The organism is Virgibacillus natechei (assembly GCF_026013645.1).
GTDB classification, from domain to species: domain Bacteria; phylum Bacillota; class Bacilli; order Bacillales; family Amphibacillaceae; genus Virgibacillus_L; species Virgibacillus_L natechei.
Genome location: NZ_CP110224.1, coordinates 3,748,647 through 3,806,317 on the forward strand (window position 1 = coordinate 3,748,647; position 57,671 = coordinate 3,806,317).

The 57,671-nt window shown below is 37.4% G+C and carries 53 protein-coding genes and 1 pseudogene (2 of these 54 cut by a window edge); 20 read left to right on the forward strand and 34 right to left on the reverse strand.

Annotated features, from left to right (window positions below; genetic code table 11):
• Positions 1-15: the 3' portion of a hypothetical protein gene (locus tag OLD84_RS18720; RefSeq protein ID WP_209464782.1), read on the forward strand. Its footprint begins 216 nt before the window's first position; the window shows 15 of its 231 coding nt (coding positions 217-231); its start codon lies beyond the left edge, outside the window; it ends in the stop codon at positions 13-15.
• A 129-nt stretch (positions 16-144) separates the two neighbouring features.
• Here OLD84_RS18720 and OLD84_RS18725 read toward each other — a convergent pair whose 3' ends face one another.
• The 5 genes from OLD84_RS18725 to OLD84_RS18745 all read right to left on the reverse strand — a co-directional run bounded on the left by OLD84_RS18725 (position 145) and on the right by OLD84_RS18745 (position 5,284).
• Positions 145-1,503: a cyclic 2,3-diphosphoglycerate synthase gene (locus OLD84_RS18725; RefSeq protein ID WP_209464781.1), complete on the reverse strand. Its 1,359-nt coding sequence runs from the start codon at positions 1,501-1,503 to the stop codon at positions 145-147.
• Positions 1,504-1,671: 168 nt separating this feature from the next.
• Positions 1,672-2,424, reverse strand: coding sequence for a DNA/RNA nuclease SfsA (gene sfsA, locus OLD84_RS18730; RefSeq protein ID WP_245301712.1), 753 nt, complete (start codon positions 2,422-2,424; stop codon positions 1,672-1,674).
• A 19-nt stretch (positions 2,425-2,443) separates the two neighbouring features.
• Complete coding sequence (locus OLD84_RS18735; RefSeq protein WP_209464780.1) at positions 2,444-3,100, reverse strand: LiaF transmembrane domain-containing protein; 657 nt, start codon at positions 3,098-3,100, stop codon at positions 2,444-2,446.
• A 270-nt stretch (positions 3,101-3,370) separates the two neighbouring features.
• Positions 3,371-3,574, reverse strand: coding sequence for a hypothetical protein (locus OLD84_RS18740; protein WP_209464779.1), 204 nt, complete (start codon positions 3,572-3,574; stop codon positions 3,371-3,373).
• Between the two features lie 207 nt (positions 3,575-3,781).
• Positions 3,782-5,284, reverse strand: a complete 1,503-nt coding sequence (locus tag OLD84_RS18745; protein ID WP_209464778.1) for a malate:quinone oxidoreductase — start codon at positions 5,282-5,284, stop codon at positions 3,782-3,784.
• A 630-nt stretch (positions 5,285-5,914) separates the two neighbouring features.
• Between OLD84_RS18745 and OLD84_RS18750 the strand changes: the two genes are divergently transcribed.
• Positions 5,915-6,637, forward strand: coding sequence for a DUF421 domain-containing protein (locus tag OLD84_RS18750; RefSeq protein ID WP_209464777.1), 723 nt, complete (start codon positions 5,915-5,917; stop codon positions 6,635-6,637).
• A gap of 29 nt (positions 6,638-6,666) precedes the next feature.
• On the opposite strand, the gene OLD84_RS18755 is transcribed toward OLD84_RS18750, so the two are convergent.
• From OLD84_RS18755 to OLD84_RS18780, 6 genes and pseudogenes are all read right to left on the reverse strand, one after another.
• On the reverse strand, positions 6,667-7,629 hold the full coding sequence (locus OLD84_RS18755; RefSeq protein WP_264917246.1) for a TRM11 family SAM-dependent methyltransferase: 963 nt from the start codon (positions 7,627-7,629) through the stop codon (positions 6,667-6,669).
• Between the two features lie 198 nt (positions 7,630-7,827).
• Positions 7,828-7,962, reverse strand: a pseudogene (locus OLD84_RS18760) (nucleotide excision repair endonuclease); the annotation flags it as partial.
• Positions 7,963-8,017: 55 nt separating this feature from the next.
• Positions 8,018-8,863 (reverse strand): IS3 family transposase, encoded by an 846-nt coding sequence (locus OLD84_RS18765; protein ID WP_319962314.1) that lies wholly within the window; start codon positions 8,861-8,863, stop codon positions 8,018-8,020.
• A gap of 20 nt (positions 8,864-8,883) precedes the next feature.
• Positions 8,884-9,231 carry a transposase gene (locus tag OLD84_RS18770; RefSeq protein WP_264917226.1) on the reverse strand — a complete coding sequence of 116 codons (348 nt, stop codon included), beginning with the start codon at positions 9,229-9,231 and terminating at the stop codon, positions 8,884-8,886.
• A gap of 1,029 nt (positions 9,232-10,260) precedes the next feature.
• Positions 10,261-11,187, reverse strand: coding sequence for a DnaD domain-containing protein (locus tag OLD84_RS18775; protein WP_209464763.1), 927 nt, complete (start codon positions 11,185-11,187; stop codon positions 10,261-10,263).
• A gap of 98 nt (positions 11,188-11,285) precedes the next feature.
• Entirely contained in the window at positions 11,286-11,501 is a 216-nt protein-coding gene (locus OLD84_RS18780; RefSeq protein WP_209464762.1) for a hypothetical protein, read from the reverse strand.
• A 749-nt stretch (positions 11,502-12,250) separates the two neighbouring features.
• Between OLD84_RS18780 and OLD84_RS18785 the strand changes: the two genes are divergently transcribed.
• The 6 genes from OLD84_RS18785 to OLD84_RS18810 all read left to right on the forward strand — a co-directional run bounded on the left by OLD84_RS18785 (position 12,251) and on the right by OLD84_RS18810 (position 18,031).
• The gene (locus tag OLD84_RS18785) at positions 12,251-13,132 is read left to right on the forward strand and encodes an ABC transporter ATP-binding protein (protein WP_209464761.1); all 882 of its coding nucleotides are present in this window, start codon (positions 12,251-12,253) and stop codon (positions 13,130-13,132) included.
• A gap of 2 nt (positions 13,133-13,134) precedes the next feature.
• Entirely contained in the window at positions 13,135-14,061 is a 927-nt protein-coding gene (locus tag OLD84_RS18790; protein WP_209464760.1) for an ABC transporter permease family protein, read from the forward strand.
• A gap of 260 nt (positions 14,062-14,321) precedes the next feature.
• Positions 14,322-15,446: a sensor histidine kinase gene (locus OLD84_RS18795; RefSeq protein WP_209464759.1), complete on the forward strand. Its 1,125-nt coding sequence runs from the start codon at positions 14,322-14,324 to the stop codon at positions 15,444-15,446.
• Entirely contained in the window at positions 15,446-16,048 is a 603-nt protein-coding gene (locus OLD84_RS18800; protein WP_209464758.1) for a response regulator transcription factor, read from the forward strand. Before OLD84_RS18795 ends, OLD84_RS18800 begins: the two co-directional genes overlap by 1 nt.
• Positions 16,049-17,521: 1,473 nt before the next feature.
• Positions 17,522-17,788 carry a ribbon-helix-helix domain-containing protein gene (locus OLD84_RS18805; protein WP_209464757.1) on the forward strand — a complete coding sequence of 89 codons (267 nt, stop codon included), beginning with the start codon at positions 17,522-17,524 and terminating at the stop codon, positions 17,786-17,788.
• A gap of 33 nt (positions 17,789-17,821) precedes the next feature.
• The gene (locus OLD84_RS18810; RefSeq protein WP_209464756.1) at positions 17,822-18,031 is read left to right on the forward strand and encodes a hypothetical protein; all 210 of its coding nucleotides are present in this window, start codon (positions 17,822-17,824) and stop codon (positions 18,029-18,031) included.
• Positions 18,032-18,136: 105 nt separating this feature from the next.
• Here the strand turns inward: OLD84_RS18810 and OLD84_RS18815 are convergent, their stop codons facing one another.
• Both OLD84_RS18815 and rpoD read right to left on the reverse strand, forming a co-directional pair.
• Entirely contained in the window at positions 18,137-18,280 is a 144-nt protein-coding gene (locus OLD84_RS18815; protein WP_209464755.1) for an SEC-C metal-binding domain-containing protein, read from the reverse strand.
• A gap of 207 nt (positions 18,281-18,487) precedes the next feature.
• The gene (gene rpoD, locus OLD84_RS18820) at positions 18,488-19,609 is read right to left on the reverse strand and encodes an RNA polymerase sigma factor RpoD (protein ID WP_209464754.1); all 1,122 of its coding nucleotides are present in this window, start codon (positions 19,607-19,609) and stop codon (positions 18,488-18,490) included.
• 781 nt (positions 19,610-20,390) lie between these two features.
• Between rpoD and OLD84_RS18825 the strand changes: the two genes are divergently transcribed.
• Positions 20,391-20,738 carry a transposase gene (locus OLD84_RS18825; protein WP_264917226.1) on the forward strand — a complete coding sequence of 116 codons (348 nt, stop codon included), beginning with the start codon at positions 20,391-20,393 and terminating at the stop codon, positions 20,736-20,738.
• Positions 20,739-20,761: 23 nt separating this feature from the next.
• Entirely contained in the window at positions 20,762-21,604 is an 843-nt protein-coding gene (locus OLD84_RS18830) for an IS3 family transposase (protein WP_264917508.1), read from the forward strand.
• A 78-nt stretch (positions 21,605-21,682) separates the two neighbouring features.
• Here OLD84_RS18830 and OLD84_RS18835 read toward each other — a convergent pair whose 3' ends face one another.
• From OLD84_RS18835 to OLD84_RS18865, 7 genes are all read right to left on the reverse strand, one after another.
• The gene (locus OLD84_RS18835; RefSeq protein ID WP_209464417.1) at positions 21,683-23,938 is read right to left on the reverse strand and encodes a glycoside hydrolase family 65 protein; all 2,256 of its coding nucleotides are present in this window, start codon (positions 23,936-23,938) and stop codon (positions 21,683-21,685) included.
• Between the two features lie 99 nt (positions 23,939-24,037).
• Positions 24,038-25,066, reverse strand: coding sequence for a LacI family DNA-binding transcriptional regulator (locus OLD84_RS18840; protein WP_209464416.1), 1,029 nt, complete (start codon positions 25,064-25,066; stop codon positions 24,038-24,040).
• A gap of 26 nt (positions 25,067-25,092) precedes the next feature.
• Positions 25,093-25,767 (reverse strand): beta-phosphoglucomutase, encoded by a 675-nt coding sequence (gene pgmB / locus OLD84_RS18845; RefSeq protein ID WP_209464415.1) that lies wholly within the window; start codon positions 25,765-25,767, stop codon positions 25,093-25,095.
• Positions 25,768-25,785: 18 nt separating this feature from the next.
• Complete coding sequence (locus OLD84_RS18850) at positions 25,786-26,625, reverse strand: carbohydrate ABC transporter permease (RefSeq protein ID WP_245301672.1); 840 nt, start codon at positions 26,623-26,625, stop codon at positions 25,786-25,788.
• Positions 26,618-27,499, reverse strand: coding sequence for a carbohydrate ABC transporter permease (locus OLD84_RS18855; protein ID WP_209464414.1), 882 nt, complete (start codon positions 27,497-27,499; stop codon positions 26,618-26,620). The genes OLD84_RS18850 and OLD84_RS18855 overlap by 8 nt, the downstream gene beginning before the upstream one ends.
• Before the next feature lie 146 nt (positions 27,500-27,645).
• Positions 27,646-28,899: a sugar ABC transporter substrate-binding protein gene (locus tag OLD84_RS18860; protein WP_209464413.1), complete on the reverse strand. Its 1,254-nt coding sequence runs from the start codon at positions 28,897-28,899 to the stop codon at positions 27,646-27,648.
• 12 nt (positions 28,900-28,911) lie between these two features.
• Positions 28,912-31,284, reverse strand: coding sequence for a glycoside hydrolase family 65 protein (locus OLD84_RS18865; RefSeq protein ID WP_209464412.1), 2,373 nt, complete (start codon positions 31,282-31,284; stop codon positions 28,912-28,914).
• Positions 31,285-32,155: 871 nt separating this feature from the next.
• Between OLD84_RS18865 and OLD84_RS18870 the strand changes: the two genes are divergently transcribed.
• The 3 genes from OLD84_RS18870 to OLD84_RS18880 all read left to right on the forward strand — a co-directional run bounded on the left by OLD84_RS18870 (position 32,156) and on the right by OLD84_RS18880 (position 33,771).
• Positions 32,156-32,716, forward strand: a complete 561-nt coding sequence (locus OLD84_RS18870) for a sigma-70 family RNA polymerase sigma factor (protein WP_209464411.1) — start codon at positions 32,156-32,158, stop codon at positions 32,714-32,716.
• A gap of 454 nt (positions 32,717-33,170) precedes the next feature.
• Positions 33,171-33,416: a sigma factor gene (locus tag OLD84_RS18875; protein WP_209464410.1), complete on the forward strand. Its 246-nt coding sequence runs from the start codon at positions 33,171-33,173 to the stop codon at positions 33,414-33,416.
• A gap of 127 nt (positions 33,417-33,543) precedes the next feature.
• On the forward strand, positions 33,544-33,771 hold the full coding sequence (locus OLD84_RS18880; protein WP_209464409.1) for a hypothetical protein: 228 nt from the start codon (positions 33,544-33,546) through the stop codon (positions 33,769-33,771).
• Between the two features lie 687 nt (positions 33,772-34,458).
• Here OLD84_RS18880 and OLD84_RS18885 read toward each other — a convergent pair.
• The 4 genes from OLD84_RS18885 to OLD84_RS18900 form a co-directional block, all read right to left on the reverse strand.
• Positions 34,459-35,706 carry a hypothetical protein gene (locus OLD84_RS18885; RefSeq protein ID WP_209464408.1) on the reverse strand — a complete coding sequence of 416 codons (1,248 nt, stop codon included), beginning with the start codon at positions 35,704-35,706 and terminating at the stop codon, positions 34,459-34,461.
• 17 nt (positions 35,707-35,723) lie between these two features.
• Complete coding sequence (locus OLD84_RS18890; protein ID WP_209464407.1) at positions 35,724-36,719, reverse strand: AAA family ATPase; 996 nt, start codon at positions 36,717-36,719, stop codon at positions 35,724-35,726.
• Positions 36,720-36,722: 3 nt separating this feature from the next.
• Complete coding sequence (locus tag OLD84_RS18895) at positions 36,723-37,691, reverse strand: hypothetical protein (RefSeq protein WP_209464406.1); 969 nt, start codon at positions 37,689-37,691, stop codon at positions 36,723-36,725.
• Positions 37,692-37,778: 87 nt separating this feature from the next.
• Entirely contained in the window at positions 37,779-39,644 is a 1,866-nt protein-coding gene (locus OLD84_RS18900) for a DNA adenine methylase (RefSeq protein WP_209464405.1), read from the reverse strand.
• A gap of 663 nt (positions 39,645-40,307) precedes the next feature.
• Here OLD84_RS18900 and OLD84_RS18905 point away from each other — a divergent pair.
• Positions 40,308-40,886, forward strand: coding sequence for a helix-turn-helix domain-containing protein (locus OLD84_RS18905; protein WP_209464404.1), 579 nt, complete (start codon positions 40,308-40,310; stop codon positions 40,884-40,886).
• Positions 40,887-40,993: 107 nt separating this feature from the next.
• Here OLD84_RS18905 and lspA read toward each other — a convergent pair whose 3' ends face one another.
• Complete coding sequence (lspA, locus tag OLD84_RS18910) at positions 40,994-41,461, reverse strand: signal peptidase II (protein WP_209464403.1); 468 nt, start codon at positions 41,459-41,461, stop codon at positions 40,994-40,996.
• 248 nt (positions 41,462-41,709) lie between these two features.
• On the opposite strand from lspA, the gene OLD84_RS18915 reads away from it, so the two are divergent.
• Entirely contained in the window at positions 41,710-42,201 is a 492-nt protein-coding gene (locus tag OLD84_RS18915; RefSeq protein ID WP_209464402.1) for a YusW family protein, read from the forward strand.
• Positions 42,202-42,926: 725 nt separating this feature from the next.
• Here OLD84_RS18915 and OLD84_RS18920 read toward each other — a convergent pair.
• On the reverse strand, positions 42,927-43,187 hold the full coding sequence (locus tag OLD84_RS18920) for a hypothetical protein (protein ID WP_209464401.1): 261 nt from the start codon (positions 43,185-43,187) through the stop codon (positions 42,927-42,929).
• 637 nt (positions 43,188-43,824) lie between these two features.
• On the opposite strand from OLD84_RS18920, the gene OLD84_RS18925 reads away from it, so the two are divergent.
• The gene (locus tag OLD84_RS18925; RefSeq protein WP_209464400.1) at positions 43,825-44,151 is read left to right on the forward strand and encodes a PadR family transcriptional regulator; all 327 of its coding nucleotides are present in this window, start codon (positions 43,825-43,827) and stop codon (positions 44,149-44,151) included.
• Positions 44,152-44,165: 14 nt separating this feature from the next.
• On the forward strand, positions 44,166-44,504 hold the full coding sequence (locus tag OLD84_RS18930) for a DUF1048 domain-containing protein (RefSeq protein WP_209464399.1): 339 nt from the start codon (positions 44,166-44,168) through the stop codon (positions 44,502-44,504).
• A gap of 312 nt (positions 44,505-44,816) precedes the next feature.
• On the opposite strand, the gene OLD84_RS18935 is transcribed toward OLD84_RS18930, so the two are convergent.
• The 8 genes from OLD84_RS18935 to rlmH form a co-directional block, all read right to left on the reverse strand.
• Complete coding sequence (locus OLD84_RS18935; protein WP_209464398.1) at positions 44,817-46,439, reverse strand: ABC transporter permease; 1,623 nt, start codon at positions 46,437-46,439, stop codon at positions 44,817-44,819.
• 4 nt (positions 46,440-46,443) lie between these two features.
• Complete coding sequence (locus OLD84_RS18940; protein ID WP_209464397.1) at positions 46,444-47,343, reverse strand: ABC transporter ATP-binding protein; 900 nt, start codon at positions 47,341-47,343, stop codon at positions 46,444-46,446.
• A 14-nt stretch (positions 47,344-47,357) separates the two neighbouring features.
• Positions 47,358-47,990 (reverse strand): TetR/AcrR family transcriptional regulator, encoded by a 633-nt coding sequence (locus OLD84_RS18945; RefSeq protein ID WP_209464396.1) that lies wholly within the window; start codon positions 47,988-47,990, stop codon positions 47,358-47,360.
• Between the two features lie 211 nt (positions 47,991-48,201).
• Positions 48,202-49,098, reverse strand: a complete 897-nt coding sequence (locus tag OLD84_RS18950; protein WP_209464395.1) for a macrolide 2'-phosphotransferase — start codon at positions 49,096-49,098, stop codon at positions 48,202-48,204.
• Positions 49,095-49,253: a hypothetical protein gene (locus OLD84_RS18955; protein WP_209464394.1), complete on the reverse strand. Its 159-nt coding sequence runs from the start codon at positions 49,251-49,253 to the stop codon at positions 49,095-49,097. The genes OLD84_RS18950 and OLD84_RS18955 overlap by 4 nt, the downstream gene beginning before the upstream one ends.
• 526 nt (positions 49,254-49,779) lie before the next feature.
• Positions 49,780-52,062 carry an RNA polymerase recycling motor HelD gene (helD, locus tag OLD84_RS18960; protein ID WP_209464393.1) on the reverse strand — a complete coding sequence of 761 codons (2,283 nt, stop codon included), beginning with the start codon at positions 52,060-52,062 and terminating at the stop codon, positions 49,780-49,782.
• A gap of 979 nt (positions 52,063-53,041) precedes the next feature.
• The gene (locus OLD84_RS18965) at positions 53,042-53,413 is read right to left on the reverse strand and encodes an iron chaperone (protein ID WP_209464392.1); all 372 of its coding nucleotides are present in this window, start codon (positions 53,411-53,413) and stop codon (positions 53,042-53,044) included.
• Positions 53,414-53,489: 76 nt separating this feature from the next.
• Positions 53,490-53,969, reverse strand: coding sequence for a 23S rRNA (pseudouridine(1915)-N(3))-methyltransferase RlmH (gene rlmH, locus OLD84_RS18970; protein ID WP_209464391.1), 480 nt, complete (start codon positions 53,967-53,969; stop codon positions 53,490-53,492).
• Positions 53,970-54,214: 245 nt separating this feature from the next.
• On the opposite strand from rlmH, the gene OLD84_RS18975 reads away from it, so the two are divergent.
• The 3 genes from OLD84_RS18975 to OLD84_RS18985 form a co-directional block, all read left to right on the forward strand.
• Complete coding sequence (locus OLD84_RS18975) at positions 54,215-55,213, forward strand: TAXI family TRAP transporter solute-binding subunit (protein ID WP_209464390.1); 999 nt, start codon at positions 54,215-54,217, stop codon at positions 55,211-55,213.
• Between the two features lie 66 nt (positions 55,214-55,279).
• Complete coding sequence (locus OLD84_RS18980) at positions 55,280-55,765, forward strand: DUF1850 domain-containing protein (RefSeq protein ID WP_209464389.1); 486 nt, start codon at positions 55,280-55,282, stop codon at positions 55,763-55,765.
• A 5-nt stretch (positions 55,766-55,770) separates the two neighbouring features.
• Positions 55,771-57,671, forward strand: the 5' portion of a protein-coding gene (locus OLD84_RS18985; protein WP_209464388.1) for a TRAP transporter permease. Its footprint extends 67 nt past the window's final position; only the first 1,901 of its 1,968 coding nucleotides appear in the window; the start codon lies at positions 55,771-55,773; the stop codon falls past the right edge of the window.

Genomic DNA, 57,671 nt, shown 5'->3' on the forward strand with positions numbered 1-57,671 from the left:
AGAAAACAGGAATAATCACAGACAAAATAATGACATTTTTACCGCTAGTGAACCGTGTAATGGTTTGCTGGTGGTTTGCCTTTTTTAATGAAAGAAGGAGAAAAAGACTAGCAACCTAGCCGCTAGTCTTTTTCTATTTGTTTATTACACTGTATGTTTACCTGTCGCCAGCTTATGCTCTTCGATGAAACCTTTTAATGTATCGCCTAAATTCGGGCCGTCCATTTCATCTAAATCATAGTATACACGCGTACTCGGTTTATTAATGGAAATGACGCGCGTTAGGTCGATTGGTGTTCCAATAATGACAGCATCGCAGTCCGCGTTATTAATCGTTTCTTCCAGATCCTTTAATTGCTGTTCGCCATATCCCATTGCTGGAAGGACATTACCAATATGGTTGTATTTATTAAATGTCTCTTTCAGTGTTCCAACTGCAAATGGTCGTGGATCAATGATTTCCCCAGCATTCAAACGTTCTGCTGCAACGGTACCTGCACCAAGCTTCATTTCGCCATGTGTCAGCGTCGGTCCATCTTCAACGACTAACACGCGCTTTCCAGCAATAAGCTCGGAATCATCAACGGTAATCTCTGATTCAGCTTTAATAATCGTGCTTGTTGGATTTGCAGATTTTATATTATCTTCTACAATTTGAACAGCTTCCTCTTTTGCACTATCTATCTTGTTAATGATAGACACATCGGTTGTTCGTAAGCACACTTCCCCGGGATAGTATTTCAGCTCATGACCTGGGCGATGCGGGTCCAAGACAGTAACAGCTAAATCCGGCTCGACGAATGAGAAATCATTATTTCCCCCGTCCCATAAAATCACGTCACAGCCATCGGGATCATTTTCAGCCGCCGCTAGGATTTCTGCATAATCAACTCCTGCATACACAATGTTTCCTCTTGATACATGCGGTTCATATTCTTCCATTTCTTCAATCGTACACTGATGTTTCTTTAAATCTTCCACTGTCGCAAAGCGCTGCACACGTTGCGCATTTAAGTCTCCGTAAGGCATCGGATGTCTCAATACAATGACTTTTAAGTTATGCTCTAATAGTGTTTCGATAATTTTTCGTGATGTTTGGCTTTTTCCCGTTCCCGTTCGTACAGCAGTAACAGAAATGACGGGCTTCTTACTTTTTAACATCGTGCTCTTCGGTCCAAGCAATGTGAAGTTAGCACCCGCTGCATTCACAATCGCCCCGATGCCCATCACATCTTCGTAACTAAGATCACTAAATGCAAAAACACACTCATCCACGTCTAATTCTTTAATCAACTCCGGTAATTGGTCCTGTGAATAAATCGGAATCCCATTTGGATAGAGTTCACCAGCTAATTCACTTGGATATTTACGTCCATCAATATCCGGAATTTGCGCTGCTGTAAATGCAACAACATTATATGCTTCATTGTCACGATAATACGTATTAAAGTTATGAAAATCTCTTCCGGCCGCACCCATAATGATAATGTTTTTTCTCTTCATAGCACTCTCTCCCATAATTGTAACAAGTTATTTATAATTATAACTATCAATGTATATTTATGCAAGTATATTTAAAAAAAATTCTAAGAAATAATGAATGGAAACTTCGAATACAGTGTAGAACAAACGTCATGTAAAGCGGGAGAGGTGCTTTCCCTCCATTTTTACTTAAGATAAGTACACTGGAAGGGCTTTATCCAGCACCAATTCATCTTCTGTAACAATCGAATCATAGGCCAAAATCTGCACCCCTTGTCGTGATGCCTCTAATAAAGCATCCGCAAAAGGTGCATCCATTTCTCTATGAGGAACAAAGGCGTGACAGCCTTTCATTTGTACGACAAACAAGATTACACCTGTGCATCCTTCCAGAACAGCGTTTGCCATCTCTACTACATGCTTCGTTCCCCTAGAAGTCGGCGCATCCGGGAATAAGGCAATTCCATCCTTCTCAAGGGTTACACCTTTTACCTCTATAAAGCCTTTTATACCATCCTGTTCAAAATAAAGATCAAATCGAGAAGCACCGAAAGTAACTTCCCTTTTTACCAAATTTACCGTTCCCAACTCCGTTATTTTTCCTTCCTTAAGTGCTTCAAAAACAACTCTATTCGGAGCTTGCGAATCAATATTTACCCAACTGCCATTTTTAGCTGCAGCAATTAACGAAAACCTGGTCTTCCTGTTGGGATTTCCACTCCGTTCCAAAAGAACATCAGTACCTGACCTGAGAAGTTCTGTCAGGCGGCCGGTATTTTTTACATGGACCTGTTCTTTTATCCCGTCTATGAAAACCTCGGCTATGAATCTGTTTATTCGTTTGTTCAGCCGTCCATGTACAATTTCCTCGTATTTCATGTAGTCACTTCCACGTATAATTTTACTTGCACCTAAATGATCCTCATCACGCTTAGCCTGCATGTGAGGGAATCATCTATTCTTAATTCCTAATCTCTGCCCCACCAAGAATCGTAAGGCAATTCAGTTTCAATACGACAACTTCATCATCTTCCCTAGGTTTCCTTGTGGTGTTTTCCCATCCACCTAATATCGGGATACCAGACACTTCAACGTGAACATTTTCTGGGAGCATGATGCTCGCTCCTCCCATGACCGTGGTTAAGTCAATTGTAGCTCCATCTGCAATCACCGCATCACGGAGATCAATTTCCGCACCACCGAATACCGTCGTAACACTCCCACCACGGAAGTTTTTCGATTGACTCTTAATCTCTGCACCTGAAAACAGTGCAAATGTGTTCAAATCGCTATTTGTATGAGGTGTTTTTTCACGATTGACTCGGGTGAAAATAATGATGAAACCGATAAAAATGAAAATAAGTGGAAATAAATAAGAAGCTAAATTCAAGTCAAAGCTTTGATTGACGAAAAAAAAGAGCCCCACAAATAAAAACAAGAAACCTGAGACTTTAGAAGATTGCATGCGGCTGATTAGCTGCACAATACCGATGATAATTAGAATAAGTGGCCACCACGTTGACAGCACTTGCCCGAAGTCAATGATAGCCGCTTGATGCAAGAGAAAACCGATACCAAACACAAGAAAAAACAGACCTAGCCAGACTCTTCCAGACATTGACATACCTCCCTAAAACACGTTGTATCGTAGTGTTTTAATACTAATTTTAAAAATATGACACTGATCTAATTATTCACAAAATTATGGGATATGTCAATACGGAACAAAAATTTTGTGCAAATTCTGGCTCTGCTTCCAACTTTTTTTGAATTCTAACTAAAAAAGGATATGATTCCCATCCTCAATTCGGAAATCATATCTTTTTGAACTTTTTCAGTGGTCCCATTTGGAAGGGGCTTCTCGTTCGTGAAGTGACTAGCACCGTCCTTATTCGTCCAAATTCTGCCATGTCTTGCCGTCTATATTATCTCGGGCTACCTCCTGTATTGGGTGAAGGGAGTGGTTCCTTTCACGTTTTTCATCTTTGTACTGCTCCAAATCAGTACTCATGACATCCTTTAAAATAGCAGGATTGTCGGTTTCATTTTGCACATTTTTAAAATGCTTTTTATTCCGTTCGTTATTGCCCATTGTAGTCACCTCTAACCTTCATGCATTTTACCAATAGCATTTCCGGTTTTTTAGTAACTATGCAACAAGAACAAAGTACCTCTCCCTCTATTTCGCCCTATACATGATGATTGTTGGTACGCTGATATCCTCCAGAAAAACGACTAATTCATAGGCTTTTCGGTCTTTACCTTATCCATACCCACAAACCGCGATCCATTCAAAAGATCAACTATATTCCAATTCTTTCTCGCTTAAACCTAGCGTCTGTTCCATGGAAGCTTGAATTTCTTGATAAAGCGCTGGGTTTTCGGATAGGGACACGCCATAAGAAGGAATCATTTCCTTGATTTTTGGCTCCCACGCTTCCAATTGCTCAGGGAAGCACCTTTCCATGATCTCAAGCATGACATGAACGGCAGTAGAAGCACCTGGAGACGCACCCAATAATGCAGCAATGGATCCATCTTGCGCATTCACAATTTCCGTGCCAAATTGAAGTGTTCCTTTGCCGCCGTCTTTAGTATCTTTGATTACTTGTACACGTTGGCCAGCCACGACAATATCCCAGTCTTCACTTTTCGCGTTCGGAATAAATTCTCGTAATTCTTCCATCCGCTTTTCATTCGATAAAACAACTTGCTGAATGAGGTATTTTGTTAGCGGCAACTCTTTGACACCTGCTGATAACATTGTTAAAAGATTATCTGATTTTACGGAAGTTACTAAATCAAGCAGTGAACCCGTTTTTAAGAACTTCGGTGAAAAGCCTGCAAACGGGCCAAATAGCAAGGATTTCTTACCATCGATAAAACGTGTATCCAAATGGGGCACCGACATTGGTGGTGCACCAACTTTCGCTTTCCCGTAAATTTTTGCATCATGCTGCTCAATTACCTCTGGATTATTACATACCATAAATTGTCCGCTTACAGGGAATCCTCCAATGTGTTTTGCTTCCGGAATGCCGGTTTTTTGGAGTAAATGCAGACTTCCGCCTCCCCCACCGATAAAGACGAATTTTGCCGTATGGTATTCAATTTTCCCATCCTGCATGTCATGCACTTTCACTTCCCATAATCCTTCACTAGTACGCTTAATATCCTCCACACTGTGCTTGTAGTTCACATCAACGTCTGTGCTCTGCAAGTGGTCAAACAAGATACGCGATAAAGCTCCAAAGTTTACATCGGTACCAGCATCCATTTTCGTTGCAGCAATCGGTTCATCTGACGCGCGCCCTTTCATAATGAGTGGCATCCATTCGTTCAGTTTTTCCTCTTCATCGGAAAATTCCATTCCCTCAAATAGTGGATTATTTGATAGCGCTTTAAAGCGATTTTTTAAAAACGTTACATTGGTTTCTCCTTGTACTAAACTCATATGTGGTAAGGCTCTGATAAAGTCTTCCGGATTACGAATGACATTACGATCCACCAGATAAGACCAAAACTGTCTGGAAAGCTGAAACTGTTCATTGATTTTTACAGCTTTATCTATATCGATCGATCCGTCCGGTTTTTCGGATGTATAATTCAGCTCACACAATGCAGAATGGCCCGTACCCGCATTATTCCATTCGTTCGAGCTCTCTTCTCCTGCGTTTGCGAGCTTCTCAAAGACCCTGATGTCCCATTCTGGTGCTAACTCTTGTAGCAATGATCCCAACGTGGCACTCATAACCCCAGCACCAATTAAGATAACGTCTGCTTGCGTATGTTTGTTACTCATTTAATCCTTCCTTGTCTATTGGGTTTTATTTGCGTGAAAATATGTAGATGAGTTTGCTTTGAAATTATATAAAGCTAGCATATTTAGATAAATAGATAGATAGTCCCTTATCTCCTTATTATAAACCTATTCTGTGGATTTGTGAATGTGTAGAGGAGAGAATAAGTCATTCTTGTTATTAAAATACGAGGTAAAACTGGATTATGTAATAAAAGGTTCTACCACGTTGAACTTTCTTAATGTCCCAATTATGTCCCTATTCTTGTCTCTATTTGAAGATGAATAAATATATTTGTACCCGCCGTCTGTAATAAAGCAAATTATAATCCGGAAATGGATCGGAACTCAGGGTCAGTCCCCCAGTGTGCTCGATCAAACTAACGAGGAGCAAGGAAATTCTAATTCAGCATTAATCCTTTTCCCATTTGCTGGACATTCCAGTAATGCCTACTTCCCGGGCTACTATAACCAAGTATTCATGTATTATATGGAGGGATTTATCTACCAATTTAAATAACGTTACGCATCCCAGTCCTCCCTTTACTCGCAAGACCTTTGCATGTATTTATGTGGCACAACACGGTAAAAATGGGAATAACTAAAATACATGTAATGGAAAGAAGGGCATGAATGATTGAATTGTTGAAAGAAATACTCGTGGTTTTAGGTCGAATCCTTACTATTTTACCCTTGTTATTGGTGATAACTCTATTTATGGGAAAGCGCGCAATCGGGGAATTTCCAATCTTTGACTTTTTAATAATCGTCACATTGGCCTCCATTGTTGGTGCTGATATTGCAGATCCCTCTGTTGACCATATCCCAACAGCAATTGCTGTCATTGCAATTGGAATCTTTCAAAAGATTATTACGAAGTGGAAAATAGCTAATCGAAAAATAGGGAAATTACTTACCTTTGAGCCAACCGTTGTTATTCAAGAAGGGAAATTCGTAGATAAGAATCTAAAACAAATGCGTTATTCGATTGACAATATACTTCAAATGCTTAGAGAGAAGGATGTATTTGATATGAGTGAGGTTGAGACTGCGATTATTGAAGCAAACGGAGAATTAAGCGTGTTAAAAACACCACAAAAGCATCCCATTACAGTAGAGGATATGCAAATTTCAAAAACAACATCTCCTATCTCCTTCCCTGTTATTGTAGAAGGGGCAACTTACACCACTGTACTAAAGGAATTTAGTGTAGATGAAGCATGGTTGCAACAGCAATTATCGGATCAAGGGGTAACCGATATAGAGCATGTATTTTTTGCCTCAATCAATCGTCAGTTGGCGTTACATATCTCGTTAAAAAATGAACATATAAGCATCCCTACCATAAGACATTAAATTAGGATGGTAGGAATTCTGCCTTTTAGTTACTCACATACGATGACTTCACGAGTTAGCGTGAATAACTTTTTCTTAATGACCGCTCTATCGACAATCTCGAACCCCGCGGTATTGAGGATCTCATCAATCGGTTCAACCGTTACCATGACTACCTTTTTTGCAAACTTACGTGCACGTTGAAGCATTTCCAGCTGTTCTTCATGCGTGATGACCGAACACAGATTGTAGGGCAAATCAATAATCGCCACATCATAATCACTCGTGATATCTCGTATATCTGCAAGGTTCACTTCTCCCGTAAGTCCAAAGTGCGCGATGTTTTCTCGTGCTCCATTGAGGACGAGAGGATTTCGGTCACTTCCAACGATATCAATTCCCATGGATTGGGCTTCAACTAGTACTGTACCGATTCCACAGCATGGATCAATCACCTTCATTCCACTTGAATTTGGAACTGCGATATTGACAACCGCTCGCGCAACACGAGTGCTGAGCGCTGTGGAGTAAACATGAGGCTTCTTCTTATGTTGAAACCAAACAGGCTCACTTTTGGCATAGTCGCCAAATAGCCACCTTCCGTTTACATGCATGACGCCAAATAATCGATTGGGATTATCAAGGTCAGGTTCCCCGTTAACATGTAATCCAACCTCTTTTTCAACGGTTCGACGTTTCTCGAAACCTTCTTTTTCCATATTGGCAAGGCCCATATTCTGAACATACGTAACTTTGAACGTTTCCCTCGTTAATTGTAAATCTTTTACGCGGTTGACGAGATCCTGGAATTTTTCCTCCTCGTAAAGCACATGAAGTCTTTCCTTTATAAACGGGCTTCGAGTAGGATCAACTTCTACAGTGCTTTCCAACACTTTGGTTTTAGACTCCTTCCCGAAAAAAGAACGCATTTCTAGAGCGCACAATGATGTTTCTTCATCAGGATGGGAGTATGTATATACGTATGATGATGTTTTTTGCTTCGTACTATCCACTTTATCTCATCCTTAAATTCTCACAATTTCACCTTCACATTAGGATACCAGTTACCTATATCATGATCCAATGATTTCCCTCTCATTCCTTTTATACTTTCATATAGAGGCATGTAACGCCTTTTAACTTATAGCAAAAGCCCCACCTCAAAAATTGGCGGGGCTTGTTTCAGCACGCAGTATTATGCTTCGATACGTTTACTTATAAAAAGCTTTATCTACATTATATTTTGCTTTGCCTTCATTAATAGCATGCGTTTCATAGATCTCTCTATGAACAGGGCTTTTAACAACACAAACCTCAATTTTACTAATTTCCTCTCGATGCAATTTAGAAACTCAGGGTCAGTAAGCGTACCCCTGTCAAGTAGACACTAATAGGCGAGGGTCAAGCTGCTATTGTATGTTTATAGTTGGTAGGCGCTTGACCGCCTAATTTCTTCTGGCGCCGGCGGTGATTATAGAGATCCATATAATCATCAATTACCCGGCGTATTTCTTGTTTTGTTTTTGGTTTATGTATGCGCATAGATTCTTCCTTCAAACGTCCAAAAAAACTCTCAATTGGGGCGTTATCCCAACAGTTAGCTTTTCGTGACATGCTCTTAACCATATCGTTTTCTTCTAGAAGGTTTGTGTAGGCGTGAGACGTATATTGATGTCCCTGGTCACTATGAATCATCGTTCCATCTACACTACCTTTTTCTAAAGCTTTGTTAAGGGTTTGGACCACAAGGTCATTATCATTATGTTCACTGACATGATAGCTCACGACTTCTTTTGTACAAAGGTCTAAAATGGTTGAAAGATACAATCGTGTGATACCTGTTGATAAATATGTGATATCCGTTACCCATTTCTCAAATGGCTTCTTCGCTCGGAAATCCCGATTTAATACATTCTGGGCTTTATATCCTTCATGCTTATACCGTACCTTTTTCTTAAATATTTGAGCTTGAATGCCTAGTTGTTTTTGTAATCGATAGACACGTTTATGATTCACTTTTTTAAAATGAATATCATTTATTTCTTCCGTTAATCGTGGATAGCCGTATGTGTGATTAAATAAATGATCAAAATGAACGATTAAATCTTTTATATGTTCATCTTCCTTCTGTTTCCTCGTAAGAGATTGGTTTTGCCTGTTCCGCCATTTATAAAAACCACTTCTTGATACAGAAGCGATGATACAAAGGCCTGTAACACTGAAAGTGGATGTTAGTTCTTCAATGATCTCATAACGTTGATTCTTTTTTAATCGGAATCCCCCTTCCTTAAGGCAATTAACTTTTTTAAATAAGCATTCTCCGCTTCTAAGAAAGCAATTCGTTCATTGCTTTCCTGCGGATCTTCCCACCGATCTGTAGAGATTTCGTTCGTTTTTCTTTTTGTGTTCTTCTTTTTGGTATTCGTGTTTTTAGGTATAGGTGTAAAGGCTTCATCACCTCTTGATTGCTTTTCTTTCACCCAACGTCTAACGCTCTCATCAGAAGAAATATCAAAGAATCTCGCCAGGCTAAGATAACCGAGTCCAGGGTTATCATTGTAATATTGAACTACTTTATTTTTAAATTCTTTGGAATACCGTTTTTGTTTAGTCACGATTCATCACTCCTATAGGCAACGTAACACCCTCATTTTCAGTGTGTCTACTATAAGGGGATAATCTCACAGTCCCCCCCAGTGTGCTAAAGCATTAACGCAGCGGCGGACTGACCCTAATTCCTATGATTTTTAAATAATGATGTTAAAAAATATAATCAAAAAACCAATCAATCCTGATACGAAGAAGCTTATTAAACCCAATTTTCTTATCTTTTTGTCAATACCCGCTTTAACTTCTAGTAAATTTATATATCTAGCCACGATTACACTAAGAATAAAAATAGGAATAACAATTAATAAATTATCCCCATCAATCCACAATCCCAATATAAAAATTATCACAAATCCCAATGATAGGTTACCCAAGACTGTATAAATTTTATTATTGATTGATAATCACTCCTTTTACTTTGAAAATAATATTATCACAAAAATTTTCGAAAACAAACATATGACACCCAGAACCAGACGCCTGCCCATCTGAAAGCAACGAGATCATTTCATAAGGACGCTATTGGGTCAGTCCCCCAGTGTGCTAAAGTGTTAACGCAACGGGGGACTGACCCTGACATTCTCTTTATCAGGCTAAGCATTTCTCATAGGCATCCCACACCGCAACTAAACCCTTTATGTAAAACTCTTGACGCGGATCGCTAATGATTTAGTCTGTGAATCTGGTAGTGAATCCTTCTTTCATTCTGCTTGAAAATCTCTTCAAATGTGATGTTGTCCCTACCCATTTATAAATTCTCACCTCGTCCAAAAACGCTGCTACTTTATAGAACATCCCTTTTACTATCGTGTCGAAAATTGATTTGGTAGCATAAAAATAATTTCATGCGACCTTCTGCAAGTCAAGTTCATAATACGCTACCGCATCATCGGACCTCCCACACAAGGAAAACCAAAAGAAAGACACCTCCAAACTATTCGGATACAATCACACGGAAGACAGAAAAAACCTGCATTCTAAACATCATTCCCATTCGACAAAACCCGGTAAGTAACAGCACCTCCCCACCTACCCTATCCAACCCTAGAAACCTTCTTCTTACTTAGTTCAGCAACCATCTTCGCAAGTTCTTCCCGCTCAGCTTTGAGATCAAATTTCGGTTGCACGGGTATTTCCTTCTCCTTTTTCCGTTTCTCTTCCCGCTTCTGCTCCTTAAACCAATCCGGAACAATTTCACGCGACTCTTCCCTAAAAATACCGCCGCCCCGCTTCTTTGCCTGCTGCTCCCAGCGAAATGCTGTTTCTTCTGCAGATGCTTGGTCAACGGTGGTGATGCCTTTTTTAACCCAGGCTTGTAGGATGCCTTTGACGTATCCCCAATTTGCTTTTCCTCGCTCAAGGGTTCGTTTCATGGCATTCAAAATAAGGGGTTCGCCTAAATCGGTTACCCAGTTAATTAGCTCATCAGCAACGTACGGGCTGATCAATCCGAAATTGTCCTGATAAAATGCAATCGCGTCTGTTGTTGTTGCTACTGTATTGTTTTGTTTCTTTTTTGTTTTAGTTCGTTTAAATAATGCGTCAACACTGCAGTCCGGATTGCCGCTCAAACTGTCGCTCACCTTGTGGGTCGAACTGTCGTCAACACTGCCGTCATCCGTTTCCGTGTCGCTCGTATTGTCGTCCATATGACACCCAGAACCAGACGTCTGCCCATCTGAAAGCAACGAGATCAGTTCATAACATGCTGCCTTATTTCCACCTCGCGAGTGAAAATGAATATAACCCTTATCCTGCAGTTCCGCTCGTGCTCTTTTAAATGTACTCTCGGTTAAAGCAGATTTCGCACACAGTAGCGATACGGCTACCGTGAATTCCTTCAACCAACCAGCCCTGTTATTCACATGCATGAGCACATGCCATAGATTTGCTGCTGATGCTGAAAGTGGATTTGTTTCCTGTTGATTGTGAAACGCATTCAATTCTTTTATGTAATTCATTTTCCCCCAACCCTTTCCTTCTCCTAAATTTTCACACGTCAAACGCCCGCTTCTAAAAAGCGCCTTTTCCTCAGAGAAAGACGCCCAACCATAGATCTTCAAAACCATTTTCTATCCCATAACGCTATCAAATGAACACGGATAACCGAATCGACATCGGCATACGTTGAATCCATAGCCGCTTCAGCTTGCTGTATTTTCTTAGAAAACTTGGCATCCGCGAAGCCTTTAATGGCGGATGGCTTAATTGCACTTATGCAGTTAAGAAAGTAGTTATACTTTCTTAACTGACTGCCAGTAATAAAACAGCGCATAAATACCCTCTACATAAAGTGAAACTTCATTCAGTGGGGGGTTTGTTCTTTTCCCACTGAATGTTAGTTGAACCAATCGGGCTTGTACGAGCAGTTATCCCCCACCTAAATTTTTTCGTCCTACTTCTTTTTTGAGGTGGGGGATTTACTGCCCGTCAAACTGCGAAAAAATTCATTTTGCGGATCTTTTATATCCAAATCGTGGATATGATAATGAATACGGTGCTTATGTTACTTGAAAAAAGCTTCAAATGATTCCTCCTCTGTTCGATTCATAACCTATCTCTTTTCTGAAAAACCGGCTTTTCGAATGTAGTCATCCCTACAATCGAAAAGCAATCCTGTCCGGTAGTAAACAAAAATACACTAGATGGCTTCCTGATAGATTATCCGTTATCAGGAATCAGCGTTTTTAAAAAGTCCCCTCATCTAAAAGTGGCGCTCGGAATAATTATATTGTTTCCCTCTACTCCTATAATCGAAAGAAGTACCCGCTTAGGTGTCTTCTTTTGTAAAAAAATTCTAGATCCTTGTAAAATTCACTACAAAAAAAGAGCTGCTCGTACAAATGGCATACAGACCATTCATACGAGCAGCTCATCTAGTACACTTACATACTATCCAACGCAACGGGGGACTGACCCTAAAATTCATGACAAATGTCATTTTCATTTCGTGACATTATCCACTAATCAGTTTTTTTTAAGATATTACAATAGAATTATAACCAAATGGAGGGGTGAAAATAAATGGCTTTTATAGAGGTAAGTGAAATTACAAAGAAATTTGGAGAAAAAATTGCCCTTGATCATTTTTCAATGAAATTAAAAGAAAATGAAGTGTTGGGTGTCATTGGTCATAATGGAGCGGGTAAAACGACATTATTTAAATTGCTTCTAGAAATGTACGCACCAGATCAAGGAGAAATCAAGTTTAATGAAAAGAACTTTCATATAAAAAATGATATCGGTTATTTACCAGAACAAAGAGGGTTATATGGAAAAACAGCCGTCTACGCACAGTTATTTGCTTTTGGCTATCTGAAAGGAAAAAGTAAAGCAGAACTTCAACCGAATATTGATTTTTGGATGAAATTTTTTAAGGTCGAAGAAAACAGAAACGACATCTTAGCTAACCTATCGAAAGGAAATCAACAAAAAGTACAATTTATTACTGCGGTTATACATAACCCTAAGTTTCTAATTTTAGATGAACCATTTAGTGGTTTAGATCCGATTAATGTTGATATGTTTATGAATGCTATTCAAATCATGCAGAGGAATGGCAGTACAATTATATATTCCAGTCATAAATTAGATAGTATTGAACATTTATCGACTAGACTTCTTTTTTTGAAAGATGGCAGGAAAGTCTATCTGGACGATATTGGAAATATTCAAAAGCAGTACGGATACAGATTAAAAATAAAGAATGATTCGCTTACGGAAAAAATATTGTTAGAACATGGATTTCGATTTGAAGTTAAAAATGGAATATTTGAAGTTATATTGCAAGATAAAAAAGATGCAGAATATGTTGCATCTCTTTTAACAAACACCTATTCTGAAATGTTTTTAGTAGAACAACGAAGTATTGAAGAAATTTTTAAACTTATTAATAATGGAGGTTGAGGATGATTATGAAGAGCAAATATATGGCATATGCCTACCTTTCCACCAAGACATTATTACTAAACAAGTCCTTACTATTTGGCTTTTTATTCAATTTAATTATAGCTTTGATTGTGATGGCATATTTGATCATTTTCCAGCCCGAAATACCATTTTTAAATTTTAGTGCTATTTCATATGACTTCAGCAATGCATTAGGAATGTTGAATGTCATCGTAATCGGTGTAGTAATATTTTTATTTAGTAGTGTTGCCGCAATCATGCAGAGTGTTATAGATGATCGAGACAGTAAAGTGTCTGAAATAATTAATACCAGCATTTCGGAAAAACATTACCTGTTCGGTAAATTAGTAACTTCATTTGCCTTAATTGTAGTTACAATTCTAAGCACTTTAACAGCGATAATTATAGCCCTTATTGTATTTTCCATTTTTAACCCCTATGATTTTAGGATATATTCAGATATTGTAAAGCCTTTTTTTACAACAATAAATGTTGACACGATGATGTTTTTTATAGGTTGTCTCGGAATATGTATGTTGATGTTAATTACTTCCATTTTGTTCGCTCTTAGTATTTCTATAAAAGCAAATACTGCAATTGATGCATTTCCGGTCTCACTTCTCGTTTTAACACCATATTTTCTAGTATTTGGGTTGTTGATTTTCTTGCCAACCAATAGTACTGAACTATGGCTGACTATTGCAGCAACAATAAGCTTTGTACCAGTGTTTTCACCACTATTTATACTAATTTATGTTTTATTAAACGGATTCTCTATCTTGGCTTATTTAGCTGTCATCCTATCCATCATTTATTTGATCCTATTGTTTAAAGGTGTGGCTAATATTTATAGCTATGCATTTTATGTAAGTGAAAAACTCTCTCTAAAGCAATTGCTGAAATTATCTGTAAAAAGTACTATATGAACGGGCATCTTCATGGTATTATCTATACTAAAGAGGATGTTCAAAAAGTCCGGTAAAAATGACACTTCGAATTTCTTCGTTGGCTTGTTTCTCCGCTACTCATGTATCTAAATGCATACATTCCGTTCCTTGGAAAAGGAAAACCACTTTTCCTGCGTGCAAGATCGTTTGCTCGAAACTACGCCGCCTCGAACTTCTCGGTCCTTTTTATCCTCCTTTTTGAACGCACTTAAAGGGAATGCGGGGGTGACTACGTGTCTATGAGGAAAAGAAGTTTTCGGATTTTTCCAGAAATATATGGGTATTTTCCTTATGTTTTTCTTATTTACTTGTTCCTGCCTGCATATTTTATTGCAGTTGAAAGCGGCTTGAAAATGTTTATTGGATGGGGATTGTTACTTCTATTCCTTGTCAGCTACAGGCAACTTTATGCCTTTGAGTCGAAAACTTTTACATATTGGCTTATCGTCCAGTTAGGAATTATTTTTATTTTCACCATTAATTATGATTTAAATAATGTATTCCTTGGTTTTTTTACCTCTTATTTTCTTGGCTGGTATAGGTATAATAAGTCATTTTTGCCACCATATATATTGTTTGCGCTATCACTTTCCTTGCCTATAATCTTTAAATACGAAGGTCTTATCAATTCTGGCTCTTATTATTATTTAATCTATCTCATTGTTATGTTAATCGTTCCATTTGGCATTAAGTCCATGAATAGTCGAATAGAGCTGGAGAAGGAGTTAACGGAAGCAAATGAAAAGATTGAAGAACTGGTAAAACGGGACGAGCGAATGCGGATTGCCCGTGATTTACATGACACGCTTGGACATACACTATCTCTGATAACACTGAAATCACAGCTTGTATCAAAGCTAGTAAAAAAAGATGCAGAACGAGCAGGCTTAGAAGCAAAGGAAATTGAAAGAACATCTCGGATAGCATTAACACAAGTGAGAGAGTTAGTATCTGATATGAGATCCGTTTCGATTACAGAAGTATTGGTAGAATCAGAATCTATATTGGAGTCTGCCGGCATCTCCTATCATTTTGATGGTGAGATAAATACGAAAAATATATCAGCTATTCCTCAAAATATACTTAGTATGTGCTTAAAAGAAGCAGTAACAAATGTCGTAAAGCATAGTGAGGCCAAAAATTGCTATGTAATGCTGGAACAAATTGTTGGAAAAATACAGCTTATTATCGAGGACGACGGGATAGGTTTCCCTGAAAATAAAGATAATGGTAATGGATTACATGGAATATCAGAAAGATTACAACTCGTTGATGGTAAGCTGGAGATTAGAGCAGAGAAAGGAACAAAACTGGTATTTACTGTACCGTTGGTAATTAAGGATGGGGAGGTAGGGGTTTCATAATGATTAAAATAGTAATTGCAGAAGATCAGCGATTGTTACGCGGAGCCCTCGGTTCCCTGTTGGATTTGGAAGATGACCTGGAAGTCATTGGGCAAGCAGAAAATGGAGAAGAAGCATTAGATAAAATTTTTAAATTAAATCCAGATATTTGCCTTTTGGACATTGAGATGCCGCTGTTAAATGGTCTCGATACTGCAGAAGAAATCAAACATCGGAATTCTTCTTGTAAGGTGATTATTTTAACTACCTTTGCGAGATCAGGTTACTTTGAACGAGCTATAAAACTAGGAGTTAACGGGTACTTACTAAAAGATGGATCCACTGATGACCTTGCAGACTCTATTCGCAGGATCATGAAAGGGAAAAATGAATTTTCCCCGGAATTAATTTTTGGAAGTTTAAAAGATAAAAACCCTTTGACACAAAGAGAACAAGAAGTGTTGCGTTTAGTAGCAGAAGGAAAATCGATAAAGGAAACCTCTATGCAACTATACCTGTCGTCAGGAACGGTACGTAATTATATGTCAGAAATTATCAATAAACTGGAAGTAAATAATCGAATAGCAGCTATTTCCATTGCAGAAGAAAAAGGATGGATTTGATAGATAAATTGCATTCTGGGAACTCAGGGTCAGTCCCCCAGTGTGCTTGGTAAAATTCCTGATGCGGGTCTTGAATACGCAGTTGACGGAGATGGTACTGAACCCGTCTTTCATTTTGCTTAAAAATCTCCTCAAAACTAAATTGTTTTTTCTTATTCATTTTTCTCCTCTTTCTCGATACACCACTTTTACACTATACACCAGGCTTCCTGGTAGATTATCCGTTATCAGGAATCAGAGTCTTTAAAAATCTCCTCAATCAAAAGTGGCGCTCGGAATAGTTATATTGTTTCCCTCTACTCCTATAATCGAAAGAAGTCCCCGCTTAGATGTCTTCTTTTGTAAAAAAATTCTAGATCCATGTAAAATTCACTACAAAAAAGAGCTGCTCGTACAAATGGCATACAGACCATTCATACGAGCAGCTCATCTAGTAAACTTACATACTATACCAGCACCAAGTTTTTAAGCTCCTTATTCATCAATCTTCTCTTTGTTAGTCTTGCCCTTAACAGGGTCAGTCCCCCAGAGCTAAGAAGTATAAAATCTTTACGTAAATTAATCGTTTAATACAGAACATACTTTCCCTTTGTAATATAATGCAAGTATCCCCCAACAGAAAGGGGGTGTTAAATATGGAGACCGTGGCATTAGTCACAGCTATTGTTGGATTAACCACAGCGTTGGTTAATTTGACTGTCACGTTACTCGACATCAAGAGAAAAAAAGACCATCGCTCTGGCCAGCGATAGTCTGTGATCTAGCTAGCAAGGAGAGTTTCCTTGCTTCTCCATATTATAATGGGCTTATACATAAAAAACAAGAAAGATGGGATGAATGATGACAACATGGATTATTATATTGTCCGTTTCAGCCATTATCATTTCGCTGGTTTCTCTGTTTATTACTCTCAAAAGCAACACAAAAAAACATTAACCATTGCCAAGGCATGTAATAGTCTGTCTCAATTGCATAACTAGTAACTTAAGGTCAGTTCCCCAGTATGCTAAAGCGTTAACGCAATGAGGGACTGGCCCCAATTTCATTACACTTACATACTATCCAGCACCAAATCCTTAAACCCCGTATTCATCAATCTTCTCTTTGCCAGTCTTGCCCTGAAATTCTAAGCACCTTTTAAAAAATTGTTGGTGGTAATTAGGTATGCTTTCATCTCTTTTAACTCGAGGGACTTCTATGTTTTTAAGCAAAGTGAGAAAGGTTCTCCTCGTTTATTATTTCTTAATGTCCCAATTTTGCCTCTATTTTACGCTTGCCTCTGTTCCGGTTTCACTTTCAGCCTATCAAGTAGTTTTTTTGTACATTGAATGAGCATGACTGATTCTCCTTTGGCAGTTCTTAACCATTATACCAATTTGATGGCCGGAGTAATAATTGTCATTGACGCTGTTCCATCATTTATCATTTGTATACATCACCTTTTTGTATATGATGTATATGAGGTGATTATCCATGGACGATAAACGAAAAGTCAGGAAACAAATTTATCTCGAACCTGACCAAAATAAACAAATAAAACAACTATCAGCACGTGAAAGAAAGACGGAAGCCGAGGTCATTAGAGATGCCGTCAATAATTACCTGACAAATAACGAAGTAAATAAAGACCCATTATCTCAACTTATTGGCATGGTAAAAGACGGTGATAGGCAAGGCTCCACAAAACATGATCTTGATATTTATTTAAGTGAGAAGAGTGAAACACATGAAAAGGAATAAGTTATTCATAGATATTGAGCATGGATTGCGTTAATGTTGGAGACTGATCAATATCATGAAAAGGCCCGCTATCTCTTTGAAAGCCTCGATTTATCAGTTACACGCACCACCTCAAGTTTTGTCATTGCGGAGACTTATACCTGGCTGCGATATAGAGAAGGGTATAAATATGCTCACCTTTTTCTTGAAATAGTTAATCATTCCAAAGCAAGCAAAGCTTTGGATGTTGCCTGGATGAAGTAAAAAAATTGGAAAAGGAATATAAGGAACCACAGAGGAGAGCGTAGAAATACGCTTTCTTTTTTGTAAATCATCACAAGCGATGACGCTACTATATATTATCGTCACTCACAGTGTTACAGCCCCGCAGCATTTCTTATATTTCTTCCCGCTCCCGAACGGGCATGGATCATTTCGTTTTGGAGTTGGCGACTGGACAGGTTGCCTTTCTTTCCTGTTCGCTTGTATAGTTTCCTTTCCAGCAAATTTCATGTCTTCATAGCTTTGAAGCCCTCCTCCTCTCCATAAAGTACCATGCGCTCAGAAAGCCGAATAGGGTTTTTTCAATTCCATTTCAAATTCGTACAAATGATAGCCGTCACAACTTCGCGTCTTTTGTATTTTCAAACCAAGAAGGCATTACAAATACAGTTACCGTTCTCTAGTAAAGTAGTTGTTGGTTGTGTTTATTTATAAAATTTATTCTAAAAAGTCCTTCAACCATTTACTCCGACTTGGATGCCGGAGTTTGCGTAATGCTTTGGATTCGATTTGACGAATTCTCTCCCGCGTTATATCAAAAACTCGACCAACTTCTTCAAGGGTACGCGAATGATCATCATCAAGTCCGAAGCGAAGTCGTAATACATTCTCTTCCCGATCCGTTAGTGTATCCAATATCGTTTCCAATTGTTCTTTTAATGATGCATAAGTGGCTTGATCAGATGGAGAGGGTGTTTCTTGATCTTCAATAAAGTCACCTAAATAGGAACCCTCTTCCTCTCCTATTGGCTTCTCAAGTGAAACAGTGTCTTGCGTAAGCCTTAAAACGTGATACACTTTTTCAAGTGGAAGATCCATTTCTTTTGCAATCTCTTCAGGAGTAGGTTCGTGACCAAGCTTTAGCAACAATTCACGCTGCACGCGAGTCAATTTATTAATGGTTTCCACCATATGGACAGGTTTACGTATGGTTTTTGATTGATCCGCAATAGCCCGTGTTATTGATTGACGTATCCACCAAGTAGCATACGTACTGAATTTAAAACCTTTACGGTAGTCATATTTCTCCACTGCCTTCATGAGCCCTGTATTGCCCTCCTGAATTAAATCCAAAAACTGCAAGCCTCTCCCCGTGTAATGCTTCGCCAGGCTGACAACAAGACGAAGATTGGCTTCTGTCAGCCGCTCTTTAGCTACGTGATCTCCTTCCTCAATCCGACGGGCTAAATGGACTTCTTCATCAGCCGACAATAAATCAGTCCTGCCAATTTCTTTCAAATACATACGAACGGTGTCATTGGTTTCCATCCCTGTCAGGTTACTTAAATCAGCCGCATCATGTTCCACTTCTTTTGCAGTCTCTTGAGATTCAGGGTCTTCTTCAACATTTACAACCACCTCAATACCTTGATTATCCAGGTACTCATACCATTCATCTATCTGGTCAGATTCCAATTCAAAATCCGATAACCAGCGGGCCACTTCTTCGTACGTAAGCGCGCCCTGCTTCTTTCCTAAGTCAAGCAATTTATCTTTAACCTGTTCAAGTGCTACTTCCCTTTGATTGTCCTTTTCTTGAACGGCGTTATTTCCAGTCATGAGCATCCTTCCTTTTATCTATTAACTCTATATTCGCAAGTCAAGCAGAAAGGGACTAACCACACGATTGCCAATCATGTAATAAATCCCTTTCTGCCTACGTCTAACCAGATCCACGTCATTTTTAGTAATACCTGTTTTGCATATATGTGACTGATTTAACTTGAAGGTATAGTCCGTCTGTTTGCCTCTTGAAGACTTACCCTACACACATATATAGGAATCGTAATTATAACAGCTCTCTAAAATAGAAAGCAAGAAAATAAAATGAATCGTATTAGTAATGTTATAGTGATTTGCCTTTTTCTTCTTTATTTATCTTTCGTGAACCTTCACAAAAACGAATATAACAGAAAGTCTCCATGTAAGATAACCAGTAAAATAAGCCAACAAATGTTTAAAAGTGCAGCTTTACTTACAATAATCTTCAAAGCCCACCGCTCCATACAGCTAGAATCCAATCCCATTCACTTCCCAACACCCGATGCCACCTCTAAATACATGGATTAAAAATGCCTTCAATAGAATTCCAACACTATCAAATGCAACATCCAGCAAATGGCCATCCCTGGTGAAATAGGGCTGAATCAGCTCTGGGACCAAAGCAAGTCCCAACGTGATCCAAACAGTCGCCTTTAACCATTTGATAGCAAAGTGTCACTCAGGGTCACAGTCCCCCAGTGTGCTAAAGCGTTAACGCAACAGGGGACTGTGAGATTATCCCCTTATAGTAGACACACTGAAAATGAGGGTGTTACGTTGCCTATAGGAGTGATGAATCGTGACTAAACAAAAACGGTATTCCAAAGAATTTAAAAATAAAGTAGTTCAATATTACAATGATAACCCTGGACTCGGTTATCTTAGCCTGGCGAGATTCTTTGATATTTCTTCTGATGAGAGCGTTAGACGTTGGGTGAAAGAAAAGCAATCAAGAGGTGATGAAGCCTTTACACCTATACCTAAAAACACGAATACCAAAAAGAAGAACACAAAAAGAAAAACGAACGAAATCTCTACAGATCGGTGGGAAGATCCGCAGGAAAGCAATGAACGAATTGCTTTCTTAGAAGCGGAGAATGCTTATTTAAAAAAGTTAATTGCCTTAAGGAAGGGGGATTCCGATTAAAAAAGAATCAACGTTATGAGATCATTGAAGAACTAACATCCACTTTCAGTGTTACAGGCCTTTGTATCATCGCTTCTGTATCAAGAAGTGGTTTTTATAAATGGCGGAACAGGCAAAACCAATCTCTTACGAGGAAACAGAAGGAAGATGAACATATAAAAGATTTAATCGTTCATTTTGATCATTTATTTAATCACACATACGGCTATCCACGATTAACGGAAGAAATAAATGATATTCATTTTAAAAAAGTGAATCATAAACGTGTCTATCGATTACAAAAACAACTAGGCATTCAAGCTCAAATATTTAAGAAAAAGGTACGGTATAAGCATGAAGGATATAAAGCCCAGAATGTATTAAATCGGGATTTCCGAGCGAAGAAGCCATTTGAGAAATGGGTAACGGATATCACATATTTATCAACAGGTATCACACGATTGTATCTTTCAACCATTTTAGACCTTTGTACAAAAGAAGTCGTGAGCTATCATGTCAGTGAACATAATGATAATGACCTTGTGGTCCAAACCCTTAACAAAGCTTTAGAAAAAGGTAGTGTAGATGGAACGATGATTCATAGTGACCAGGGACATCAATATACGTCTCACGCCTACACAAACCTTCTAGAAGAAAACGATATGGTTAAGAGCATGTCACGAAAAGCTAACTGTTGGGATAACGCCCCAATTGAGAGTTTTTTTGGACGTTTGAAGGAAGAATCTATGCGCATACATAAACCAAAAACAAAACAAGAAATACGCCGGGTAATTGATGATTATATGGATCTCTATAATCACCGCCGGCGCCAGAAGAAATTAGGCGGTCAAGCGCCTACCAACTATAAACATACAATAGCAGCTTGACCCTCGCCTATTAGTGTCTACTTGACAGGGGTACGCTTACTGACCCTGACATTTATAATCAGGTAAAGCTGTTCCTTATTATTTCCTGATTTCAATGCCTTGCTCTAGATGAATTTCTTCTTCTCTATGTTGAATAGTTAGATTGTTACCTTCTACAAGCGTATAGCAAACAATGTCATTTTCCATTTTAATTTGGATCACTCTTCCGCGAAACCGTAAATGAAACTCTAGAGCGTTCCATTGTTTTGGAAGTCTTGGGTGCATAGACAGACCGCTTTCCTTCACACGAAGACCAGCGAACCCATATACAATAGCTAACCAGGCTCCTCCCATATTTGCCATATGAAGCCCATCTTTAGTATTACCATGCCTATTTTCTAGATCGAGTCTTGCAGTTTTATTAAAATAAGAATATGCTTTTTTCTCGTAACCTAACTTTGAAGCCATGATACTAAATACACAATATGATAACGAAGAATCATGTGTAGTTATTGCTTCATAATAATCATAAGATTGTCTAATCGTATCAATATCAGCTTCATCTTCCAATAAGAAATGCCCCAATACTGTATCTGCTTGTTTACATACCTGGTATCGATATAAAGTAAGTGGATGGTAATGTAATAATAATGGAAAGTTTTCCTTATTTGTATTTTCCAAGTTCCATCGCGCTTTTTTCAAGAAACTATCATCTTGTGCGTGGATACCTAAATTTTCATCATATGGAAGGAACATTTTTTCTCCCGCTTCTTCCCATAATTCTACTTCATCAGCATTTAAATTTAGTTGGTTACTTAGCTCCTCAATCTTGTTTGTTTCTTTCAAATGACGAAACACCTTTACAGCCCACAATAAGTTATGTTTTGCCATCACATTGGTATAGTAATTATTATTAACGATACAGGTGTATTCATCAGGTCCAGTAACATCATCGATTCGGAATTGACCATCTTTGAAATGACCAGTATCTATCCAAAGCCTTGCCGTTTCAACTAGTACTTCTACCATATAGTCTTTTAAGAATTCTTCATCTCTTGTAACGAGATAATATTGTATATAACTATATGCAATATCAGCATTGATATGATATTGTGCAGTTCCAGCGGGGAAAAATGCAGAGCTTTCACCACCAGTTATCGTACGCCATGGAAAAAGTGCTCCATTTTCATGTCCCATTTCTCTAGCGCGTTCTCTGGCACTATTTAGAAGTGAATAACGATGCAATAAAAGGTTTTTCGCAATTGCTGGATTGGTCATTAAAAATACAGGGAGCATATAAATTTCAGTATCCCAGAAATAATGTCCCTCGTATCCCTCACCGGAAAGCCCTTTGGAAGCAATGTTACTTATCGGGTCTTTCCCTACAGACTGTAAAAGTTGATAAAGATTAAAGCGTATCCCTTCTTGGAGAGACTTGTCACCATCAATCTTCACGTCCGTTAACTTCCAAAAATTATCTAGGTACTCCTTTTGCTCACTCATAAGTTCCTCAAATGATAAGTTTGCAAGACGATGCTGTATTTTAATTCCTTCTTCTAATACATTCTCACCATAACGAAGGCTATCAGTATATACATTATATTTCGAAAACCGAACTGGTCCCTTTACTTTATATTCCTCTTCAATCACGCTATCTGATATATAATTATTATAACTACCTTCCTTATCTACACAAGTAGAAGTAATACAAGTAACATCGAGCTGGGTTTCAAAAGTTGTATCTTTAATAGCTGTGAAACCTTCTGTCATTTTAGCTTCAGATACAAACAACCGTTTAGCATGTCCTGAAGCAACTCGGGGATCATTTTCATCTGTGAAATTAGAAACATCTCCATCCACTCTAGATATAATTTTCAACTCATTAACATCATTTAAAGGCTCAATTTTAATATCAATCGCAAATAGTTCACGAGTTACGAAAGAAACAAGCCTTCTAAACTCCATTTGAACCTCCTTACCATTTGGAGATTTCCAGTGAATCTTACGCTCAGAATAACCTTTATCTAAATGCAGCGTTCTTTCAAAGGATACAATTTCTCCACTAAACAAAGAAAATCGATCCCCATCAACATAAATTTGAACTGTCTGTGCATCAATAACATTTAAAAGCTTTTGCTGTTTATCAGGAAAAGCATACTGCTTCTCACCATATGTAATTTCAGTTTCATCATGAAAAGCGTTAATATATGTTCCCCTTATTGATTGAAAGTCACTGTCATAACCTTCCTCAAAGTTACCCCGCACCCCAAGATAACCATTACCCAGGGACAGGAGACTCTCATTTATTAGTAGATTTTTATGATCTAATTCTGATTTTGTTATTGCCCAAGCCATGTACTACACCCCATTTCTCTAACATCATCGCTTTAAAAAAACTTTATGTTTGAAGAAAAGCACTCCGCTCTGCTAAATCTCCCGGGTGCTTTCCTTCCGTTACTTTGCTAAACTCCGGACACTTTCTCTCTCTATAATCTGATGCTTAACATTTCGTTTTGTTTCTACTTTTTTCTTTTCCATTAACTGTTCCAATAATAAGGCTGCCTGACTGCCAATTTCATAAAAATCTTGTTTAACAGTAGTAAGTGTTGGCTGGATATATTCATTAATCACCAATCCATCAAAGCCAGTTATCGATATATTAGATGGAATTTCTAACTCTGCTTCTTTTATGGCTTTCATGGTTCCATATGCCATTAAATCACTAAAGCAAAGCATTGCAGTAGGAATGTTATTAGCATTTTCCAGATATTCTTTTGTTTTTCTATAAGATTCTTCTTCTGAGAAGTTACCATATAGAATAGATTCTTCCGTTAATTCTAAACCGTATTCTTCAAAAGCCCTCTCTACACCTTTTAATCGCTGAATGTTAACATCAGCTGATTTGGCACCCGCAACAACGACTATATTTCTATGGTTATGCTTTAATAAGTAAGTGGCAATATCAAAGCTTGCCTGAATATTATCAGTGGAAACACTTCCGATATTATCATAATGCTTTTTGGTATTTATATCGACAAGAACACATGGAATATCGGTGTCCAGTAATTCTTCAAAAAATGGGTCATCTACTCGCATGCCCATTAAAACCGCTCCACCTATATTCCGTTCTTGACAAAACTTTGCATAGCTTTTTTGTTTTTGTTTAAGCGTGTCTGTAAAATAGATAGCGAGTTCATATTGGTTTTCTTCTGCGGCTGTATATACACCCCTAAACAAATCAAATGAGTTACTATTATCCTTTCCTTCAGAATTAAGAAATCCAGAAGTAATCAACCCGATTGTTTTTTGTTTTTTGGAAGATAGATTCTTAGCAACAACATTTGGTGTATAGTTCATTTCCTTAGCTAATTCAATTATTCTTTTCTTTGTCTTATCACTAACATCTGGATAATTGTTTAATGCCTTAGAAACAATAGCAATTGAGACCCCTGCTTTTTTTGCCACATCCTTAATTGTCGTCAATGGCTTTCTCCCTTTCTAATATCAATTTAAGAAATTGTTTGTTTAAATGAATGTAATAAACCAGAGAATTCTAATTCCCCTGTATGCTTATATATCAAATCCGCCCCTGCTTTCTCCATAACTTCTTCTGTTCCTACCCCAACAGCAAACATATTAGCATCTTTAATTGCAGTAATTCCAGATTCGGAATCTTCAATTCCAATACAGTCTTCTGGCTTGACACCTAACTCTTCAGCAGCACTAAGAAAAATATCTGGAGCTGGTTTACCATTTTCAATTAATGCAGGGTTCACAACCGTATCAAAATAATGGTTGATTTCCAATTTGTCTAGTATTCTCGGTCCATTTTTGCTTGAAGAAGTTAAACCAATTTTTATTTCTTCCATTTTTAATGTATCTAATAATTCTTTGATACCAGGATAAATAGCATCAGGTTTTAACTCACTTAGTAATTCTACATACTCAGCATTTTTGGAATTTGCCAAAGCCATTTTTTGATTATCCGAGTATTTTTCCAAAACACCACCGTACTTTAATATTTTATTCAAACTATCTATACGGCTAATTCCCTTTAATCCTTCATTAAATTCACGGTCAAAATCTATATCAATGGAGTTTGCCATACTTTTCCATGCCTGAAAATGGAATTCTGCAGTGTCTGTAATTACGCCATCCAAATCAAATAGAACTGCTTTTAACATAACTTTTACCTCCTTCAACTACTTCACACCTGTGGTTTTATCATTACTTTGAATGAAATATTTATTTAAGATAATGTAAATGATAAATATAGGAATTATGGAGAAAATTGCACCTGCCATAATTACATCCCAGGCTGTAGCGTTCATGAACTGTTTCGAAAGAGCATTTAAACCTTGAGTCAGCATATATTTATCAGGGCTTGTGATAAATAGCAATGGTTTCATAAATTCATTCCAGATTGCCATGAAGACGAAAATAGCTTGTGTTGCTATAGCTGGCAAAGCATTTGGAATTACTATTCTAAAGAATGTTCCTATTTTAGATAAACCATCAACAGCTGCTGCTTCTTCTACATCTCTTGGAAAATTGATAAAGAACTGTCTCATCATAAAAATATAAGCAATATTGATCATCGTCGTTAAAACTAAGGACATGTGCGTGTTAACTAAACCAAGATCAGAGATAACTATATATGATGGAATCATTGTTACCTGTGTTGGAACCATAATCAACATCAGCATAGCACTGTATACCAATGTACGCCCTTTAAATTGGATTCTTGCAAAAGCATATCCTGCCATTGTATTAAAAATTAAATTCAATATCGTAACGACTAAAGAGACGATAACAGAATTCAACACCCAGGTAGGGTATTGAGATTCAAAAATAGTTTTATAACCACCTAAACTCCAAGTTTCAGGGAAGATGGTTCCTCCACCCGCAATTTCCGCTGTGGTTTTAAATGAAGTCAAAACACTCCAGCCAAATGGCAAAAGGGTCAATAAACTATAAGCTATTAAAATTGTATATACTATTATTCTCAGGGTTATATTATTTTTTTTCATATGATCACCCATTCACTTCGTCTGCTTTAAGTGTTTTATTTACAATCGCTGTGACTGCAAAAATGATTAAACCAAGTATAAACGCTAATGCTGTTGCTCTTCCCATATCATTGCTAGTGAAAGCTAGCTGATAAATATAGAGCGTAAAAGTCAATGTCGAGTTTTGCGGGCCGCCTGTACCATCAGATATAATAAAAGCCTGGTCAAAAATTTGGAAACATCCAATTAACCCCATTGTTATAACGTAAAATGAAATTGGCATTAATTGTGGTACGGTTACATTGAAGAACTGCTTCACCTTATTTGCGCCATCAATTGCTGCTGCTTCATATAGATTTTGGGGAATATCCTGCAATCCTGCTAAAAATACAATCATAAAATGAGGAACCGTTGAAAAGATATTCATAGCCATGATAACCGTCAGCGCTAGATCCGGATTGGTCAAAAATTGCATTTTTACTCCAAATAAAGAATCTATTAAATTGACTACTAGTCCATTATTATTAAATAACCACATAAAAATTAATGTCATTGCTGACGAGGATGTTAATGTTGGTATAAACATAATGGTTAAGAAAGCCCTATTGAACTTAACCTTACTATTCAATAATGCTGCTAAAACCATTGCTATTGTTGTTTGAATTGGCACAACAACTATCACATATTTGAATGTATTTTCAAAAGCCGCCCAGAATTTTGGATCACTGAATATCTCCGTGAAATTTCCCAATCCAACGAACGTTCTTTCTCCCGACAACATATCTACTTGAAAAAACATCAGAAAAAACGCATATGCAATAGGTGTTAATATAAATGCCACAATGGCAATGATTGCTGGAAATAAAAATGTATATCCAGCCAAATTAGAATAACGTTTTCCGCCCATACTATTTCACCTCTTATTAGCTATCGTTGGACGCTCACTTATAATTACAATAAAAATATTCTCACTCTCTAGACAATGACTAATTGATTATACCCCAGCACCTTCATGTGAGGGTGCTGGAGGTTAAATTAAATAGTTTTCTACTTTTATTGTTGCCTTTCAATTTCTGCGTTTGCTTCATCTTCTGCCGCTTGCATAGCTTCTTCAACGGTCATATCTCCATTTAATGCTGCTGAAAAATAATTATCAAAAGAAGTTGCAATAGTTGGAAGGTTAACCCCTGAAGACCATACAGTAGCATACTCTGCAGCATTAACATGTGGAGCAATGTTTTCGTTTTCAGTCAAGTTCATTTCTTCTGCTACAGATTCTCTTGGCGGTAAAGTTCCAGAGATTTCACTCCATTGCTGGAGCCCTTCCCCTGTCATGTAATTAACAAACTCTACTGATGCATCTTTATTTGCTGTGTCTTTTGAAATCGCATATCCAACGTTAAATGATATAGATTGTTCCTCCCCATTTATAGTTGGAGCTGATAATACTTCATAAGAAACATCTGAATAATTTTGGTTTAAAGCACTAATTACCCAATTCCCTTCAATCATGATAGCTGCTTGATTTGTACCAAATGCAGCCCCTGCAGAATCTATACCTAAATCAATTTTAGGATTTTTAAGATAACCGGCATCCTGTCCATCTACTATGCTTTGTAAATATTCATTAGCTTCATTACTTGAAGTGAAATCAGCTTGATTATCTTCTGTGACAGGGTCAAGGCCGCTGGCTAATAAACCACTGAGATGTCTCGCCATTGTACTATCAAATATCATTGAGGCTTGACCGTCATCTAGATTGCTTTGAAGCTCTTCAGAAAACTGCAATAACTCATCCCACTCATTTGGTACATCTTCTACACTATAACCAGCTTCATTCAACATGTCTTCATTAACATACATAGCTAATGTAGAATAGTCTTTTGGTACAGCAAATAAATTACCTTCATCATCTTTAAATGCATCTATTTGTGGTTGATAAAAATCCTCTTGATTGTTAATATCACCAGAAATGTCTGCAAGCACACCACTTTCAATAAAACTTGGGGCAACATAGGATTCAAGATAAAATACGTCAGGAGCATTATCAGCCGCAAACCGTGCTGTCAGTGCATCTTGGAAGTTATCTTGTATAACTTCTATTTGAACATCAATACCTTTCGCTTCTTCAAAACTGGTAACAGTCTCTTCTAAAGCCTCCGACTCTGCTGGTGAGGAACCCCAAACTGCTAGCGTAATAGAATCCTCCCCAGATTCAGAAGCCCCCCCTCCTTCTCCAGAAGATCCGCATGCAGCCAGAAATATAACTAGCATAAATATAGTGAATGAAACAGCTATTTTCCTCATCAGATTTTCCTCCTAAAATGTTATAGTTTGCGAACTTCCAAGCTTTATTTCCATTTGTTTATTCGTCTCATAGTCTTCGCCAAAGACTTCAAAAATAATCTTTTTATCATGCAACGGAATTATAGTTAACTTAGCATTTGTAATGGTTATTGATATCGGCTGGCCTTTCCAATTAATAGTAAATTTCATATTTTTCCAGTGTTTAGGTAGACTAGGATTTATCTTTAACTTACCTTCTATCAAACGGATTCCGGCGAACCCAAATACTGCAGCTTGCCATATACCGCCAATTGATGCGGCATGAATGCCCTCATCAGAAGAATTCATTGTTGGTCCAAGGTCAATTTCTGATGCCTTTCTAAATAAAGAATAAGCAAGTTCACTTTTTCCAAGATCATTAGCCATAATGGCATGAGTCGATAAACTTAGTGACGAGTCATGAGTGGTTTTCGGCTCGTAATAATCAAAATTTGCCTTTTTAATTTCTTTTGAAAATACATTTTCTGTTTGTTCTAACAAGTACAGCAAAATCATAACATCAGCCTGTTTTGTAATTTGCATTTGATTAACTTGTTCTAAATTATATTCACTGAATAAAGTGCCTACTTTATCTGCCTGTTTATATTTTGTTAAATCAAGCTTTTTTAGTTGCAAGTAACTATCATCCTGCGGAATAACACTGTCTTCTTCACGTGGCTTCGGCAAATAGATTTGAGTTAGTTTTGATTTCCATTTCTTATACGCTTTTTCTAAATCTAATAGATCCCTCAGTTCTTCTAATAATTTTGGGTTTTCTGTTTTCAACTTATCATAATAAAAGATTGCCAATTTAATATTGAAATGAGCCATATAGTTTGTAAAAGCATTATTATTAACATGCTCTTTATACTCATCAGGTCCGATTACATCATTGATATGATATTCTTGTTTTTCTTCATCCCACTCTAAACGGCTTATCCAAAATCTTGCTGTGTCAAATACCATTTCGTACCCGTATTTATCCATAAAATCCTGATCACCAGTTACTTTATAGTATTGGTACACCGCAAAGGCAATATCTGATGAAATATGTTGTTCAATAAAACCGGACCATATTTTTGTTTGTTCTCCAGTAATAATGTCTACAGCCCCCCAGACTGGTGTTACTTCACCATCTGTAGGCCACGCCGCTTCCCATGGATACATTGCACCTTCATAACCACTAGCTGTTGCTTTTTTTCTAGCTCCTGCAAGGCCATGATAACGATATTTCAACAAAGATTTAGCTACTTTCGGATTCGAATACGTAAAGAATGGTAGTATAAATAGTTCCGTGTCCCAGAAGGAATGACCTTTATATCCTTCTCCGCTTAATGCTTTAGCAGCGATTCCCATTCTCTCATCATGAGCTGGTGTCATAGCTGTCAGATGATACAATGCAAAACGTAAAGATAGCTGGTCAAATGGATCCTCACTATTTACTTCGAAATCATATACATCCCAAACTTTCTTTTTCCATGCTCCTTTATGCGACTGGAAAAGTGCTTCATAGCCTTTTTCGAAACTCCTTTTCAACTCATTTAATGAGTGTTTACGCAAATTATCCAGAGTGTAGTCCGGTTTATCAAATTCTTTATCACGACTTGTATAGACTGTGGATAATTTCTCCACTTCTAAATGATCGTTTGGCCGAAGCGTAAAATCATGTGTAACCCAAACTTTACGACGTTCCATATTCATCACTGGTTCTTCTTTTACATCAATACCGTTAATTTTTATTTGGTGCATTGTATTTAGAACAACATCGATATTAGATTCAATAGTACTCTGGACTAACTGTATATACCGCTTATTAAATATCCGCTTTTCTCCTTCATGAAAATGCTGGGAGCCGGTATTGGTTAACTGAGCATTGATTCCCGAATCAAAAGAAATTTGAACATCGTCTGTTAAACTCTCTACATTTATTTTCATACCAATTAAATGCATGTCATCAAGCGATACAAATCTTCTGAAGTGGAAGCGTAGTTTCTTTCCACTAGGAGAAGTCCAATCAAACGTTCTGATCAATTCTGCAGTTTGTAAATTCAATTGTTTTTTATATTGTTCAACCTTGCCCAATTCCAAACTGAAGTGTTCCCCGTCCACACGAATATCCAATCTAGTTATGTCAGCTACATTTGGCAATTCAGTAACTTCCTCTTCGCTGAATTTATTAAATGTACCGCTGACTAACAAATTCCTGGTTTCATTTAGATAAGGCTCTTCTGTCGTTGAACGCAAGCCCATGTAGCCATTTCCTAAATACATAATAGATTCCGTCTTCCCTAAAGTATCAGGTGAGAATGCGGTATCAGAGACTACCCAATTCTCTAGATCACCTTTACCTAATGAATAATTCATCATAAAAAGTCCCCCTCCGAAAACGTTTTAATAAATGAGTAAAAATAATGCGCCTTCATAAAAAGAGTAAACGAAATTTTTACGAAAACGTTTTAGTTTTACTCGAAAAAAATATATATCATCTACACTGTACCACTAACTTAATAATTCCTGATTTCATTTAGATAAGGTTCTTCTCTCGCTGAACGCAAGCCCATGTAGCCATTCCCTAAACAAATATAGATTCCGTTTTTCCTAAATATCAGGTGAGAATGCGGTATCAGAGACTACCTATTCTCTATTCTAGACCACCTTTGCCTAATGAATAATTCATCATAAAAAACCCCCTCCGAAAACGTTTTAGTAAATGATTAAAAATAATGCGCTTTCATAAAAAGAGAAAACGATATTTTCACGAAAACGTTTTAGTATTATTGGAAAAAATATATATTATCTACAGTACAAGTATATCGATATATAGTTAAGGTGTCAACACAAAATTATTTTTTAATTTTACTTTTTCCCCATAAAACAGAATCACTTCACCTTAGACTTCATGAACACAATAAAACATAACCAATGTACTGATCACGATGACATTCACATACTTAAGGATTCAGGAACTTATAATAAAATAGTCAAGCTTTATCAACTCTTTGAAATGAATCTAGATCAGTAGCAGCCTTAACAATGTTATGCAGGCTAGAGTTCGATCATAAATAAGTGAGTTTCCAACGAAAGAATGTGTAGTGGAATTCAGAAATCAAAGGTGTCAATAATTATGATGTGTTCATTAAACTGTAACATTTTATTGTGCAATTTTTTGAAAAGTATAAGATAATAGACCTATACTATAGTAATACTTGAAAAGCTAGCTTTTGGAATGGAGCCACAATTGAAGCAACCGTATTTAAACTTAACTTTTGATGAGGTAGTTGTCCAACACGAAGCGATGATTTACTACCATCTCCACAAATTATGTATTATCGATAATCAGGAGGATTTTTACCAAGAAGGCCTATGCGCCATGTGGGAAGCTTATCAAAAATATCGGCCTGACAAAGGTTTACTTGGTACATACTTCAATTCAATAATCCGCAATCGTCTGATTGATTTGATTCGAAAAAGAACCCGCGATAAACACAACAACAACATTTTTTACCACGAAGAAAGTAAACTCCAGGAGAGCGGAAATCGCTGTCGCAATGGAAAGCTGCCTATTTCTAGTCTTACAGATAGCCCAATAAAGGATACCTATGTATGGGAACAAGTGAAGTCCAAGCTTACAATAAATCAGTGGAAATGGATTCAATTCCATATTGTGATGGACATGCCAATTAAGGAAATAGCGATGCAGGAAGGTGTTACTATTGATGCCGTGAAGAGCTGGGCTAGACAGACGAAGAAGAAATTGATGAACGAACCAATTAAGGAAATGATAATGGATAGCTTATAAAGATTTTTATGGGAGCCTTCGTTCTAAGTGGGTCTTACCATAAAGCGAAGGCCCTTTTTTATGTACCTTTGGTGAGCTTATACAGAAAAATAGAATTTTTTTAAAAGATGACACCTAACAAGGGACTTATTTCGATTATAGGAGTAAAGGGAACTATATAAAAAATCCCCGAAAGCCACTTTAGATAAAGGAACTCGTTTAAACGGAATGGCCGTTGTAAGCAATTCGTCTCCAGGATTATTTATGCTTATAACGTCATTAAATCCCCTTTTCCCTTCTACGTTATTATCCGCATACTTTTCATTAATTTATCCCGCAGAAAAACGATACATCCTAATTATTTTCAACAAATTAATATAACGTGTTGTTTTCTGGATCTGTTAAATGGGTGCAATAATAGTAGTAGAAAATTACTGTATAGTTTAAAAGTGTCTTATCGAGAAAGAGGAAAAAAATGAATAAGAATGAACAGGTAAGTTTTGAGGAGATTTTCAAGCAGAATGAAAGAAGGGTATATTACCATATCCACCAATTGCGTATTCAAGACCCTCTCCAGGAATTTTACCGGGAAGGCCTTATTGCGATGTGGAAGACTTATGGGACATACCACCCCGATGAAGGCCCCTTTGCCACATATTTCAACTTTATTATTCGTAATCGTTTGATCAAATTTTTGCGAAAAAAGCAGAATGACCTTTGATAGTTCCTAATGAAGTTTTTACCCATTGAAAATTAGAACTGAATAATGGTAAGCGTTACACATAGTTGAGCGTCTTTTTTTGAGGAAAGGCGCTTCTTTAAAAATATTATTAGGAAGGGTTGGAAAGATGAATTATATAAAAGAATTGAATGCGTTTCATAATCGTTTGGAGACTAATCCGTTGTCAGCTTCAGCAGCAAATCTATGGCATGTGCTAATGCATGTCAACAATAAACCCGGCTGGCTAAAAGAGTTCACCGTGGCGGTATCCGTACTTTGTGCGAAAGCGGCATTAACTGAAAGCACATTTAAGCGAGCGCGGGCAGAACTGGACGAAAAGGGCTATATCCGTTGATATAATATTTAAGTGAAACCTGAGAAACGAAGGATTTACTTAAATAATCATAATAAAAAAATCGTTATTGTAGATGATTCGCCAGATGAAAGAAACGCCGAGGCGATTCAATTGTTCTATGTGTCTTTACTAGAATAACCTTTTTCAACTTATGATATGATTCTCCGTTCCTCATTCACTAGTAAAACATTGTCAAATACATCGAAGAAGATCGGAAGAATATTATTTTCCTCCTCAAACCCAAGAGTTATTAACTAAACGCGTTTTATTGTCTGCAATATCATTCAACCTACCAAATTCTTTTAAAATCCTGTAACACCAAGCCCAAACCAATATTAAAAGAAGCTGAATAGTTATTAATATAAACTTCGTATTCTGCCATCGATCTTTCATTTTCTAATTTTTCCCTCTTTAATAGCACATTGCTGACCAATGTGCTAAGCACAACTAAACCAGTATCTTTTTTAATTTTTTTAGTACCTGCAAGCTATATCTTCCAATTCAAGGCCAGTTTCCACTTCATATTTATCAACCGATTCATTAAATAAAGGTTATTCCATTAAAGGTTATTATTAAATCCCAGCAGTGCTTCTTCATTACCAATATCAATTTGTATAAAGAGTATTATTTATAATAATTACTTGACAGCCTGGGCACTGTTCGCCATAGGTGGCGCCAATATAACGCTTATAAGTAAAAATTTATGACCTCTCGAATATCTAAATATTCTTCGGAAATCACTAAACTTTGATTAGACTTATTAAATCTTGGATCCATTTTAAAGTGAATTTTACTACTACGACTTTCTGATGGAAGAAGAAGTGCAGAATACGTGTTAGAAAATTTAGGGGTATTATTTATATCTTCACGATATTCATTTAAAAATAAGTAGTAAGCTATTTGTTTGTAGTCCATTCCTCGGGTATTTGTATAATACTTTGCATCAAATATTAATTGCGTATCTCCCTCGCCATAATAATAATCTGGTGTAAAGTAATGATCTTTATTAGCAATATTTGGGCGAAATGAAACTTTAGAAAACTCGATTTGATTTAAATTCTCTTCATCAAAAACAATTTTTTCATTTTTTATTTCTTTATAGTTCGATTTTAAATAGCTCATCACCATGTCTTCCCAAATAGAAGAGAATGAATAATGTTTAAAATAATAACTACCGCCTTCATTCAGATCCGCAAAGAAATTGATTAAATGATCAATTAATTCTAGGAGACTATCTTTGAATGTCTGTTGGCGCAACGAAAAAAGGTTTTCCAATACTATTTCCTTCTCACCAAGAAAATTAAAATTAGGAAACGCCTTTCCCGTTTTATTTAAATCGATAAACACACCAAATTTATCAATTGTATAATCAATGGCAAAAATCATACATTCCGTTAAAAACTCTGAAAAGTAGTACTTCTTCTCATAGTAAATGGGAAATAAGTTCAGTTTCCCATTTGAAATATACTTGTTTGAAAGCCGGACTGTTTCCTTCCAATTTACTTTCCCACCGATATTTGGTTTAATATGAATCTTATCTTCAAAATACAAACCATACTTATCGAGGTAATCGTAAATACCAAAAAAAGCAGCGAAAGGATAGTCTGTCTTAAACCTTTTGCCATACTCAGTTCCAAAATACAGATCGGGTCTTACTTGTCTGTGTTTCACAATCAATCTAAATAATTGTGCAGAATCTCTGTTCAACTCTTCTACTCGATAATTCTTAGGAAAGACTGAAAACACTTCGTGATTGCTATTTATAATAAAGCCTACAAAATTCAGAACATAGGCGTGGCCCTCTGTATCTTCTCCTGAATTCGTATCAGTAACATAATTTTTCCGAAAGTCTCTTCTTTCTTGAAGAATAAAACCTTCATCAATTAGTCTATCTTTATCAAACTCTTCTCCATCATTAGCATAGTCAATTATCATATAACCACCACTTTCAATTAGTAGGGATATTTAATAAGGTTAGGTGACAAGAAATCGTAAATGAAAATATCACTAAACACTTTATCATTTCCATAATTTGAATACAAATCATCAAAACTTCTTATATCATTCGCGAAAAGTTTTGAAGAAGTATTAAAAGAAGAACTTCCCTGCACGTCTTGCCATAAGTACAACAACAACTTGTTTTTGAGCATTTTATTAATTTTTTCCTCTGCACCTCTTGCTGTTGCATGTAAGCCTGAATGTGAGTCTTCAGTTATTTGTTTACCAAAATCGACAAAAAATTGTCCGAGTTGCTTGTCCTCGCTCTTACCTAAACCTTTTTCTTTATCTGTAATAAATATATTTAACGCAGTATAAAAAGATTGCCAAGTTGTTACTAAATTATTTGAAGGATTTGTATCAGTTGCAATTGATATTTTAGGATTATTTAATTTTTTTAGTCTATCGCCATGATCATCTAACGAGGGGCGGCTTGTTACATATTCCCAATCAAAGCGTCTTTTGAAAGCTGTATCCATAGGAAAGACATTTTGGTCATTCACATTTACCGTCCCCATAATATTAAAATTCGAAGGAAGTTCAACCTCGTCAGTACGTAACTCTACAATTTGATCAGCAATATTTTTGTTTCGAATTGGGTATTTACTAACAAAATATTCATTTCTATCTAATAGTTGGAAAATATCACCAAAAATTGCAGCTACATTCCCGCGTGACATTTCTTCTAAAATCAAATAAACATTTTTATTAGAATCACTGTAGGCTTCAGCTAGAGCTCTTGTGAATTGCCCTTTGTTAAAAGGAAACTCGACTACATGGGTCATCGGATTTTCTTCTGGTAATAATTGTCCAATAAAATCAGAATATGTAAATTCCGGGTGAATGGTCACTCGAAAAATTTTATCATTACTTACACCATTCAGCTTTTCTTTAACAAGGTGACTCTTTCCTGTGCCAGGTGCACCAAAGTAAATTATCTGTTCACGCATCTTTTATACCTCACTAAAAGTTAATTTTTTTATAAATTGAAGGAGTATTGAAAAACGTTGGAGCTTTTCATCAGTTTCACTAAATTTATCAACATTCGAATTGTAGAAGTGCTCTAAATTCGAATAATCTACATCGTAGCCATCACGACAGGCTAAAATAATAATTGGGAAAATTTCCATCCAATAGAATTTCTCGTTGCTTCCTTTAAATTGAAGTTCAGTAGAGTCCTGTTTTCTTATTAGGGACTCACCCTCTACTAATTTATTGGTATTTAACGTCAATTTTCTCAAAGAAAAATCAACCTTATAATAATCGGATGAAAAAGTAGACTGACCTTGTACATAGTCTTGCTCATAAGTTTTAACAAATCCTTGAACATCCATTGGAACCGTTTTTGGGTTAATAGTTTCAGCAAAAACCTCGATATATTCAAATCGCACCGCCACTATACCGGCTAGTCGTTTCAATAAGCTCTGAGCTGTGATTTCTTTGTTCATGATATTAATAAAGTAAATCGGATGATTTGCGATTGTATAGCTTGGTGATGAAAGAAAATCTCCCATATAATCAATAATTGCCGGAAAGATAGATTGAGAAAATAAAACATTACGACCTTTTTCCTTATATTCCGATAAAAATACATAATTTACAATTTTTCTTGCAAACAATTTATTATTGATCTCCCAAACAAAATACCCCGCATTTGAAAATCTTGTCTCATCTTCTTTTTGAATTTCGACATCTTCTACAATAAGTCCTGTAAACTTACTAACACGTACTTGCGGAAACTGAGTCCTTAAATTAATATATTCCACTTTTTTCACTTTTAGTTTTGGATTATATGTATTAATAGATTTAAGAACCTGTTGCTCAACATAGCTTTGTTTCAACAAATTTTCTGGCGTTTCAATATCAATCAATTCAAGTTTTTCTGGAAACCCCGAACTTTCCAATAGGAGAGTACGTTCCATATTACAACCTCCTTCATAATTCATGTATAATTTATCGTAACAGTAATTGCTAAAACAAAAAAGTAGGACCACTCACATGGCCTACTTTTATTCAAAGATATTATAATTTGTGATTAATACCTCTGTTCGTGGATACTTTATTCCTGTTTTACCAATTTCTACAACGTTAAATTCATGGTTGTGGATCCACTCAATTAATAAATGATGCTTTTTTTCCCTGTGCTGAAGCACATTTGAAAGCATAAACTTGTAACCCTTCTGATGTATAGATAATAAAAAATTCAGTAACGCTGATTCCTTATCAGCATCCCACCCATCAAGGCCTCGTTTACCATCATTATATGCAGCATTTGTCACAAAGTATGGTGGATCAAAATAGAAAACTGAATCCTTTGGAAAATCGTCAATAACCAGGTCTTCATATTTTCCATGGCGAAATTCAAACTTACATGAATTAATTTTAAATTCCTCAATACGTTCCTTCGTTCCCCCATTAAACTCATTGTTCCCAACAGGGGTGTTCATTTTTTGAGAACTATTGAATCGAATCATATTTTGGAATGCATAAATTTGCAGTGTAAAAAGATTTAAAGGCGAACTGTCTTCATTGTTAAAATGATCCCTTAAAGCAATGTATTCATCTTTTGCTTTTTTTTTCAATCCAAATCGATTTACCACTTCTGTAACATCATTGATTAGCTCATTTTTATCTTTGGTAACAATCATTTCGATAATTTGATATACATACGAATTATACTCGTTATAGATCACCTTATTTGTTGCAAACACATTTGCCCCAACATTAAAAGCCCCTCCCATCGCATCAACAAATGTTCCTACATGTTTTGGGAGCTGCTTAAATATAATCGGAAGTAAAACATCTTTACTACCAGAATAATTAAGAGGCGATTTTTTAATCTCATGATTCTTTTTAAAATAAATTATAACTTCTTCTAGTTTTTTACCATTGCCTTTATAACTAGAATTATTCGTTGTATACTCACGGTACTCATTTGTTTCCACAAAAACTTCATTGTCTATCGCAAATAATTTAGCTAAATCAATCAATTCTTCTATTGGGACAATCGATTGATTACTATAACTCACTAATACATGATCAAAGTTAATTTGTCGAAATAAATCTTCAAACTCATATAACGCTTTCTGCTTATTTGAATAGCCCGATAACTCTCGTTTCACACGTCTTCCTGTCTTCCCAAAAATCTCTGGATAATCATATCTCGCTACAGTTTCTAATAAATGATATGAATTCGTGTACTGCGTAATTGTGTAGGGGGGATCAATATAAGCAATATCTCCAGATATATCTCTTACAAGCTTATTAGTGTTTTCACTGTAAACGATGTTATGTTTATCTACACTTAGCGATTCATTCATTTCCAAAGGCTCTAAAACAAATTCTTTTAAAGCTCGCGCTTCCCAGAATTTGAAAAACGCCTGATAAGTTCCAGATGTATTTGATACCTTCGGAAGACTCTCAATTAAAGAAGCTAATAAAAACGCATACTCCTTTTCATCAATAATTTCCGATTTATAAAACTCTTCAATATCTAATCGCATCCCATCAATTTTAACGGCATTTGCTTCTGTCAAATACATTCGTGCGCCAACTGGAGTATAGTTTTGATAAATAAAGTAATTATCCTGAGGTTCATAGCGCTGTGTATTTAACCATTCAAAAGGTGTACGGTTATATTTTTTTATAAAACCTTTAAAACCAGGTGTAGTATTGTTTAAGAGTTTCGCTTTATTCAATATTTTTGAGAAGTACATATAATCATTTGAAATGATTTGGTATTTTCCTTTAAAAAAGTCCCCCACAGTTCCCGTTCCCGCTAACAAATCAGCGAAAGTTTCTCCCTGAATATTGTATTTCTCTATTACACTTTCTATAAAATGGAGTAGCTTAGTCTTATTTCCTAAGTATCTCATTATTCTCCCTCATTCTTTTAATTGCAATTATTTTCGGTTTTAGAATCGTTATTCTCATATATTTTTCTATAATTATAGCAACCTTCATTAATTAATTATGACGTCTGCTTATTTTATATCTATTGTTTAATTTAAGATATATAATTCGAATGTTCATAAAGTATCTGTGAATTAATGACGAATAGTACTATTATCCAAAAACCTCTTGTCTCTTTAATATTATATCGCAATCTCTTACGTTCTGTCACAAATAGAACATAAATTCCTTTTTTCAGATTTATGTGGGAGTTTAGCTCTCAGATTATAACCATTTAGAGAACAAATATCCCTTTGTAGTGCCAAAACAAGTTATTATAAGTCTTTCTCCTTTCAAAATTTCCAACTCTATTTCTTTAAGATTCTAGTTATTAAATAAATAAATTCATCAAAACCGACCTTAACTTAACACGTTTTAAAGGGGCATCTTCCGAAATTCTGTGCTACTACAATCACATCCCGTACTATACCAAAGGGGTTTTTATTCCATTACAATAATTTTATTGTAAATTTAATTACATTATATATAATTTTTATCATAATGTAAACCTTTTAACATTATGTTTTTAGATTTATTTTTTGATTTGTTATTTACTTTAATTTAAAATATTAGAGAGGTGTATATATATGAACAATTACTTACTAATACTTGGTACTAGTATTTCTGATATACGAAAAATATTAAATTTTACTCAAGAGGACTTAGCATATAAAGTGGGGGTTAGTAGACCAACTATTGTTAAACTTGAACAAGATCCTTCTAGGCTAACAAAAACATTAGCGCTCGCATTTTTCACGACTGTTTCTTATGAAATTAATATTCGTATAGAAGATGTGAAAAAGTTAGATCCTAAAGAATACAATAACCTTGACAAACTAAAGAAATTTATTAATGAAATTAAAAAAACTACATCATTACCAATTGGAACCGTTGCAACTGCAGCAACATTGAGTTTAGGTGGTTTAATACCAGGGATTGGAGCAGTTATCACTAGCATTGGAACTACAGGGGTAATACCCGAGAAGAAAAAGTCAACAGAAGAAATAAAATGGGATGAAGAAAAAGTTAGAAAGATAATAGAAGAAGTGCAGAAGAAACTAATTGAAGATAAAAATAAAATTGTAAACTGCTTTCAACTAAGCGCTCTACAAATTGATCAATTTGTTGAGAAAATAGAAGAAGGAGAAAATACAAACGAAGAATAGTAACGCGAACTCAGGGTCAATCCCCCAGTGTACTAAAGTATTAACGCAACGGGAGACTGACCCTGTTTTCCCCCTTTTATTATACTCGATTATGGCGGGAACTTAATTCAATCCACCGACTTCCTCTTTCTCAAAGCCCCAATAAAAGTATCTATAAAAATCAAAACCACACCAAAAATAAGAGCATAATCAGCCAAATTAGGAATACCCTGGCGAAATGAGAAATCAATAAAATCCGTTACCTGATTAAATAAAACACGGTCAATGGCATTCCCGATAGCACCACCGACATAAAGTGCAACCCCTATTACCAAAAGCTTTCCGTTTATATAACCTTTCTTCAGCATGTAAATACATACAACTGCAATAATGATTGCAACGGGAACAAAAAGACGACCATATCCTTCAAATAATCCGCCAACAGCACCACTATTTTGTATGTGGGTAAAATTTAACACATCTTCCCAAATTACCAACGTTTCTCCAACATTCAGTTGTGCACGAATCCAATACTTGGATAGTTGATCAATGAAAATGACAAGAATAACAACACTATAGAAAAGGATAGAAATCACGCTTTCTTTGTTTTACTTATTATCTTTCATTTAATTTTAATATGAAAACACAAGATTTTACATTAAATAGATTCGTGGCTAACGTTGGAACAGTATTTTTTTATTCATATCCTCCTTAATAATCAATAAGAAAAGTAAGGTAGATGTCCCTTTCCTTAGGCTCACCATAGTATATCTGATTGTGTTGTTTATTCTACTTCTATCTTGGAAATAATAAAACTAACCAGAAATACAGGAGTGATTATTAGGTGAAAAAAAGACTACTTTGGATAGGGAGTTTCATGATTTTGTCCATATTACTTGTTGCTTGTGGTGATAATGATGAGGTAGAGAATCCCCCGCAAAATGCAGATGAAGAGCAGCAACAAGCAAATGAAAACAATACAGACTCGACTAACGATACAGATGCTAACACAAATACCGAGTACGATTTTACGAAATTTGATCTTGAGGCAGATTATGAAGATACAGATGATACGCTTGATGTTGATTATGAAAATGAACAGGATGAACAAATGGAAGCATCCTATCGAGATAAATCACAAGATATAGATTTAAATGGTGATGCAGCAATGGAAGAACTGGATAGTATATTTTCTTCCTTTAACTTTGATGAAAGTACACCAGAGGAAGAAATATTAAATACCATTACAGAGGCTTTTAACATACCTAAAGAAGCGCAAGATATTGAACTAGAGATCCAATTTAGTAGTGGCACTGAAAAAGAGTATAGAAAGTAAATATAAAACAGGCTTGAGACTAAAGCCTGCTTTATATCTTTACATTCTGTTTTACCACTATTAGCAAAACTCAGGGTCAGTCCTCCAGTGTGCTAAAGCATTCTAAATAGCTCCCATAAAAACATCCCGATCTGGTTGACTATATTCTACCAGATCGGGATGTTTTTATGTTTATCTGATTCATATTATTTTGTGAAAACAGAGCCAAGCAGTATAAAATATTTGTAATTTACTCGCTTAATACAAAACATATTTTCCCTTAGTGTTAAATATGGAGATCGTGGCATCGTTCACAGCTATTCTTGAATTAACCACAGCGGTGGTTAATTTGACAGTCACGTTACTCGACATCAAGAAAAAAAGACCATCGCTGTGGCCAGCGATAGTCTGTGATCCAGCTAGCAAGGAGATTTTCTCTCCTTGCTTCTCCATCCAGTGTACTAAAGCGTTAACGCAACGGAGGACTGACCCCATAGCCACTTCAGAAACTGTTGAAGGGAATGTTGCAAATCGCCGACCCGTTGACGCATCGGGGAAGGTCGAAGCCTTATAGGAAAAAACACTTAAATGTACTATAAAGGAAGCCGGGATATGGGTTCTAGCGTTCAAACATCTAGAGAAAGATTTTCAAAGTAACAACGGGGAGATCCTACTTCCAGTCGCGACGACAACAACTATGGATATGTTTATAAGGCGACCCAGAATCAGGTGAAAGCTCCACTGAATCAAGTCTTCTTTATATTTGCCAATTCCTCTGTTAATTGATCTATTTGCGCTTGCATTTCTTGCAACTTAACATCCAGTCCATTTTGGTTTTGAATTTCTTGTTCTTCAGCAATATTTGCTTCTTCTATCGCTTCCAGGACTGCCCATACACTAATCGCATCAGCAATTATCCCTAATAGAGATGCGATTAATTCAAGCTCCAGGCTGAATGGTAACGGCGACTCCTCATTTTGATCAGCGTTTTTATCGTTCTCGTTCATTTCATCGCTCCTCTGCTGATAACCGAGTGATGTGTTTTACTATATGTATATGTCGTCACGCGGATTCCATGCGGGGTTTGTTTGTATGTGGAGACTACTCCCTGGTTTAGTCTGATTCATCTTTTGCAAACGGGCGCTTATTTAGAATTCAGGATCAGTCCCCCCAGCGTGTTAAAGCGGTAACACAACTGGGGACTGTGACCCTATTTCCTCCGTCCATCTTGAGAAATCAGGGTCAGTCCTCAGTGTGCTATAGCATTAAATTGAAATTATCAACTCTTTCACCGATTGCTTTTAATTACTTTGATCGATCAATCACGTGTCCTTCACTAATTGGTTTGATGGTGTGAAAAATGTGAACATCTATCGTCAAGTAAGGTTATATAAGAAGCTTTTATATACACACATAATCAATCCTGCTAATTTTTAAGACCAAATTCCGAGTATCCAATTTGATAAAAATGCCTATGGATCTCGTAATAACGAGTTTTTTGACGAAAATTTTAATTCTTGACAAACCACACTATTCTGCGTTACTATATACCAGTAGTGAGTAATACTGAATACTAGTAACTCAAAGTACCTGTGCTATGAGTACAAAATAAAATATAATGAAATACAAATGGGGAGGATAAATTTGGAATATATCACGGAAATGCTGAAAGGGGTTCTTGAGGGTTGTGTGCTTGAGATCATCAGCCGTGGCGAAACGTACGGCTATGAAATCACGCAAAAGCTACGAGAACTTGGCTTCACTGATGTGGTTGAAGGTACAGTTTATACGATTACCATGCGTTTGGAGAAAAACAATCTGGTGGACATCAAGAAGAAATCATCTACTAAGGGGCCGCCGAGAAAATTTTATACACTTAACGCTGCAGGTCAAGAGCATCTTGAAGTTTTTTGGAGAAAATGGGAATTTGTATCAAGTAAAATTAACGAACTCAAAAATAAAATAAAATAAAAAGGAGAATTAATATGAGTATTTTTGAAAAAATCATCGGAAGTCTGGATGAGAAGCGTGAATGGAAGGCGTTGGAGGCACGTGCTAAGGCACTTCCAAGTGAGTACCGTAACGCTTACACCGCTATCCAAAAATATATGTGGACCTCTGGTGGTCCCTCCGAGTGGAAAGATATCAGCCATATCTTTGGTGGCATTCTCGACCTTTTCGAGCAAGGTGCTGCGGAAGGCATGAAAGTCACTGACCTTACGGGTAAGGACGTGGCCGCTTTTTGCGACGAACTAGTGAAGGACACGAAAACGTGGAGGGAAAAATATCGTGCAAAATTAAACGACACGATTGGTCGTGGCTAACGACGAAATACTAGTGGGGTTTGGCCTATCATCGACACGGAGCAAGGAACTTAGGGTCAGCCCCCCTGTGTGCTGAAGCGATTGAAGAAAGTAAATTCAAATTCAATAGATAATACAGACTGAATAGCTAGTTACAAATGTGAATTGCATCTTAACTATTCAGTTCTATTTTTGATCTAGTAGTGAGAGCTGTGACTATTTTCTATAGTAACAAATAATACTTTTATGTTCGAAGTATGGGTTAGTAAAAACCAGTGCTTGAATTATGCTTGAGCAACGATTTATATCATCTCTCACTATTTGTTTTTCATTTTAAAACGTTAAGTTACGACGACGAAAACGCAGTATCCCAACGGCTGAAAATATTATCGCTATTAAAACCAATCCTAGTGCAGGGTTCCAGTCTAAATCTCCTGATTGGTCCACAGTCAAATGAGTAAATGGAGAAATATTTTGAATACTATCTGGCAAACCAAGCATCGTACCAAACATGGGACCTGAAATTAAACTAAATAGAACTGCAGCGATGGATACTGCAATGGCTCCTTTTGGCACAATACCTATCATAAGAATTGTAAATCCTCCAATGGCAAGTATTGCAGGAGCTTGATAAAAGGTGGTTTCAATCATGGTCAGAAACATATAATCACCTGTAGATACTTTAGCTGTGATTCCTGCGCCCAATGCTAAAAAGAACAAAATAGCACCTAACCCTAAACTAGCACAAATAACTTGACTCATGAATAAACGCACTCTACTTACTGCCGTAGCAAGGACTCCTTCCATATAGCCGTCTGCTTCATCATGGCGTAACCTTAACAGCGTCAGGACATAATACACAGCCACAAATGTAGCTAAAAACGCTACAAATGACGCCAGGATAGAACTAACTACATTCGGATTTCCACCAAACATCTCTAATAACTGATTGTTGTTTAAGCCTGATATCATATCTCGTATTTCATTACCAATTCCCCCTATGACCATCCCGAAGATAAACATTACGATAAGCCAACTAAAAACCAACCTGCGCTGAAGCCTCCATATCAACCCAATTGGACTTAACAGCATTTTAGAAGCAAAGGCTGGCCCCTTTTTGGCAGGGAATAATCCCATTCCAACATCCCTTTTTCCAATAAGATAGAAAGCAATAAGGACAGTTGTAAAAAATAATAGACAGAATAACCAAAGAACCCACCAATTATTATCATGGAATGCATATACTTGACCAAACCAGCCCCACGGTGATAACCATGCTAACCAATGACTTTCAACAGCAAAAGTATTTCTATTAAACTCTCCTAGTACATCACCGATAGAGCTGATAAGGAAAAACACTCCAAAAGTGATAGTAACCATGCCAGCTGCACCACTGGAAGTTTGGGATAGTTGAACTGCTATGGAAGTGATACCAGCAAAGGCGATCCCCATTCCAGCAAAAGCAAATCCTGTTAATAATGCCCCTTCCATTTGAAAATCATTCAATAACATCGCTGCAGCAATTGCCATGCCTACTAATATATTAAAAATAACAGTAATAATTAACCCAGTTGTTAAATTGGCATATTTACCTACCGCAGTGGAATTAATCATCTCTGTTCGTCCTGTTTCCTCGTTCTGCCTAGTATGGCGTATAATAGTATACATACTTACTAATACAATGATAATGCCAATTAAGATAGAACTTCTCATCAACATTGCAGATTCTACACTGATCCCTGCTGCTGGTATATCAAATAGTCTAATTGCAGGGCTTTCAGCTCTAGCAACTATCTGGTTCATCACTTCTTCTTGCGTGGGCATTAGATCATTCATAGCAACACCTACAGAAGTAACTAAAGTCGTTATTACTGCTAACCAAATAGGTAATTTTATGCGTTCCCGTTTAAAAGCAAGAGAAGTTAAAAGACCTGTTCCCGTAAACTCATTTCGCATCCTTTCACCCCCTATCACTTGGCTGCGTATTATCGTAATGTCGCATAAAAAGATCTTCAAGTGATGGTGGTGTGCTTGTTAATGTCTTTATTTCAAACTGAAGAAGGTGGCGCAACACATAGTCAAGGTTTTGATTATCAACTTGAAACTGCGCTTTCTTTCCTGCCACTGATACATCAAAAACACGCTGTAAATCCTCTAAACCAACAATTTCGCGTCCTGTCTCTACAGTTACAGTAATACGGGTTAAGTGGCGTAATTCCCCCAAAGTACTCGTCTCCACAACCTTCCCTTTCTTTATTATACTTACTCTGTCGCAAAGTCGTTCTACTTCTGAAAGAATATGGCTGGAAAGCAGAACTGTTTTTCCAGCTGCTTTCGCTTCTGCAACGCAATCTTGGAAAGCCATCTCCATTAAAGGATCCAATCCTGAAGTCGGTTCATCTAAAATGAAGAGATCCACATCAGATGCAAAAGCAGAAATAAGTGCTACTTTTTGTCTATTGCCTTTTGAATAGGTTCTACATTTCTTTCTTGGATCAAGATCGAAACGCTCAATTAGCTCTGATCTGCGTTTCGTATTCATACTCCCTCTCAAATTGCCAAACAAGTCAATGACCTCTCCTCCGGTTAAGTTCGGCCATAAATTTACATCCCCTGGAACATATGCCAAACGTTTGTGGAGATCAACTGCATTTTCCCAAGGATCCTTACCGAATAGCTTCGCCTCCCCACCAGTTTTCCGTAATAATCCGAGAATAATGCGAATAGTAGTCGATTTTCCTGCCCCGTTTGGTCCAATAAACCCTAATACTTCTCCTTGATTTAATTCTAAATTCACACCATCCAAAGCAACAGAATGACCGAATCTCTTTGTTATATCTTTTAATTCCAAAACAGTCATTGCATCATCTCCCTCTATTTATAAAAGCAGTCTTTCAACACCGATAAACAATGTTCAATCTTTTCTATCGTTTCGTCCAGATTATAGTTTTCAACTGATATATCCTTTGCCTTATTCCTCTCTTGTTCAATAACACCTTCCATTGTCCAAGTAATCACCTGTAAGGCCTTGTCCAATTCTAAATTCTCTTTAAATTTGGATGCATCAATGTTTTTAAATAAATCATTTACTTTAGATGGATTAAAATCCTCTATCCTTCCTTGCAGTTCAACTGCTACTTCTTCTGCTTCTTCGAAATAAGCGGACATGATGAAATTAATGATTTCAGGAAATTGACGCATCAAGTTAAATTTTAATAAAGCCATATGCCTCCAAACTTTTAAAACGTCCGTTTCCGTATAATCTAGTCCTGAATAGAATTCATTATCTGCAATTTCCACAGCCCTATCAAATAAATATAAGTACAACTCTTTTTTATTTCTAAAGTAATGAAAGAGCAGCCCCTTTGAAATACCGGAATCTTTTACAATTTCATTTGTAGAAGCTTTTTTATAACCTTTATGTGCAAACTCATTTATTGCAGCATTTATTATTTTTCTTTGTTTATTTATGTCGATCTCAAAAAATTTAGAGTTGATATTCATCATTTCCCTTCCAAATAAGTCTTGGTTAACTTAAAGGTATAACGATTGACCACTTAATTCAAGGTAGCTATAGCATTTTTTGAGAACTCAGGGTCAGTCCCCTAGGTGCTAAAGCACCGGGGGCTGACCCTATTTCCCTATTTCCAAATATTTTTTTGTTTTGTTCAATACGTTTCAATTTATATTCACCTTACTTAACGACCAGTCCATTTCATTACATTTCGCTAGCAAGCATGTGTGCAGCCGTTTCATGCATCTCTTGCAGACCAGAAATTTCAGCAAATTCAGCTACAGTGATGCCGCTTGTTGTTAGAAGTTCTACAATATGCTCATCCATTCTTGGCCACGTTTTTCCACCGGCATTATCATAAGCGTCGATTAAATTAGTTAATCCATCATTCCCAAAAAGGAGTTGATGTGACAAAAAATCTACAGACACATCAGCAATCCCCACTTCTGTCCAGTCAATTAAGCCAGTTACTTGTTGATTTTTATTAATGAGGATATGACCCGGATGGAGGTCGCCGTGTTTTACCCCTACATGGGAAGGCCAAAGGGAGTCTTCCGCTAGCCATGTTTGCCAGCGATCCCATAAAATTGGATTGATCTCGTACTGTTCTTTTACACGTTCCATTCGCTGTTTCATGGAAGCTCTTAACTCACTGGCGCGAAGAATTTTAACTCCGGTATGTTTGAATGCACCGTGAGGAAATGAGTGTAAATCTGCTAGGGCTTTTCCTAATGACTTATAATACGCAGGTGGTACATTAGATTCATCAAAACTCCATACATAGTTCTGCTGCTCTACATCAATCGTCGCTGCCGGAATTCCGCTTAATTGCTTATAAGCAATTAAATCTTCAGAGAAGATAGACCAATCCGGAACTTGAAAGCTAGCTTGGTGATGAATGATATCTAACGCTTTTTTCTCTTGTCGTGCATGTCGCATTGACTCTTGTCTGCGTGGGATTCTTAGGATCCATTTATTATCATGTTGATCTTTGGCGTAGGCTACTTGAAAATCCACACCGGACTCATTGATTTTGATTGTGCTTTCTACAATATCCAATCCTTTATTTGTTGCTAATTGTTTAATTTTAAGTGTATTCATGTTTCTTTCCTCCAAATGTTCATTTTAATGAATTTGTTTGATTCTTTTTTCTTGTATATCATAACGATGATCTGCTGCACGCTTGACAAACTCACGGTCATGGCTAACCAATAAAACGGTTCCTCATCTTTTAATTCCAAAACTAGTTTTTCCATTATTATTTAATCATAAAAAACCACAGACAGGCTACTGTCTGTGGTGAAGAGTAAACGAGGTATAGCAAATAGACGTCTTCCGATATATGAACGAAAAAAGGCATACAAAAAAGACAGATGGATATCTGCCTTTCTTCACGTAAAAATTGTATACTTCCCCGTAGAAGAATATTAAAAATGTGCAGACTACTCCCGTTTACTCTGTTTTATGAAAACAGAGCCTTTGAACATATTAAGTTACCTATTGTTCAAAGTTTGTTGGCGTAGTCTTCCTGAATGCATCATTTTTAATAACCCTCCTTTTCATAATATAAAATTTACTTTACACTAACAATTAGTTATTGTCCATAAAAAACATTGAGAACCCAGCGCCATTTGCTGCGCAGTACAACAATACTGTTCAATAGGAAGACGATCTTTAACAATCAGGCACTATTGTTGTATACACGATAAAGGTACTTAGGGTCAGTCCCCAAGTTACTAAAGCGTTAACGCAACGGGACCTATTTGGTGACTAACTGTTTTCCTATTCCACCTCATACGTCTCTCCCGCCGCTTCCTCAATAAACTTACACGGCTTCTCAACAGAAATCATCGCCAATGCATGCATTGCCCGCGTGCAAGCAGTGTAGAAAAGCGTTCTGTCGGATTCCTTGCCATAGTGTGCTTCGGAAGCGTTCGGAATAATGACTGCGTCGAATTCGATTCCCTTCGCTAAATAAACGGGAAGAATGAGGAGCCCTTTTTCAAACGTATAGGTTTCTTCATTTATTTGATTGAATTCCACTTTTCCTTGCAGGACTTCAGCTATCTCATCACTTTCCTGAAGTGTTTTACAAATGATGGCCGTCGTTTCATAACCTTCGTTCGCAAATCCTTTCACACGTTGAAGCAATGTTTCCCTTATATCATCCTGAATAAGCACAGGCTTACTTCCTTCCCGGTTAAATGGCTCAATCATTTCTCCTCCAGGGGCAAAATGCTTCGTAAATTCTACGATCTGCTTTGTCGAACGATAACTTTTCATTAGTGTAATTCGTTCTTGGTTTTCTTCATGATCAACTGGCAGGAGCGGGTTTTCCTTCATGGCATACGTATAAATCGCTTGATTAATATCACCAAGCAACGTCATTCGTGTATACGGGAAAATATGTCTAATGTAAGCAAACTGGAATGCAGAATAGTCTTGGGCTTCATCGATAATCAGCTGACGAACCGAACGATCCGTCGTATCCCCTAAAATACGATCCTGAAAGTATAAATAAGGGGTTGCATTTTCCCATGTCAAATACCGTTCCTTCAGCTGTGTTAGAATATGTCCAGCAATCTCCTGCCAATCCTTTGGGGCATTTTCTAATTGCACTTCAGTGAACAACGCTTGATAGGTTGCAGGAATGTTAACAAATTCAAGATTCCTGATGCGTTTTTTCAGTGGTGCAAAAACACGCTTGACCATTTGGGCACGTAGGACTTCTTCCTCATCCGATATACTGCTGCCGTAGTCTTCTTGTTCTTCTGCCTGATGATAGGCCTCCATATAGTCTTCCTTATCAAGCAATTCGACCTTTTCCATGACCCAGTCTTTATTCAATTCTTCCTTCTGCTGTGTTCGAACTTCCTCAAGCAACCATTTTACAACTAATTCCAGTTTGTTCGGAATTGCAATTTCTTCACCAAGCGCGTAGAAATAATCATAAATTCGCTGCTTGGAAACAATCGTTTCGCCCCGAAAAGCAATACGTTTAAATCGAAGTCCAGCTTCATTTATTTTTTCCACATACGTGTCAATTAGATCTTTAAAAGCAAGACTGGCCAAATACTCCATGCTTTTCTTCCGTGTTGGATAGTCTTGGCTCTCGTCTTGAGTCAGAACGTACTCCATTTGCTTAAATGGGGACTCCACTGTAAAGTTATCCATCAGCCGTTTCTCAATATAATTCAGGAAAGTCATTTGTCTCACGTTCGTCTCACCAAGCTCTGGCAATACATTGGAAATATAGCTGCCAAATAGCGGGTTCGGCGAGAAGAGTACGACATTATCCGCATTCAGCTCTTCTCTGTAACGATACATTAAGTATGCGATTCGTTGTAGGGCTGCGCTTGTTTTCCCACTACCGGCGACGCCTTGCACAACAAGGAGGCTACTGCGTTCATTACGGATAATCTGATTCTGCTCTTTTTGTATCGTAGCAACAATGCTTTTCATCGTCGTACTCGCATTATTTCCGAGTGCCTGTTGCAACATCTGATCACCGATGGTTACCCCTGTGTCAAACATGCCTTCAATGACACCATGCTTAATGATGAACTGCCTTTTTAGTGAAACTTCACCTGTAATTGTCGTTTCACGAGTCCTGTACCCTGCCCTTCCAGTGGAAGAGTCATAGTAAAGACTCGAAATAGGTGCACGCCAATCATAGATGAGAAAATCCTTATCATCTTTATCCATGAGCGAGGAAATACCGATATAAATAGCTTCTTTCTCTGGGTAGGAATCCTCCATAAAATCAATTCGCCCAAAATAAGGAGAATGTTTAAGTCTATCCAGTGTTTTCAGCCTCTCTCCTACCTTTCCATGAAACCGTTCCTTCTCCGATAGAAGTGCTGCTTGCTGCTTAATACTTTCCTGCGTCTCAATGACATCATCGGGTTCATCCATGTTCACTGTGATATCATCCCAAAACGTTTTCCGTTGCTCAATAACATCCTCTTTTAAGCCTTTTGACTGCTTATATAATTTTTCCTCTTTGGTTTTAATCTCATTCATAATTTTATCGACCCGCTGCTGTTCCTGGGCACGTTCATCCATACCATCAACTCCAATGTTTCTTTTTTGTTGACATCCTGTTTTGTTTTGTAGTATAATAAAGTTAGGATAAATATATTATAATTTAAACAGGAGTGCTAACTAATATAGTTTAGCACTCTTCGTCGTTTACATCAACTAATTAGTGAACTTTATAGTAGCAAAGCTTTAGTTGCACTTATGCTTTTTTATCTGCCAATAAACAATTTACCTTTTAGGACAACCTTCAGCTATTGGGTGAGTCCGCCAGTGTGCTCGTCAATGGTTAATTAACTACATCATGCCTATGACAACCAAACTTTCTTGTGCCGAACTCCCTAATAAACCTGAATATAAACCAATCAATTCAGCATAGAAAGTTCACCCAGTTAAGCCCATTCCCTTAGACAACTTTAACTTACTTATTCAACTTTCGGGCATAGAAAACAAACTGCAAGCCTTGATACAAAAGGGTTAAAGTGGATTATTTATCAAGTTGCATCATAGGGAAACAGCGTCTGCCGTAGAAATCAGGTAGATTATTAAAAAAGCGATCCAAAAATAGTTGGATTTGTTCATCGGTTAGAAGGTAATCCTCTGCCAAGACGGAACCAAAGTGCTAAGCTCCAGATGATTTTAAATCATGCTAAACCAGAAATAACTTTACGCTATATCGGAATTACTGAAGTAAAAATTGAAAGTGACTTATAAGAAATTTAACAATTGCTTTACCAGGTTCTTTCCCTAATTGTTCGGGTTATGCCCCAAAATATAAAGCGGTATGCAAGTGCAATAAGAAAAAATAAATAAATTCGAAAAGAGAAAAGGGCTCATAATCGATTAAATATCAATTAATAAAAATTAATATTAAAGACAATAGCTCCACGGCCGTCGTTTCGTAAATTCCTCTGCACTATTGGGTCAGCCCCCGTGTGCTAAAACGTTAGCGCAACGGGAGGCTGACCCTAAAATTTAGGATAACTAATAATAAGAGCGGTGGAATTCACATCCATTTCGCATCATTTTCCACAACATCTCTAAATCGATATTTTGCTATTTCACGGATTAATTTAAATGGTAAAGGTTTATCCAATGGTAACTGTAGTGCACTTTTAGTTATTGAGTAGGATTTCAATTCTTTTTTAAATGCGTTGATCGCAGCAGGAGTAGGATAAAAATTTATATGATTCTTAAAGGCTCCGACTGTGAACAAAACTCTGCGATAGGTAAATGCAGGCCCCCCCCATTTAAGCCCTGTTTCTGCCTCTGGGACTACTTCATGAAGACATGATAGTAGAGCATTCAATACTTGCTTTGTCTCCAAAGGAAACTGAGATACATATTCATCAATATTTTGTGGTTTTTGATTAGTCATGTTTTCACTTCCTTTCAGTAGATTTTTATCTTTAGACGACTTCATTTTATAACTATTTCAACTCTCTGCTTTACCACTATTTGTGATACGGTTCCCCCCGAATAATCCGAAACCCTCGGTAAACCTGCTCCAACAAAATTAGCCGCATCATCTGATGAGGAAACGTCAACTTAGAAAATGACAGTGCCAGGTCACTCCGCTTCTGCACCGCTTCACTAATGCCAAGCGATCCGCCAATCACAAATGCTATTTTGCTTTTTCCATACGTAGCAAGTTCGTCCATCTTTGCTGCCAGCTGCTCTGAGGTCAACATTTTTCCATTAATCTCAAGCGTAACGACATAGCTGTCTTGCCCAACTTTACTTAGAATCCGCTCTCCCTCTTTCCGCTTCACTTCTTGCATCTCTGCTTCGCTCATATTTTCCGGGGCTTTTTCATCTGCTACTTCTGTGATATCGACCTTTGCATAGGTGCTCAGGCGCTTTAAATATTCCTCGATGCCTTGCTTGAGGTATTTTTCCTTTAATTTTCCGACTGCTATGATCGTTATTTTCATGTAAAATACGTCCTTTTTATTTCATTGTTTGTAGATAGTTTACCATATAACTGCGTGCATACTAAAAAAACAGGGCATCCTCCAACGAGAATACTCTTAACTCTACATTTAAAAATTATATAGATGTTTTTCGTTAATTTTACGCTTCACAGTTGAAATAATTCGGATATAAGTTGCATAGAATGCAATAATATTGACTTCGATCAAACGAACTAAAATTTTTAGAAAAGAAGGGGGACAATCACATGAAAAAAACATCTAAGATGAAATTCCTCGGAGCAATCATTGCATCCTTCTTAATTGTAACCGGTTGCGGCGAGGGTAATGAGAACGGCGATGAGGCGCAAAGCGTAGAAGCGGATGACATGTTCGTAACCATTGCAGCTGGTGGTACGTCCGGAGTCTATTATCCGATTGCCGGTGCCATGTCCAATATCTATGAGGCGGAAGGAATCGATACATCTGTGCAGGCGACGGGAGCTTCCGTTGAAAATATTAACCTATTGCAAAGTGACCAGGCCGAGCTCGCGATTGTCATGGCCGATGCTGTGGAACAAGCATATGAAAGTTTTGGTTCATTTGAAGATGAGGATCCACAAAAAAACCTCGTCGGGATCAGTGGTTTATATCCAAATGTTGTCCAAATCATTACAACAGCTGACTCGGGAATTGAAACCTTCTCCGATCTTGAAGGGATGAATGTTGCAGTAGGTGATGCGAATTCTGGCGTTGAACTGAATGCGCGCATGATGTTTGAAGCTCACAGCATGAGTTATGATGACATCAGTGAAGATTATCTCTCTTATGGAGAAGCCATCGATCAAATCCGTAACGGCATCATTGATGCTGCCTTTGTTACAAGCGGTGTCCCTAATGGAGCTGCCATGGATCTGGCAAGCACGCATGATGTCACCGTCGTTGAACTTGAAGACGAAGGACTGGATTATTTAAATGAGAATTATCCGTTCTTCCTTGAAGATGAAGTCCCCGCTGGCACCTATGATAACGAAAAGGACATCCAGACTGCGTCCATTACAAATTTATTAATACCGAACCCTGACCTTCCCGATGAGGAAGTCTATGAATTAACACGTTTATTCTATGAAAACCTTGAAGCTATTCAAGCTTCCCACGATGCCGCCCAGGATATTGATATTGAAACGGTGGAAGAGGGATTAAATGTCCCTATGCACCCAGGTGCTGAGCAATACTTTGAAGAACAAGGCGTACTATCCGGTGAATAAAATGAACATGAGGAGCGTGAGGGAGCCGTTAGCCGCTCCCTCATCTTATTCTTTATGAAAAATAAAATGAAGCTGGGCATCGCCATCATCGGGATCATCTTATTTATATGGTGTTTTTTTCCTAGACAAGCATACCTCACTTTTTCTTTTCCGCTTAGTGAAGAGGTTTATTTCCAAGAGCACGTGGAAGCAGGCGATGAAGTCGAGATTACCTGGACACACTCCGTTGAGCATACGCCTTGGATGGAGCGACTACGTGTGGATGAAGACGGTCATCTGATCATGATTGAAACACGATTTCAGTCTTATGGCGCAGGAACACCAGAAAATACAAACGGAACCTTAACAGTCGAAAATGGCTTTATCGTCATCACTGATCTGAATGAAAAGCATGAGGCTTATAATTGGTTTCACTCTCATGATGCCGATTTTACGGTGACGATTGATAATGATAAAGAGATCGAAACAACAGCACTTCCTGATCAAACACCGATCGAAATGAAAGTAGAGCGACTTCGTTTTCCAGCTATCTTTTTCACGAAGGGAGAGTAAATACGATGAAAAATAAACGCAGCCATGAACAGCTAGATAAAAACCAACAAGAAGTTCTAGAAAAATATGATACGGAATCACGCTTTCGAAACTTTGACAACCGTTTTCTCGTTATTCTCGTCACGCTAATTGCGGTGGGATTTTCCCTTTATCATCTGATCACCGCATTTACCGGCCCCCCGGTGCCAGTACTCGTCCATCGAGGGTTACACGTGTCTTTCGTACTCATCCTTGTTTTTCTTCTTTTTCCACCAACGAAGAAAGCACGAAGAGATCACTTGCCTTGGTATGATATAGCATTAAGCGGTTTATCCATTCCATCAACCATCTATCTGTTTGTCAACTATGAAGAAATTGTCACTCGCGGTGGTTTGCCAATTACAGTGGACATCATTATGGGAACATTATTGGTTGTACTCGTTTTTGAAGCAGGAAGGCGTGTGACGGGGATAGCTTTACCGATTCTCGCACTTCTGTTTGTCGCATATGCGATGTTCGGCCGAGATTTGCCAGGTATTTTCAGGCACAGAGGTTACGACTGGCCGCAATTAGCCGAACAATTTTACATGACGACGGAAGGGATCTTTAGTACAGCGATTGGGGTATCATCCACTTATATTATTCTTTTTATTATATTTGGCGCCTTTCTGGCAAAATCGGGAATGGGTCAACTTTTCAATGATTTAGCTATGGCTCTTACTGGTCGTTCGCGAGGTGGGCCAGCCAAAGTGTCGGTGATCGCCTCCGGTTTTCTCGGAAGCATTAACGGGTCGGCAATTGCAAACACGGTAACCACCGGTAACTTTACGATCCCATTGATGAAAAAAATCGGCTATAGTCGAGTATTTGCTGGAGCAGTGGAATCTTCCGCCTCTGTGGGGGGACAAATCTTACCACCGATTATGGGTGCTGCCGCCTTTATTATGGCGGAAACACTAGGGATTCCCTACACAGATATTGTATTAATCGCGATTTTACCAGCCGTGCTTTTTTATCTCGGAATACTTGTGCAAGTTCATATACGCGCAACCAAAGATAATTTATCGGGTATCCCGCGCTCAGAACTTCCAAAGCTAACCGATGTTCTAAAAGAACGAGGACATTTATTATTGCCGATTTTCTTTCTCCTATATATGTTATTTTTCAGTGGCACGACCATTCTTTTCTCTGCTGCTTGTACGATTATCGTCACGATCTTCATTAGCGCGTTCCGAAAATCGACACGTATGAGTTTCAGAGATCTTATAGATGCTTTGGAATCAGGCGCCCGCATCACGATAAGTGTGGCGATTGCCTGTGCCACAGTAGGGATTATCGTCGGTGTTTCCGGTATCACTGGTTTCGGGCTTAACTTGGCCAATGCCATCGTTGCTATCGGTGGGGAAAGTCTCTTTCTAACCCTTCTATTCACAATGGTTGCCTGTATTGTTCTCGGAATGGGGATGCCTAGTATTCCTGCTTATATCATTACAGCAACGATGGCCGCACCTGCACTCGTTCAACTTGGAATTGAGCCAATTGTGGCGCATTTATTCGTGTTCTACTTCGGCATTTTCGCCAACATTACACCACCTGTAGCGCTAGCCGCCTTTGCAGCTGCCGGGCTATCAGGTGCCGGGCCAATGCGAACAGGATTCAACGCGTTGAAGTTAGCACTTGCAGGATTTGTTGTACCGTTTATGTTTGTGTACAACGAAGCGTTACTATTGATTGACACGACTTTGATGAGTGGCATTCTCGTCATTATATCCGCAATTCTTGGCGTACTTATGCTCGGAATCGCTGCAGAGAGATATTTTCTCTACAAACTTAATCTCCTCTTCAGCGGACTAATGGCGGTCGGTGGGATCTTGTTTCTTTACCCAGGTGTAATGACGGATGTTATTGCTTTAGCCATTCTCTTATT

Bases quoted from the DNA above. Each gene is read 5' to 3' on its own strand.
- OLD84_RS18725 (WP_209464781.1), bottom strand. From the start codon at position 1,503: ATGAAGAGAAAAAACATTATCATTATGGGTGCGGCCGGAAGAGATTTT.
- sfsA (WP_245301712.1), bottom strand. From the start codon at position 2,424: ATGCAGGCTAAGCGTGATGAGGATCATTTAGGTGCAAGTAAAATTATA.
- OLD84_RS18735 (WP_209464780.1), bottom strand. From the start codon at position 3,100: ATGTCTGGAAGAGTCTGGCTAGGTCTGTTTTTTCTTGTGTTTGGTATC.
- OLD84_RS18740 (WP_209464779.1), bottom strand. From the start codon at position 3,574: ATGGGCAATAACGAACGGAATAAAAAGCATTTTAAAAATGTGCAAAAT.
- OLD84_RS18745 (WP_209464778.1), bottom strand. From the start codon at position 5,284: ATGAGTAACAAACATACGCAAGCAGACGTTATCTTAATTGGTGCTGGG.
- OLD84_RS18750 (WP_209464777.1), top strand. From the start codon at position 5,915: ATGATTGAATTGTTGAAAGAAATACTCGTGGTTTTAGGTCGAATCCTT.
- OLD84_RS18775 (WP_209464763.1), bottom strand. From the start codon at position 11,187: ATGAATTACATAAAAGAATTGAATGCGTTTCACAATCAACAGGAAACA.
- OLD84_RS18780 (WP_209464762.1), bottom strand. From the start codon at position 11,501: ATGCGCTGTTTTATTACTGGCAGTCAGTTAAGAAAGTATAACTACTTT.
- OLD84_RS18785 (WP_209464761.1), top strand. From the start codon at position 12,251: ATGGCTTTTATAGAGGTAAGTGAAATTACAAAGAAATTTGGAGAAAAA.
- OLD84_RS18790 (WP_209464760.1), top strand. From the start codon at position 13,135: ATGATTATGAAGAGCAAATATATGGCATATGCCTACCTTTCCACCAAG.
- OLD84_RS18795 (WP_209464759.1), top strand. From the start codon at position 14,322: ATGAGGAAAAGAAGTTTTCGGATTTTTCCAGAAATATATGGGTATTTT.
- OLD84_RS18800 (WP_209464758.1), top strand. From the start codon at position 15,446: ATGATTAAAATAGTAATTGCAGAAGATCAGCGATTGTTACGCGGAGCC.
- OLD84_RS18805 (WP_209464757.1), top strand. From the start codon at position 17,522: ATGGACGATAAACGAAAAGTCAGGAAACAAATTTATCTCGAACCTGAC.
- OLD84_RS18810 (WP_209464756.1), top strand. From the start codon at position 17,822: ATGTTGGAGACTGATCAATATCATGAAAAGGCCCGCTATCTCTTTGAA.
- OLD84_RS18815 (WP_209464755.1), bottom strand. From the start codon at position 18,280: ATGAAATTTGCTGGAAAGGAAACTATACAAGCGAACAGGAAAGAAAGG.
- rpoD (WP_209464754.1), bottom strand. From the start codon at position 19,609: ATGACTGGAAATAACGCCGTTCAAGAAAAGGACAATCAAAGGGAAGTA.
- OLD84_RS18835 (WP_209464417.1), bottom strand. From the start codon at position 23,938: ATGGCTTGGGCAATAACAAAATCAGAATTAGATCATAAAAATCTACTA.
- pgmB (WP_209464415.1), bottom strand. From the start codon at position 25,767: ATGTTAAAAGCAGTTCTATTTGATTTGGATGGCGTAATTACAGACACT.
- OLD84_RS18850 (WP_245301672.1), bottom strand. From the start codon at position 26,625: ATGGGTGATCATATGAAAAAAAATAATATAACCCTGAGAATAATAGTA.
- OLD84_RS18855 (WP_209464414.1), bottom strand. From the start codon at position 27,499: ATGGGCGGAAAACGTTATTCTAATTTGGCTGGATATACATTTTTATTT.
- OLD84_RS18860 (WP_209464413.1), bottom strand. From the start codon at position 28,899: ATGAGGAAAATAGCTGTTTCATTCACTATATTTATGCTAGTTATATTT.
- OLD84_RS18865 (WP_209464412.1), bottom strand. From the start codon at position 31,284: ATGATGAATTATTCATTAGGTAAAGGTGATCTAGAGAATTGGGTAGTC.
- OLD84_RS18875 (WP_209464410.1), top strand. From the start codon at position 33,171: ATGAATAAGAATGAACAGGTAAGTTTTGAGGAGATTTTCAAGCAGAAT.
- OLD84_RS18880 (WP_209464409.1), top strand. From the start codon at position 33,544: ATGAATTATATAAAAGAATTGAATGCGTTTCATAATCGTTTGGAGACT.
- OLD84_RS18885 (WP_209464408.1), bottom strand. From the start codon at position 35,706: ATGATAATTGACTATGCTAATGATGGAGAAGAGTTTGATAAAGATAGA.
- OLD84_RS18890 (WP_209464407.1), bottom strand. From the start codon at position 36,719: ATGCGTGAACAGATAATTTACTTTGGTGCACCTGGCACAGGAAAGAGT.
- OLD84_RS18895 (WP_209464406.1), bottom strand. From the start codon at position 37,691: ATGGAACGTACTCTCCTATTGGAAAGTTCGGGGTTTCCAGAAAAACTT.
- OLD84_RS18900 (WP_209464405.1), bottom strand. From the start codon at position 39,644: ATGAGATACTTAGGAAATAAGACTAAGCTACTCCATTTTATAGAAAGT.
- OLD84_RS18905 (WP_209464404.1), top strand. From the start codon at position 40,308: ATGAACAATTACTTACTAATACTTGGTACTAGTATTTCTGATATACGA.
- OLD84_RS18920 (WP_209464401.1), bottom strand. From the start codon at position 43,187: ATGAACGAGAACGATAAAAACGCTGATCAAAATGAGGAGTCGCCGTTA.
- OLD84_RS18930 (WP_209464399.1), top strand. From the start codon at position 44,166: ATGAGTATTTTTGAAAAAATCATCGGAAGTCTGGATGAGAAGCGTGAA.
- OLD84_RS18935 (WP_209464398.1), bottom strand. From the start codon at position 46,439: ATGCGAAATGAGTTTACGGGAACAGGTCTTTTAACTTCTCTTGCTTTT.
- OLD84_RS18940 (WP_209464397.1), bottom strand. From the start codon at position 47,343: ATGACTGTTTTGGAATTAAAAGATATAACAAAGAGATTCGGTCATTCT.
- OLD84_RS18945 (WP_209464396.1), bottom strand. From the start codon at position 47,990: ATGATGAATATCAACTCTAAATTTTTTGAGATCGACATAAATAAACAA.
- OLD84_RS18950 (WP_209464395.1), bottom strand. From the start codon at position 49,098: ATGAATACACTTAAAATTAAACAATTAGCAACAAATAAAGGATTGGAT.
- OLD84_RS18955 (WP_209464394.1), bottom strand. From the start codon at position 49,253: ATGGAAAAACTAGTTTTGGAATTAAAAGATGAGGAACCGTTTTATTGG.
- helD (WP_209464393.1), bottom strand. From the start codon at position 52,062: ATGGATGAACGTGCCCAGGAACAGCAGCGGGTCGATAAAATTATGAAT.
- OLD84_RS18965 (WP_209464392.1), bottom strand. From the start codon at position 53,413: ATGACTAATCAAAAACCACAAAATATTGATGAATATGTATCTCAGTTT.
- rlmH (WP_209464391.1), bottom strand. From the start codon at position 53,969: ATGAAAATAACGATCATAGCAGTCGGAAAATTAAAGGAAAAATACCTC.
- OLD84_RS18975 (WP_209464390.1), top strand. From the start codon at position 54,215: ATGAAAAAAACATCTAAGATGAAATTCCTCGGAGCAATCATTGCATCC.
- OLD84_RS18980 (WP_209464389.1), top strand. From the start codon at position 55,280: ATGAAGCTGGGCATCGCCATCATCGGGATCATCTTATTTATATGGTGT.